Annotated in this window: 53 protein-coding genes, 1 tRNA gene and 3 pseudogenes (1 of these 57 running past the window's edge); 31 read left to right on the top strand and 26 right to left on the bottom strand. The window is 61.5% G+C overall.

Going from position 1 to position 54784, the window contains the following annotated elements; translation table 11 throughout:
• Positions 1–480 precede the first annotated feature (480 nt).
• The 5 genes from HHL21_RS17450 to mltA form a co-directional block, all read right to left on the bottom strand.
• Entirely contained in the window at positions 481–2037 is a 1557-nt protein-coding gene (locus tag HHL21_RS17450) for an ABC transporter permease subunit (protein ID WP_169468192.1), read from the bottom strand.
• Between the two features lies 1 nt (position 2038).
• Positions 2039–2971, bottom strand: coding sequence for an ABC transporter ATP-binding protein (locus tag HHL21_RS17445; protein WP_169468190.1), 933 nt, complete (start codon positions 2969–2971; stop codon positions 2039–2041).
• A 118-nt stretch (positions 2972–3089) separates the two neighbouring features.
• Positions 3090–3812: a LuxR family transcriptional regulator gene (locus HHL21_RS17440; protein ID WP_370659750.1), complete on the bottom strand. Its 723-nt coding sequence runs from the start codon at positions 3810–3812 to the stop codon at positions 3090–3092.
• Positions 3813–3837: 25 nt separating this feature from the next.
• Positions 3838–4614, bottom strand: coding sequence for an enoyl-CoA hydratase (locus tag HHL21_RS17435; RefSeq protein ID WP_169468188.1), 777 nt, complete (start codon positions 4612–4614; stop codon positions 3838–3840).
• Between the two features lie 62 nt (positions 4615–4676).
• Positions 4677–5642, bottom strand: a complete 966-nt coding sequence (gene mltA / locus HHL21_RS17430) for a murein transglycosylase A (RefSeq protein ID WP_502570490.1) — start codon at positions 5640–5642, stop codon at positions 4677–4679.
• Here mltA and HHL21_RS22315 point away from each other — a divergent pair.
• Positions 5641–6060 (top strand): hypothetical protein, encoded by a 420-nt coding sequence (locus HHL21_RS22315; RefSeq protein ID WP_502570488.1) that lies wholly within the window; start codon positions 5641–5643, stop codon positions 6058–6060. The two genes, mltA and HHL21_RS22315, sit on opposite strands and share 2 nt — an antisense overlap.
• Here HHL21_RS22315 and apaG read toward each other — a convergent pair whose 3' ends face one another.
• The gene (apaG, locus tag HHL21_RS17425; RefSeq protein ID WP_169468184.1) at positions 6061–6435 is read right to left on the bottom strand and encodes a Co2+/Mg2+ efflux facilitator ApaG/CorD; all 375 of its coding nucleotides are present in this window, start codon (positions 6433–6435) and stop codon (positions 6061–6063) included.
• Positions 6436–6602: 167 nt separating this feature from the next.
• Between apaG and rpe the strand changes: the two genes are divergently transcribed.
• Complete coding sequence (rpe, locus tag HHL21_RS17420) at positions 6603–7274, top strand: ribulose-phosphate 3-epimerase (protein ID WP_169468182.1); 672 nt, start codon at positions 6603–6605, stop codon at positions 7272–7274.
• A 21-nt stretch (positions 7275–7295) separates the two neighbouring features.
• Here rpe and HHL21_RS17415 read toward each other — a convergent pair whose 3' ends face one another.
• Positions 7296–7475: a hypothetical protein gene (locus tag HHL21_RS17415; protein ID WP_169468180.1), complete on the bottom strand. Its 180-nt coding sequence runs from the start codon at positions 7473–7475 to the stop codon at positions 7296–7298.
• A gap of 782 nt (positions 7476–8257) precedes the next feature.
• Here HHL21_RS17415 and HHL21_RS17410 point away from each other — a divergent pair.
• From HHL21_RS17410 to trpC, 9 genes are all read left to right on the top strand, one after another.
• Positions 8258–9418, top strand: a complete 1161-nt coding sequence (locus HHL21_RS17410; RefSeq protein WP_169468178.1) for a GNAT family N-acetyltransferase/peptidase C39 family protein — start codon at positions 8258–8260, stop codon at positions 9416–9418.
• Positions 9419–9596: 178 nt separating this feature from the next.
• Positions 9597–10127, top strand: coding sequence for a RimK-like ATPgrasp N-terminal domain-containing protein (locus HHL21_RS17405; RefSeq protein ID WP_169468170.1), 531 nt, complete (start codon positions 9597–9599; stop codon positions 10125–10127).
• Complete coding sequence (locus tag HHL21_RS21805; RefSeq protein ID WP_229496534.1) at positions 10061–10549, top strand: ATP-grasp domain-containing protein; 489 nt, start codon at positions 10061–10063, stop codon at positions 10547–10549. Before HHL21_RS17405 ends, HHL21_RS21805 begins: the two co-directional genes overlap by 67 nt.
• A gap of 26 nt (positions 10550–10575) precedes the next feature.
• Positions 10576–10938, top strand: coding sequence for a CorA family divalent cation transporter (locus HHL21_RS21800; protein ID WP_370659754.1), 363 nt, complete (start codon positions 10576–10578; stop codon positions 10936–10938).
• A 72-nt stretch (positions 10939–11010) separates the two neighbouring features.
• Complete coding sequence (locus tag HHL21_RS17395) at positions 11011–11724, top strand: phosphoglycolate phosphatase (protein ID WP_169468166.1); 714 nt, start codon at positions 11011–11013, stop codon at positions 11722–11724.
• A 191-nt stretch (positions 11725–11915) separates the two neighbouring features.
• Positions 11916–13412: an anthranilate synthase component I gene (trpE, locus tag HHL21_RS17390; protein ID WP_169468164.1), complete on the top strand. Its 1497-nt coding sequence runs from the start codon at positions 11916–11918 to the stop codon at positions 13410–13412.
• Between the two features lies 1 nt (position 13413).
• Positions 13414–13986, top strand: a complete 573-nt coding sequence (locus HHL21_RS17385) for an anthranilate synthase component II (protein WP_169468162.1) — start codon at positions 13414–13416, stop codon at positions 13984–13986.
• 13 nt (positions 13987–13999) lie between these two features.
• Entirely contained in the window at positions 14000–15034 is a 1035-nt protein-coding gene (gene trpD, locus HHL21_RS17380; RefSeq protein ID WP_169468160.1) for an anthranilate phosphoribosyltransferase, read from the top strand.
• A 6-nt stretch (positions 15035–15040) separates the two neighbouring features.
• Positions 15041–15841: an indole-3-glycerol phosphate synthase TrpC gene (trpC, locus tag HHL21_RS17375; protein WP_169468158.1), complete on the top strand. Its 801-nt coding sequence runs from the start codon at positions 15041–15043 to the stop codon at positions 15839–15841.
• A 50-nt stretch (positions 15842–15891) separates the two neighbouring features.
• Here trpC and HHL21_RS17370 read toward each other — a convergent pair whose 3' ends face one another.
• From HHL21_RS17370 to HHL21_RS17345, 6 genes are all read right to left on the bottom strand, one after another.
• A complete protein-coding gene (locus HHL21_RS17370; protein WP_169468156.1) occupies positions 15892–17709 on the bottom strand; it encodes a M61 family metallopeptidase in 1818 nt (605 codons plus the stop codon).
• Positions 17710–17909: 200 nt separating this feature from the next.
• Positions 17910–18500, bottom strand: a complete 591-nt coding sequence (locus HHL21_RS17365) for a nucleotidyltransferase family protein (protein ID WP_169468155.1) — start codon at positions 18498–18500, stop codon at positions 17910–17912.
• Between the two features lie 8 nt (positions 18501–18508).
• Positions 18509–20725 carry a xanthine dehydrogenase family protein molybdopterin-binding subunit gene (locus tag HHL21_RS17360; protein WP_169468153.1) on the bottom strand — a complete coding sequence of 739 codons (2217 nt, stop codon included), beginning with the start codon at positions 20723–20725 and terminating at the stop codon, positions 18509–18511.
• Between the two features lie 10 nt (positions 20726–20735).
• Positions 20736–21194, bottom strand: a complete 459-nt coding sequence (locus HHL21_RS17355) for a (2Fe-2S)-binding protein (RefSeq protein ID WP_169468151.1) — start codon at positions 21192–21194, stop codon at positions 20736–20738.
• 79 nt (positions 21195–21273) lie between these two features.
• Positions 21274–21996, bottom strand: coding sequence for a DsbC family protein (locus tag HHL21_RS17350; RefSeq protein ID WP_169468149.1), 723 nt, complete (start codon positions 21994–21996; stop codon positions 21274–21276).
• 44 nt (positions 21997–22040) lie between these two features.
• The gene (locus HHL21_RS17345) at positions 22041–23267 is read right to left on the bottom strand and encodes an FAD-dependent monooxygenase (protein WP_169468147.1); all 1227 of its coding nucleotides are present in this window, start codon (positions 23265–23267) and stop codon (positions 22041–22043) included.
• Positions 23268–23386: 119 nt separating this feature from the next.
• On the opposite strand from HHL21_RS17345, the gene HHL21_RS17340 reads away from it, so the two are divergent.
• Positions 23387–23462, top strand: a tRNA-Phe gene (locus tag HHL21_RS17340).
• Positions 23463–23562: 100 nt separating this feature from the next.
• On the opposite strand, the gene HHL21_RS17335 is transcribed toward HHL21_RS17340, so the two are convergent.
• From HHL21_RS17335 to HHL21_RS17325, 3 genes are all read right to left on the bottom strand, one after another.
• On the bottom strand, positions 23563–23757 hold the full coding sequence (locus HHL21_RS17335) for a hypothetical protein (protein WP_169468145.1): 195 nt from the start codon (positions 23755–23757) through the stop codon (positions 23563–23565).
• Positions 23758–23896: 139 nt separating this feature from the next.
• A complete protein-coding gene (locus HHL21_RS17330) occupies positions 23897–25054 on the bottom strand; it encodes an iron-containing alcohol dehydrogenase (RefSeq protein WP_169468143.1) in 1158 nt (385 codons plus the stop codon).
• Positions 25055–25078: 24 nt separating this feature from the next.
• Positions 25079–25888 (bottom strand): VOC family protein, encoded by an 810-nt coding sequence (locus HHL21_RS17325; protein WP_169468141.1) that lies wholly within the window; start codon positions 25886–25888, stop codon positions 25079–25081.
• Positions 25889–26037: 149 nt separating this feature from the next.
• Between HHL21_RS17325 and HHL21_RS21965 the strand changes: the two genes are divergently transcribed.
• The 5 genes from HHL21_RS21965 (at position 26038) to HHL21_RS17295 (ending at position 29789) form a co-directional block, all read left to right on the top strand.
• On the top strand, positions 26038–26796 hold the full coding sequence (locus tag HHL21_RS21965; protein ID WP_206085852.1) for an oxidoreductase: 759 nt from the start codon (positions 26038–26040) through the stop codon (positions 26794–26796).
• A 275-nt stretch (positions 26797–27071) separates the two neighbouring features.
• Complete coding sequence (locus HHL21_RS17310) at positions 27072–27353, top strand: type II toxin-antitoxin system RelE/ParE family toxin (RefSeq protein WP_169468139.1); 282 nt, start codon at positions 27072–27074, stop codon at positions 27351–27353.
• 18 nt (positions 27354–27371) lie between these two features.
• Entirely contained in the window at positions 27372–27704 is a 333-nt protein-coding gene (locus HHL21_RS17305) for a HigA family addiction module antitoxin (protein WP_169468137.1), read from the top strand.
• A gap of 443 nt (positions 27705–28147) precedes the next feature.
• Positions 28148–29107, top strand: coding sequence for an enoyl-CoA hydratase/isomerase family protein (locus HHL21_RS17300; RefSeq protein ID WP_169468135.1), 960 nt, complete (start codon positions 28148–28150; stop codon positions 29105–29107).
• A gap of 256 nt (positions 29108–29363) precedes the next feature.
• Positions 29364–29789, top strand: coding sequence for an organic hydroperoxide resistance protein (locus HHL21_RS17295; protein ID WP_169468133.1), 426 nt, complete (start codon positions 29364–29366; stop codon positions 29787–29789).
• Positions 29790–30044: 255 nt separating this feature from the next.
• Here HHL21_RS17295 and HHL21_RS17290 read toward each other — a convergent pair whose 3' ends face one another.
• From HHL21_RS17290 to HHL21_RS17275, 4 genes are all read right to left on the bottom strand, one after another.
• Positions 30045–30539 carry an acyloxyacyl hydrolase gene (locus HHL21_RS17290; RefSeq protein ID WP_169468131.1) on the bottom strand — a complete coding sequence of 165 codons (495 nt, stop codon included), beginning with the start codon at positions 30537–30539 and terminating at the stop codon, positions 30045–30047.
• A 263-nt stretch (positions 30540–30802) separates the two neighbouring features.
• Positions 30803–31015, bottom strand: a complete 213-nt coding sequence (locus tag HHL21_RS17285; protein ID WP_169468129.1) for a hypothetical protein — start codon at positions 31013–31015, stop codon at positions 30803–30805.
• 294 nt (positions 31016–31309) lie between these two features.
• A complete protein-coding gene (locus tag HHL21_RS17280; RefSeq protein WP_169468127.1) occupies positions 31310–32227 on the bottom strand; it encodes a LysR family transcriptional regulator in 918 nt (305 codons plus the stop codon).
• 699 nt (positions 32228–32926) lie between these two features.
• Complete coding sequence (locus tag HHL21_RS17275) at positions 32927–33115, bottom strand: diguanylate cyclase domain-containing protein (RefSeq protein ID WP_206085863.1); 189 nt, start codon at positions 33113–33115, stop codon at positions 32927–32929.
• A 319-nt stretch (positions 33116–33434) separates the two neighbouring features.
• On the opposite strand from HHL21_RS17275, the gene HHL21_RS17270 reads away from it, so the two are divergent.
• The 3 genes from HHL21_RS17270 to HHL21_RS17260 all read left to right on the top strand — a co-directional run bounded on the left by HHL21_RS17270 (position 33435) and on the right by HHL21_RS17260 (position 35724).
• Positions 33435–34196: an ice-binding family protein gene (locus HHL21_RS17270; protein ID WP_206085851.1), complete on the top strand. Its 762-nt coding sequence runs from the start codon at positions 33435–33437 to the stop codon at positions 34194–34196.
• Positions 34197–34492: 296 nt separating this feature from the next.
• Positions 34493–34954, top strand: coding sequence for a DUF6130 family protein (locus HHL21_RS17265; RefSeq protein WP_169468105.1), 462 nt, complete (start codon positions 34493–34495; stop codon positions 34952–34954).
• 350 nt (positions 34955–35304) lie between these two features.
• On the top strand, positions 35305–35724 hold the full coding sequence (locus HHL21_RS17260; RefSeq protein WP_169468103.1) for a cupin domain-containing protein: 420 nt from the start codon (positions 35305–35307) through the stop codon (positions 35722–35724).
• Positions 35725–36085: 361 nt separating this feature from the next.
• On the opposite strand, the gene HHL21_RS17255 is transcribed toward HHL21_RS17260, so the two are convergent.
• On the bottom strand, positions 36086–36409 hold the full coding sequence (locus tag HHL21_RS17255) for a hypothetical protein (protein ID WP_169468102.1): 324 nt from the start codon (positions 36407–36409) through the stop codon (positions 36086–36088).
• Between the two features lie 384 nt (positions 36410–36793).
• Between HHL21_RS17255 and HHL21_RS17250 the strand changes: the two genes are divergently transcribed.
• The 6 genes and pseudogenes from HHL21_RS17250 to HHL21_RS21785 all read left to right on the top strand — a co-directional run.
• Complete coding sequence (locus HHL21_RS17250) at positions 36794–37249, top strand: Ohr family peroxiredoxin (protein ID WP_169468100.1); 456 nt, start codon at positions 36794–36796, stop codon at positions 37247–37249.
• 73 nt (positions 37250–37322) lie between these two features.
• A complete protein-coding gene (locus tag HHL21_RS17245; RefSeq protein WP_169468098.1) occupies positions 37323–37778 on the top strand; it encodes an Ohr family peroxiredoxin in 456 nt (151 codons plus the stop codon).
• A gap of 124 nt (positions 37779–37902) precedes the next feature.
• Positions 37903–38361, top strand: a complete 459-nt coding sequence (locus HHL21_RS17240; RefSeq protein WP_169468096.1) for a MarR family winged helix-turn-helix transcriptional regulator — start codon at positions 37903–37905, stop codon at positions 38359–38361.
• Between the two features lie 545 nt (positions 38362–38906).
• On the top strand, positions 38907–44828 hold the full coding sequence (locus tag HHL21_RS17235) for a DUF4347 domain-containing protein (protein ID WP_169468094.1): 5922 nt from the start codon (positions 38907–38909) through the stop codon (positions 44826–44828).
• 152 nt (positions 44829–44980) lie between these two features.
• The gene (locus HHL21_RS17230) at positions 44981–45685 is read left to right on the top strand and encodes a glutathione S-transferase N-terminal domain-containing protein (RefSeq protein WP_169468092.1); all 705 of its coding nucleotides are present in this window, start codon (positions 44981–44983) and stop codon (positions 45683–45685) included.
• A 91-nt stretch (positions 45686–45776) separates the two neighbouring features.
• A pseudogene (locus HHL21_RS21785) lies at positions 45777–46121 on the top strand (alcohol dehydrogenase catalytic domain-containing protein); the annotation flags it as partial.
• Between the two features lie 231 nt (positions 46122–46352).
• Here the strand turns inward: HHL21_RS21785 and HHL21_RS17220 are convergent.
• Entirely contained in the window at positions 46353–46520 is a 168-nt protein-coding gene (locus tag HHL21_RS17220; RefSeq protein ID WP_308640255.1) for a DUF2905 domain-containing protein, read from the bottom strand.
• 80 nt (positions 46521–46600) lie between these two features.
• Complete coding sequence (locus tag HHL21_RS17215) at positions 46601–47344, bottom strand: NYN domain-containing protein (protein WP_169468089.1); 744 nt, start codon at positions 47342–47344, stop codon at positions 46601–46603.
• 181 nt (positions 47345–47525) lie between these two features.
• Between HHL21_RS17215 and HHL21_RS17210 the strand changes: the two genes are divergently transcribed.
• Entirely contained in the window at positions 47526–48533 is a 1008-nt protein-coding gene (locus tag HHL21_RS17210; RefSeq protein ID WP_169468087.1) for a DUF4268 domain-containing protein, read from the top strand.
• Positions 48530–49171, top strand: coding sequence for a CatA-like O-acetyltransferase (locus HHL21_RS17205; protein WP_308640251.1), 642 nt, complete (start codon positions 48530–48532; stop codon positions 49169–49171). The genes HHL21_RS17210 and HHL21_RS17205 overlap by 4 nt, the downstream gene beginning before the upstream one ends.
• 44 nt (positions 49172–49215) lie before the next feature.
• On the opposite strand, the gene HHL21_RS17200 is transcribed toward HHL21_RS17205, so the two are convergent.
• Positions 49216–50865 (bottom strand): M28 family metallopeptidase, encoded by a 1650-nt coding sequence (locus HHL21_RS17200; RefSeq protein ID WP_169468085.1) that lies wholly within the window; start codon positions 50863–50865, stop codon positions 49216–49218.
• Positions 50866–51030: 165 nt separating this feature from the next.
• Positions 51031–51402: pseudogene (locus tag HHL21_RS17195) on the bottom strand (DUF817 family protein); the annotation flags it as partial.
• 2 nt (positions 51403–51404) lie between these two features.
• On the opposite strand from HHL21_RS17195, the gene HHL21_RS22195 reads away from it, so the two are divergent.
• The gene (locus HHL21_RS22195) at positions 51405–52988 is read left to right on the top strand and encodes a methyl-accepting chemotaxis protein (protein ID WP_370659753.1); all 1584 of its coding nucleotides are present in this window, start codon (positions 51405–51407) and stop codon (positions 52986–52988) included.
• A gap of 4 nt (positions 52989–52992) precedes the next feature.
• Here HHL21_RS22195 and HHL21_RS17185 read toward each other — a convergent pair whose 3' ends face one another.
• A complete protein-coding gene (locus HHL21_RS17185; RefSeq protein ID WP_169468081.1) occupies positions 52993–53862 on the bottom strand; it encodes a CAP domain-containing protein in 870 nt (289 codons plus the stop codon).
• 181 nt (positions 53863–54043) lie between these two features.
• On the opposite strand from HHL21_RS17185, the gene HHL21_RS17180 reads away from it, so the two are divergent.
• A complete protein-coding gene (locus HHL21_RS17180; protein WP_169468079.1) occupies positions 54044–54580 on the top strand; it encodes a DUF2058 domain-containing protein in 537 nt (178 codons plus the stop codon).
• A 138-nt stretch (positions 54581–54718) separates the two neighbouring features.
• Positions 54719–54784, top strand: a pseudogene (locus HHL21_RS17175) (DUF817 family protein); its annotated part runs 465 nt beyond the window's last position; the annotation flags it as partial.

Below are 54784 nucleotides of genomic sequence, written 5' to 3'. Positions count from 1 at the left end.
CATGTGTAAAGCATGCCGCCAGCGTTCAATCTGAGCCAGGATCAAACTCTTCAGTTTAATCTCTGTTTGTTGGCATTTCTGCCACTCGCATTGCTGCGAGGTCGCTCACTCAAAATACTGACCGTTACTCATTGCTGAGCAACGTATTTCTTTTTTGTGAACATTTGATAATTTAAGTAATCAGTAACCGAAGTCACTGGCACCTTCATCAAACGCCCACACTTATCGACTGTTAATTTTTAAAGAACTTTATTCGGTACTGCTTGCTGCTTATCGACAAAGCGTTGTGTTTGTCAGCAACAGAGAAGCGAGATTATGCAGTGTTTCGCGATGCTCGTCAACTTCTTTTTTCCTGCCGTCTCTTCAGAAGACGCCCGATGAATCTTTCGCAACTACTTGATTTCGTACAACAAAATCAGCGGGAGGCGAACTATAGCAAACGTTGGCGGGGTCGCGCAAGTATTTTTAATTGGTGATGATTTATCGCTGGCTCAACCGCACCCAACTCTTCGATGCGACAAAAATCGCGACCGGCAACATCACCATATGGACCAGTGAAGTCCAACCGGGGTCGATACTCACATTCAGTACCGCAACTTCATTCAGGGCGAGGTAGCCGAACACGCAGGCCAGCAATTCAAAAGTCCGTGGATTCCCCGTCAATGCCCCGATCGCCAATGACCACGCAGGTAGCGACGCCGCCACAATAAGGATCGCCAGGGCGGTCATTGGTTGCGTCGCGCCAAAGCGCATCAGCGCAGGCAGATTTACCAGGGCACCAAGCGCGAACAGCACGGTCCAACGGGCCAGCAGGACACGCTTTCCCGCACCGGTGGCGCTGAAAATAAGCGGGCCGGTGCGCGTCGTACGCTCATGGAGTGCAGCCTGACCATATCTGTCGAGCAACAGCGCCCAGCTCCCGACGACGGCGAGCGCCGCAGCAGGAATTGGCGCAAGCATCCCCGCGCCCGCCGTAAACAGTAGCGCCAGCCACCACCAGCCCGGCCGCTGACGCAAGGTCAGCTGCAATTCGGCAGCGACCAGCGTGCCCAGCTGCGTCGATTGAAGCGGTGACATCAGCAAGTCCAGCAAGCGCATGCTACGCCCGCTACCGCTGGCGGACGCCGCGCGCGGCTTTTCACAGCTTGCGGCCGCCCGGTCGAGCCACGGTGCGCACAGCAGGACGCCTCCTGTCGCCAGCAGCAGCCAAAACAGGCGGCCCGCCACCATCGGGGCATCTTGCTGCCATTCGGGCCACGCAAACCGGTCGCGCCGGTGATTCTTCACGCCGCAGACCATGCAGAACCCGGTTCGCAGTGCCTCATCCTTCAGCTGTGGCGCCACCTGGCGGACCAGCGAATACTGGAACACCATCATCCCGCGCGGATCGCCAAGCCACGGGCCGCCGCCTTCGCGCGCCGCAGCGGAGTTCATCCCGGGAACCGTGGCGGCAAGCGAAGCGATCCACAGGATAAAGAAAAGCACGTTGCCGGCAGTGCGGCGCAGCCAGGGAATGAGGTCGAATACCAGCGCCAGCAATGACGTGAGGGCAAGCGATGGAATCGCGAGGAACAGCGCCGGCTTGACCAATTCCACCAGGTCGAGCTGGAGATTCTCGCCGCGCACCATCTGCGCCGCCACGCCCACGGCGAGCGCGCCGGCCAGCACCAGCGACAGGACCGCCATGTTGCTGCACCATTTGGCCAGCAGGTAGGCGGACCTTGTCAGCGGCGTCGCCACGAGCAGCTGCCACACGCGGGTCTCGAAGTCGCGCACCACGGTCCCGCGCACAAGATAGAAACCCACCAGCGAGAGCCAGACCGCCAGCATCGCTACCACCATGCCGATCCATGCGCTTGAATACTCTCCGCGCAGGTGGCCATTAATCCCCAGCACCACGTAGTTCTGCTCCATGGTTGGAAAACTCCACCAGCTGGCCATGCACAGCAGCGCCTGGATTACCCAGAACTTGGTTGAACGCATCCGCTCCCGCAGGTCGGCGCCGACAATCGCGCCGAAACGGCGCACGCTTTCCATATCAGCGCTCCTCGCTGTCGGCCAGCAAGGACACATAGGCATCCTCGAGCGACGGCTGTACCGCCTCTGCGCCGGGCCCCGGCGAAGTCGGGGACATCAGGCGCACGCGGACCCCGTCGGCACGGCGCAAGCTGTTGCTGACATGATGGGTGGCGCGGATTTCATCGAGCCGCTCCGGCTCCACGGTCCAGTCCCACACCTTGCCGTCCGCACGGCCTAGCAACGCCTCCGGACTTCCCGAGAAAACGAGTGCGCCCTTGCGCATGACTGCCAGTGCCGTCGCGCTCGCCTCCACGTCCGACACGATGTGCGTACACAGTATGACCAGCCGCTGGCCCGCCAGTTCCGTCAGCAGGTGCCGGAAACGCAGGCGCTCGCCAGGATCGAGGCCCACGGTCGGCTCGTCGGCGATCAGCAGTTGCGGATCGTTGAGCAAGGCCTGGGCGATCCCGACGCGCTGACGCATGCCTCCCGAGAAATCGCCAAGGCGGCGGTCAGCATCCGCGCTCAGCCCAACCTGTTCGATGCATTCGTCGACGCGGCGCCGCGCCAGCTTCTGAGGCAGTCCCTTGACCGCGGCGAGATAGCGCAGGAATTCGCGCGCGCTGAGCGCCGGATAGACGCCGAAGTCCTGCGGCAGGTAGCCGAGCGACACGCGCAGCGCATCCGGATCGCGCGAGATATCGACGCCCTTCCAGATGATGCGGCCTTCCGTCGGCCGGGTCAGCGTGGCCAGCATGCGCATCATGGTCGACTTGCCGGCGCCGTTTGGACCGAGCAGGCCGAGGATGCCGGGGCCAAGCGACAGGCTCACCCCATCCACGGCGGCGTGCCCGCCAGGATACTTAAAGCTGACACCGTCGAGCCGCAGCAGCTCGCCCTGGGCCTGCCGCGGTACCGGCGGCGCTAGATAGGTTTGGTCCAGTGGTGCCATCATCATCTCCTGAAGTCATTACTGCACGGGGCGAAATCGCGAATGCAGGTTCAGACGGTATTAGACGGCAGGCAGCGCTGCGGCGGTACTGTCAATACTGACAGTTTGCCATCATTGATCAGAGCAGGCGGAGCATCGCCGCCTTGATGACGGCGGCGGTTTTGTTCGTCGTGCCCAGTTTTGCGATGGTGTTGTTGACGTGAAAATTGACCGTGCGCTCCGAGATATTCATGATCTCGCCCACTTCGCTCGACGTCTTGCCGTCGGCGGTCCAGCGCAAGACGTCGATTTCGCGCGCTGTCAGCACGACTGGTTCGTCGCTGCCGCCCTTGGCCGACAACAGCGACGTCATGCGTTCATGGGCGAGTTGAACCAGCCACGCCATCCGCGGCGCGTTGTGGCGCAGTTCGGCTTCGGACAAGGGCTCTTCGGATCGCGCCAACGACAGCAGTCCGGCGACGCCCCTCGCATCGAACGAGGACTGCGCCCAGCCGACGCGCACGCCGTGCGAATTCGCATCTTCCCAGAAGTGACGGCAATCCTGGAACACGCTGTCGGACCACACCAGCGGCAATACCGACCTCATCCCGTGGGCGACGGTCGGGTCGATGGACAGGTAATCTTCGGCGACGTAACGCTCCTGCCACGCGGGTGCGTAGTTATTGAGCATGAACGTCTTGGGATTGGATAAAGGCAGCGGCTTGCGCATGCCATAGGCGCAGTAGTCGAAACCGAGTTCCTTTACCGCCTTGGCCAGGCTGGCAAAAAACTCGGTCTCGTTTCGTGCGGAAAGAAAAGCTTGCAGGTGCGCGTCCTGCCAATCGATCATCTTGTAACCCACCGGACGCTCCTGTTGGCCGGTCTTCTTACAGGCCGTCGAACTTCGGCGCGCGCTTTTCGAGGAACGCGCTCATGCCTTCTTTTTGCGCAGGGGTGCCGAAACCAGCGTGGAAGTAGCGGCGCTCGTAGCGAACGCCTTCGGTCAGCGTGGTCTCGAACGCGCGGTTGACCGCATCTTTGATCTGCATGGCGACAGACACCGGCATGGCGGCGATCTGGGTCGCAATGGCAATCGCCTCTTCGATCAGTTTTTCGGTAGGCACAACGCGCGACACCAGGCCGGTGCGTTCCGCTTCGGCCGCGTCGATCATGCGGGTGGTCAGCAGCATGTCCATCGCTTTCGACTTGCCGATGGTGCGCGGCAAACGCTGGGTGCCGCCGGCGCCAGGGGTGACGCCGACCTTGATCTCCGGCTGTCCGAACTTGGCGTTTTCAGCTGCGATAAGGAAATCGCACATCATGGCCAGCTCGCAGCCGCCACCCAGTACATAACCGGCGCAGGCGCCGATCACTGGCTTACGGATATTCAGGATGTGTTCCCAGTTGCGGCCGATGTAGTTGCCGCCGTGGGTGTCCTGGTAATTGTAGTTGGCCATGGCCGCGATATCGGCGCCCGCCGCGAACGCTTTCTCGCTGCCGGTCAGGACGATGCAATTGATGTTGCTGTCCGCGTCAAACTTGTAGAGCGCATCGCCCAGCTCATTCATCATGTTGTCGTTCAACGCGTTCATCGCTTTTGGACGGTTCAGGCGAATGACAGCAACCTTGCCATGGGTTTCGATCAGCAAATCAGAATACTGCATGGGACACCCCTTTATTAAATTGATACGGAATTCGCGATTGTAGCGTCAGTTACCCTGCCTGCCTATTGCCCGGCACGCTTCGGCATCAGCACCCAGACCTGCCCGCGCTGCTTCATGCGGCCCGCCTTGTCCCCCGCCTCGCTGCCAAAACCGTAGAAGAAGTCCGCGCGCACCGCGCCGCGAATCGCGCCGCCGGTATCCTGCGCCATCATCAGTCGCTGCATCGGCACTTCGCTCGCAGCCTCGGTGGTGGCCAGGAAGATCGGTGCGCCCAGCGGAATGAAGGTCGGATCGATCGCCACCGACCGGGCTGGCGTCAGCGGCACGCCCAGCGCCCCCTTCGGTCCCACGCGCGGATCAGGCAGGCGCTCTTCCTTGAAGAAGATATAGCTCGGATTGGCATTGAACAGCTCCTGGCGGCGGCCCGGGTTGGCCTCGATCCAGCCCTTGATGCCCTGCATCGTCGCCTGCTCGGCGGTCAGTTCGCCCTGCTCCACCAGCCAACGCCCGATTGCCTTGTACGGATGGCCGTTCTGGTCGGCGAAGGCGACGCGCACGGTTTCGCCCGTGTCGGCCAGTGCCACGCGGCCGGATCCCTGCACTTCGAGGAAGAACGCATCGACCGCGTTATCGACCCACAGCAATTCCTTGCCATTGGCGTCGGCCCGTTCGATCTCGGCGCGCGTGCCGTACGGGATGACTTTCTTGCCGACCAGCCGGCCGCGCAGGCGCATGCCCTTCAGGCTTGGATACACGCCTGCCAGGTCGACGGTCAGCAAATCATCCGGCACTTTAAATAGCGGCGTCTGGAATTCGCCGCCGCGTTTGCGCGCGCCTCGCAGCAATGGCTCGTAGTAGCCGGTGACCAGGCCGGTGTCGGCTCCGTCTTCCGCGCGGATCAGGTTCGGCACGAAATAGCTCTCGAAGAAGGCGCGGATGGCGGCGCCGTCATTGGCGTCGATGACCCGCGCGGCAGTGCATGCCTGGCTCCAGTCGGCCCGGCGCACCAGCACGATGCATGAGTTCATGAACGACGGCCACGCTTCGCGCAGCTCGTCGCGGTCCCAGCCAGGCAAGGCGCTGAATGTCGACGGCGTCATCAACGGCGCAGGCTCGGGCTTCGGTGGCGGCGGAGCCGGCACCGGCATCGGCGGCGGTACAACCTTCACCGGCGGCGGCATAATGATGGGCGGTGGCGGCGGTGTTGTGGTGCAGGCCGTCAACGTCAATGCGACGGCTCCCAGCGAAACGAGTAAACTGCGGCGTGTAGATAACATAAGGAATGATATGTGGTTGCTGATGATTGAAGCGGGTATCGCGCTGTTCTTGCTGCTGTTTATTGTGTGGTGGACGATGTACTCGGGACCGAAACACAATGACGACCAGGCGGCCGACAACCCGCCCGTGCCCGCCGACGACAAAGCGCCCGGCGAGCAGGACCGCTGATCAGTGCAAGGTGCGCGGCAGCGACAGCACGAATTCGGGAATCTTGACCTCGAACCGATGGCCGTCCTCCGCGACGCAGAAATATTCGCCAAACATCGAGCCCTGCGGCGTCGGCAGCGGCGTGCCGCTGGTGTATTCGAACTGTTCGCCCGGCTTGAGCAGCGGCTGGTGCCCGACGACGCCAAGCCCGCGCACTTCCTGCACATGGTTGTTGCCGTCGGTGATAACCCAGTGCCGTGAAATCAGCTGGGCCGGCACGCTGCCGGTATTCTTGATTGCAATGGTGTAGGTGAAGACGTAACTGCTGTTGCCTGGGTCGGACTGTTCCGCCAGGTACTGGGTGCTAACGGTCACAGCGAAGTCATAAACGGCCATCGATACCTCTCGCGTATTGCTATTTGTGTTGCTCTTGTGAACTAAAGGTGCCCGCAGCGCGGGTGTTCCGTCCATGATACATCGCGCCGTTAAATACGGGCGTGGCGCAATGGCCGTTGGCGAACAGCGTAAAATGGCGCATCTTTAATCCATTGCAAGACCACGTCATGACCACTTTCCGCATCGCTCCCAGCATCCTGTCCGCCGACTTCGCCCGCCTTGGCGAGGAAGTCCGCAATGTCGTCGCAGCCGGCGCCGACATTATCCATTTTGACGTGATGGACAATCACTATGTTCCCAACCTGACGATTGGGCCGCTGGTATGCCAGGCGATCCGTCCCCACGTGCAGGTGCCGATCGACGTGCACCTGATGGTCAGGCCGGTCGACCGCATCATCCCGGACTTCGCCAAGGCCGGCGCCAACATCATCACCTTCCACCCTGAAGCGTCCGAGCACATCGACCGCACGCTGCAGCTCATTCGCGACAACGGCTGCAAGGCCGGCCTGGTGTTCAACCCGGGCACCCCGATGCACTACCTCGACCACGTGATGGACAAGATCGACATCATCCTGATCATGTCGGTCAACCCGGGCTTTGGCGGCCAGTCCTTCATCCCTGAAGCGCTCAAGAAGATCGCCTACGCACGCACGATGATCGACAAATCCGGCCGCGACATCCTGCTGGAAGTCGATGGCGGCATCAAGATCGACAATATCGCCGCCGCTGCCGCGGCAGGCGCGGACACCTTCGTCGCCGGCTCGGCCATCTTCGGCCAGCCAGACTACAAAGACGTCATCGACGCGATGCGCGAACAGCTGGCCACCGTCGGCAAGTAACAATAACGGGAGGGCTACCGCTTAGTCCATGTAGACTTCGCGATACAGGGAGTTTAGCTCCGCTGCCATCTCGGGATCGCACGTTTCGGCGTCGCACACGCAGCGTCCCTGGCCGTACTCGAGTGCATGGGGTGCATGCAGGACCGTCGCGGCCAAGGTCGCCGACATTACATGCGCGGCATACAGCCGCACGGCTGCCATGTCCTCGGCCGGCGGTCAGCGCTTCGATTTCGCCCGCCAGCGAGCGGCCTGTCAGCGTTCGGGCCGGGACGAATGGTCCCTGCCCGGCTACGCCGCGCTTGCAACTCCAGGCATATGCGCTGTGGCGGGGATCAATATCTACCATGCAGATCTTGCGGCCTTTGCGGGCGCGTAATACCGCCAGGTTGGCAGCCACGAGCGTCCTGAGAGCTTGCCCTGCGATACCGGCGATGGCGACAATCATCGGGCAGCTCCAGGCTGGCCAGTATTTCCCTTGAACTCTGCGCCAGGCAACTGCCGGGCGATGGTTTCGCTCAGCAGCTGGGCGAATGAAACACGCACGCACAGCCAGACCTGGATCCTTGCGCCACCGGCGCAGACAGCGATGCGCATGAATTCCAGCGCCTCCCCGCACACCCGCATCGTCAGCTGGCGGCAAGGTCGTGATCGATCCGGCATCGACCGTCATGCGGATCGTGCACGTCTCTGCGGAACATGCCGATGGAGCAGGTGCACGCCGGCGCCGTGGGTAAAAGCTAGCAAACGTCTTCATGATGCCTCCGCCAGTAATACGTCATTGACGGAATAAGCGTATCAAGCAAACCGTAAAAAATTTCTAAAAAAACATACCCTGCCTTGTAAGCAAAGCGTAAAAAAATTATTCTCATCGGGCCGCACGTTTACACCTTGTTTATGGTTTAACCCGTGTTCTTGACACCGTTTTTAGATGGCAGTGGGTACGATTGCCTCAGCGTCAAAGAAACGAAAAGGGAAACCACACGATGAATCAGGTCGACCAGCCAGTTGCGGAAAGCCTGCGTCCGGAAGTGCCACGAGCGCCCGAACCTCCTCATATCCGGGTGGCCGGCCCCGAGGACATTGCGGCACTGGTTAATATAGAAGAGGCCAGTTTCGATTCCGACCGCCTTAGCCGGCGCAGCTTTCGCCACCTTCTTACTGAGGGCAACTCTCTAACACTGATTGACGAGGTGGACAACCAGGCGCGCGGCTATATAACCCTGCTGTTTCGTGCCGACGTGTCGCTGGCGCGGGTGTATTCCATCGCCACCGCGCCTGGCTGGCTGGGCCAGGGCGTGGGATCTGGATTACTGCGCGCTGCCGAAGAATTAGCCCTCGCTCACAACTGCGTGGCTATGCGACTGGAGATTCGCAAGGACAACCTGGCTTCGCAGCTGATGTTTGTTCGCCATGGATATGTCGTCTTTGGGGAGCACGCTGGTTACTACGAAGATGGCATGGACGCACTGCGGCTCGAGAAATCGCTGACAGCGCGCTTGCGTCCCGAGCTGGCCCGCACCGCTTACTACCGGCAGACCCTGGGTTTTACTTGCGGAGCGTCCTGCCTGATGATGGCCATGAAGGCGTTCGACCGCGACCTGGTGCTGGACCGAACGCTTGAACTTCAGATTTGGCGCGAGGCGACCACGATCTACATGACTGCTGGCCATGGCGGCTGCGGACCCTACGGACTCGCCCTGGCCGCGCACAGGCGTGGCTACCCGACCGAAATTTACGTCAATGGCGACGGCGTGCTGTTTCGCGAGTCGGTCCGCAGTGAAGAGAAGCGCGACGTCATCACCCTGGTCCACGACGATTTCGTCCGCCAGGTGCGCGAGGCCGGCATCGCCGTTCACCACAAGGTCGCAGGCACGGCCGAACTGACCCGCTGCTATGCCAACGGCGGCATCCCGATGGTACTGATCTCGACCTACAGGCTCACGCGCGAGCGCGCCCCGCATTGGGTTGTCGTCACCGGCTGCGACGACCGCTATTTTTTCATCCACGACCCGGACAACGCCAGCGGGCGAGCGCCCGACGAGCGGATCAACATGGCCATTCTGAAGAAAGATTTTGAACGCATGGCGCGTTATGGCCGTCATGCCACCAAAGCCGTGGTTGTCATTTACCCCCCATCCCAGTAGTCCAACGAACGGCCTCAAGACCGGCCGGTCCCCACCCCGATAAATTATGGAAATAATTCGTAGCAAGCTACCACGCCCCGCGATTGCACACTTTGCAGCCCACGCCGACGACGATTCCAACGAGCCTCCCGCCAACCCGCGCAAGGCTTCCCTCCGGTCGCGCGCCACGATCCCACGCTTGATTATCGTCGTTGAGCAGCTCAAAGACTGGCCCGATGCCTCGACGCCGTACAAGATCGTGACTGCCGCCCAATTCCTGGGCTCTCCCGACCATCATGCGGCACCAGGCACCACCATCATCAACCTGTGCCGCAGTTACAAGTACCTGTCGGTCGGTTATTACTGCTCGCTGCTGGCCGAGGCCAGGAGGCAGGCGGTGCTGCCCTCGGTGAAGACGATCAACGACCTGTCGCGCAAGGCGATCTACTGCCTCGACACGGACGAGCTGGACTACGCCCTGAACCAGTCGCTCGACCACCCGGACGACCGTCCCATGCCGGTCGAGTTTTCGATGGATATCTATTTCGGCACGACCGGATACACGCCGCTGGCCGGGCTGGCGCGCCAGATTTTCGAGACCTTCCCAACGCCGCTGATGCGGGTCGAATTCGAACGCGACGAGGACAGGCGGAAAGCGAGGACATGGTCGTCATCGACGACTCCATGTCGATCCTGCGCTGCACCAACAAGGTCTACCTCGCCGACCTGATGCGCCTGAACAAAATACCGACACCGCGCACTTATGCGCTTCAGCGGGCGGACGTCACGGATATCGGCGAGATCGAGCGCGAGATCGGCTATCCGATGGTCATGAAGATCCCCGACGGCGCATTTTCGCGCGGGGTGACCAAGGTGACTACCGCGGAAGAATTCCAGGAAACTGCCCAGACCCTTCTGACACAATCGGCCCTGATTCTGGTACAGGAGTACATGTACACGGATTTCGACTGGCGCATCGGTGTGTTGAATCGCGAGGCGATCTTCGCAAGCAATATTTCATGTCAAAAAATCACTGGCAGATCGCCAAGCGCGACGCCGGCGGCCAGGCGAAGTTTGGCGCGGCACGCGCCGTCCCGCTGGACGAAGTACCAGCCGACCTGTTGGCATACGCGGTCGCTGCCGCCAACCTGATCGGCGATGGCTTGTATGGAGTGGACATGAAAATGACCGCGCGCGGTCCGGTGGTCATCGAAGTCAATGACAATCCGAACATCGACGCCGGCAATGAAGACAGCGTGCTGGGTAACGACATGTACCGTATTGTCCTGCGCGACCTGGTGCGCCGGCTGGATAATGCCCACGGCGCCCAGGTAACGATCCGGCAGAACGAGGTGGTCAAGCGCCTTGCTGGCTGGGGCGCCATACTCGCGGTTCCGACCATGGTATTTAGCCTGTATGGCATGAACTTCGATGTCATGCCTGAATTGAAATGGCGCTGGAGCTACCCTACTGTCATGCTTGGGATTGTCGCGGTGAGCGCATATTTGCACCGCAGGCTCAAGCGCGCTGCCTGGCTGTAGGCCTGCCGGCTCGTTCCGACGTGATTGTGAGAATTTCCGATAAAATACCTTACCGATGCTCATCTCTCCTTCATGTTTACCAACTCCACCAAGTCGCCTCATTCCCCGATCCGCGCGGCGATCATCGACCTTGACGGCACGATGCTCGACACGATCCCCGACTTCCACGTCGCGATCAACCGCATGCGCGCCGAGTTCGACCTGGCCGCCATCACGCAGGAAGCGATTGCGCTGATGGTCGGCAAAGGCTCGGAGAACCTGATCCGCAGCGTGCTGGCGCAGGACTTCGACGCCGCCGGCGTCGAACACCGCATCGGCGAGGCGATGGACGCCTACCAGCGCCACTACCTGGACATCAACGGCCAGCACAGCACGCCGTATATCGACGTCGAGGCCGGACTGAAGGCGATGCGCGCACAAGGCCTGCGCCTTGCTTGCGTGACCAACAAGCCGCTGGCGTTCGCGCTGCCGCTGCTGGCGCAAAAGGGACTCGCGCCGTACTTCGAGATTGTTTACGGCGGCGACTCGTTCCCGCGCAAGAAGCCGGACCCGATGCCGCTGCTGCAGGTCTGCAGCGATTTCGGCCTCAAGCCGCACGAAGTGGTGGCCATCGGCGACTCCTCGAACGACGCCGAAGCGGCGCGCGCGGCGGGCTGCTATGTGCTGACTGTGCCATATGGTTATAACCACGGACGGTCTATACACGAAACGGATTCCGATGGTATAGTTGAATCGTTGCTTCAAGCAGCAACCCTGATTCAAACGCATAACCACAGCGCACACTGAACCAAATACGCATGTTTTTCACCAAAAAACACCATGTCACGCAAGCCGGCTCGATTGAGGCCTGGCTTTGGCGACGCTGGCAATCCTGGGCCAAGTAACCCACTTGATTGCTGTCGTCTGCACCTGCACGCCGACAGGTTTTTTGAAACCCACCGCCATCCGTAACCATGTCTGGCGGCCTGGAGAAAAGCATGACCGAACTCGAATTCCAATCGCTGGCCGCTGAAGGCTATAACCGTATTCCATTGATCGCGGAAGCTTTCGCCGATCTCGAAACCCCGCTCACGCTCTACCTCAAGCTGGCCCAGACCCAGAACGCCGGCAAGAACACCTTCCTGCTCGAATCGGTGGTCGGCGGCGAACGCTTCGGCCGCTACTCCTTCATCGGCCTGCCGGCGACCAGCGTGCTGCGCACCTTCGGCAGCCGCACCGAGATCGTCAAGAACGGCAGCGTCATCGAAACCGACGACGGCAACCCGCTCGACTTCATCGAACAGTACCAGTCGCGCTTCAAGGTCGCGCTGCGTCCCGGCATGCCGCGCTTCTGCGGCGGCCTGGCCGGCTACTTCGGCTACGACACCGTGCGCCACATTGAACGCAAGCTGGCCAACGGCGCGCCGAAAGACGACCTTGGCCTGCCCGACATCCAGCTGATGGTGACCGAGGAACTGGCGGTCATCGACAACCTGTCCGGCAAGCTGTACCTGATCGTCTACGCCGACACCACCCAGCCCGAGTCGTTCTCGAAAGCGCGCCAGCGCCTGAAGGACCTGCGCATGATGCTGCGCCGCGGCGTCGACGCACCGGTGACATCGAGCTCGGTGCGCACCGAAGCGATCCGCGACTTCAGCAAGGAAGACTACCTGAAGGCGGTGGCCCGCGCGCACGAATACGTGATGGCCGGCGACCTGATGCAGGTGCAGATCGGCCAGCGCATCCGCAAGCCCTACGTCGACAATCCACTGACCTTGTACCGCGCGCTGCGTTCGCTGAACCCGTCGCCGTACATGTACTACTACAATTTCGGCGACATGCAGATCGTCGGCGCCTCGCCCGAGATTTTGGTCCGCAACGAGACCCTGCCCGACGGCGGCCGCAAGGTCACGCTGCGCCCGATCGCCGGCACCCGCCCGCGCGGCGCGACGCCGGAACGCGATGCGCAGCTGGCCGAGGAACTGCTGGCGGACCCGAAGGAAATCGCCGAACACGTGATGCTGATCGACCTGGCCCGCAATGACCTGGGCCGCATTTCGGAAATCGGCAGCGTGGTTGTCACAGACCGCCTGGTCATCGAAAAGTACTCGCATGTGCAGCACATCGTCTCGAACGTCGAAGGCAAGCTGAAACAAGGCATGTCGAATCTCGACGTGCTGCGTGCGACCTTCCCTGCCGGGACCCTGACCGGCGCGCCGAAAGTGCGCGCGATGGAAGTCATCGACGAACTGGAACCGACCAAGCGCGGCATCTACGGCGGCGCCTGCGGCTACCTGTCGTTCGGCGGCGAGATGGACGTGGCGATTGCGATCCGCACCGGCGTGGTCAAGGACGGCATGCTGTACGTGCAGGCCGCGGCCGGCATCGTCGCCGACTCGATTCCCGAGATGGAATGGCAGGAAACCGAAAACAAGGCGCGCGCCGTGCTGCGCGCGGCAGAACAGGTGCAAGACGGCCTGGATGGGGAGCTCTGACATGCTGCTGATGATCGATAACTACGACTCGTTCACCTACAACCTGGTGCAGTACTTCGGGGAGCTGGGCGAGGAAGTGCGCACCGTGCGCAACGACGAAATCACGATCGAAGAGATCGAAGCGATGAAGCCTGACCGCATCTGCATTTCGCCGGGGCCGAAAACGCCGGCCGAAGCGGGCATCTCGGTTGCGATCCTCGAACACTTTAAAGGCAAGGTGCCGATCCTGGGCGTGTGCCTCGGCCACCAGGCGATGGGCGCTGCGTTCGGCGGCAAGGTCATCCGCGCCAAGAAGGTCATGCACGGCAAGACCTCGCTGATCGCGCACACCGGCGAAGGGGTGTTCAAGGGACTCCCGAGCCCGTTCACCGTGATTCGCTATCACTCGCTGGCGATCGAGCGCTCGTCGCTGCCGGCCTGCCTGGAAGTGACCGCGTGGACCGACGACGGCGAAATCATGGGCGTGCGCCACAAGGAATACGACATCGAGGGAGTGCAGTTCCACCCCGAGTCGATCCTGTCCGAACACGGGCACGCACTGCTGAAGAATTTCCTCGAGCGCACAGCGCGATAACCCAGGAGCCACCATGCCGATCACCCCACAAGAAGCCCTGCTGCGCTGTATCGAACACCGCGAGATTTTCCACGACGAGATGCTGCACCTGTTCCGCCAGATCATGTCCGGCGAAATGTCGCCGACGATGGTCGCGGCGCTGACGATGGGCCTGCGCGTCAAGAAGGAAACCATCGGCGAGATCGCCGCCGCGGCGCAAGTCATGCGCGAGTTCTCGACCAAGGTGCCGATGGCCGACACCACCAACCTGCTCGACATCGTCGGCACGGGCGGCGACGGCGCTCACACCTTCAACATCTCGACCGCGTCGATGTTCGTCGCCGCCGCAGCCGGTGCGCGCGTCGCCAAGCACGGCGGGCGCAGCGTGTCGTCGTCGTCCGGCAGCGCCGACGTCATCGAAGCACTGGGCGCCAACATCAACCTCAAGCCCGAGCAGATCGCGCAGTCGATCGCGCAGACCGGCATCGGCTTCATGTTCGCGCCGAACCACCACGCGGCGATGAAGCATGCAGCGCCGGTGCGCCGTGAACTGGGCGTGCGCACGATCTTCAACATCCTCGGACCGCTGACCAACCCGGCCGGCGCCCCGAATATCCTGATGGGCGTATTCCACCCCGACCTCGTCGGCATCCAGGTGCGCGTATTGCAGCGCCTGGGCGCGCAGCACGCGGTAGTGGTCTGGGGCCGCGACAACATGGACGAAGTGTCGCTCGGCGCTGCGACCATGGTCGGTGAGCTGGTCAACGGCGAAATCCGCGAATATGAAATCCACCCGGAAGACTTCGGCATGCAGATGATCGCGAGCCGCAACCTGAAGGTAGCGAATTCCACTGAATCGATGGCGATGATGATGGAAGCGCTGAACGGCGAGCCTGGCGCGCCGTACGACATCGTCTGCCTGAACGCAGCGACGGCGTTGTACGCGGCCGGTGTCGCGTCGTCGATCGAAGACGGCCTGGCGAAGGCGCGCGCGGCGATCAACTCGGGCGCGGCGAAGGCCAAGCTCGAACAGTTCGTCCAGGTTACCCAGCAACTCGGTGCGAGCTAACAGATCATGTCAGACATTCTTAATAAAATCCTGGCGGTCAAGGCGGATGAAGTCGCCGCCGCAAAGAAGCACCGTGACCTGGCCAGCCTGCGCCGCGAAGTGGAAGCTGACGCTGAAGGGCGCCGCAACCTGCGCGGTTTCGAAGCGAGCCTCCGCAAGCAGATCGCGGCGGGCAATGCTGGCGTCATCGCGGAAGTAAAGAAAGCGTCGCCATCCAAGGGCGTGCTGCGCCAGGACTTCCGTCCCGCGAATATCGCGGAGAGCTATGCGCGGCATGGTGCGGCGTGCCTGTCGGTACTGACCGACGTGAATTTCTTCCAGGGCTCGGTCGAGTACCTGAAGCAGGCGCGCGCGGCGGTTGAGATTCCGGTGCTGCGCAAGGACTTCATGATCGGCCTGTACCAGATCTATGAAGCCCGTGCGATGGGGGCGGATGCGATTTTGCTGATCGTCTCGGCGCTTGATCATGGGCTGATGGCGGAGATGGAAGCGTGCGCGCTAGAGCTGGGACTGGATGTGCTGGTTGAAGTGCATGATGGCGACGAGCTAACCGCTGCACTCAAGCTGCGTACGCCGCTGGTGGGCATCAACAACCGCAATTTGCGGACGTTCGAAACGTCGCTGGAGACCACGATTGGGCTGCTGCCGCGCATACCGGCCGAGAAGCTGGTGGTGACGGAATCGGGGATCATGGTGCCGGATGATGTGAAGCGCATGCGCGATGCGAATGTGCATGCGTTCCTGGTCGGTGAAGCGTTCATGCGCGCGCCGGATCCGGGTTTGGAATTGGAACGGCTGTTCGGCTAAGAAACGGCGGATGACGGGGGACGCCGATTCCTTCGCCCTTCCGCCGCTTATCAACGCGCCGCGCTTGGCCGCGTCAAACCCTTCAGCTTCTTGTCCGGCGCCGCCAGCGTAATCCCCGGCACCCGGTCACCCTGCAGCACCAAATCAAAGGTCATCAGCTCATCGCGCCGGAACGCGTGCACTGTCACCGTATCGCCCACCTTGAACCGCGACAGCAGCCCATCCAGGTTGCACGGATTCCCCGCCACCCGCAGCCCATCGACCGCAACCAGCAAATCCCCCGCCGACAGTCCCGCGCGATGCGCAGCCCCGTCCTCGTGCACCTGGCTCAGTTTGCAGTCCGCTCCTTCGCGCCCGATGCTCACGTCGAATGACGGCTTGACGTTCTTGCGCTCGTCCGCCAGCTTGATGCCGAACGGCGCATAGAGCTTCGCCAGCGGCAGGTCTTCCGTGCCGCGCACATAACGTTCGAACAGCGGCTTGAGTTTCAGCCCGCTGACTTCATCGAACAGCGCCTCAACCTCCGCCTCGGTCACGCCACGGCCGACTGTCGGGTAGAAGTCATGCCCGAACCGCTGCCACAGCGCCACCATGATGTCGTCGAGCGACTTCTTGCCCTCGGTCTTCGCGCGAATGGTGAGGTCGAAAGCAAGCGCGATCAGCGAGCCCTTGCCGTAGTAGCTGACAATCGCGTTCGGCGCGTTCTCGTCCTGGCGATAGTATTTGCTCCAGGCGTCGAAACTTGAATCGGCCACGCTCTGCTTGGTGCGGCCGCTGCCGCGCAGGACTCCGCCAATCGATTTACCGAGCAGCTTGAGGTAGACCGCTTCGCTAATCAGCCCACTACGCAGCAGCAGCAGGTCGTCGTAATAACTGGTGAAACCTTCGAACAGCCAGAGAAGCGGCGTGTACGTCTCGGCCTGCAGGTCGTACGGCGCAAACGCCGCCGGCTTGATGCGCTTTACATTCCACGTATGGAAATACTCGTGGCTGCACAGCCCGAGGAACTTCACGTATCCGTCGCCCGGCTCCGAAAACTTCGGCGCGCTGGTGCTTGGCAGGTCGTTGCGGTTGCAGACCAGGGCGGTGGAGGCGCGGTGTTCCAGCCCGCCGTAGCCATCGCCAACCGCCATGGTCAGGAACACGTAACGGTCGATCGGCGCGCGCTTGGTGCGCGGCTCAAAGAACGCGATCTGGGTTTCGCACAGCGTCTTCAGGTCTGCCTGCAGGCGGCCCATGTCCAGGTTCGGCACGCGGCCGGTGATGACGATGTCGTGCGGGATGCCGTGCGCCTTGAAAGTGCCGAGGGCGAAATCGCCCATCTCGACCGGATGGTCGATCAGCTCATCGTAATTCGCTGCCACATACGTGCCGAAGCCGTAGCGCTTCGCGCCCAGCTCCGCCATCGCGGTCGCCACACGCCAGGTCTCGGCGGCGGGGTCGCGCGGACGCTGGATGTCGACTTCATGCGACAGCTCTTCCTGTCCAAGCACACGCAGGAATACGCTGGTGCCGTTGAAGAAGCCGTGGCTCTGGTCCAGGTGGGCCGCGCGCACCGACAGGTCCCACGCGTAGACTTCATACTGCAAAGTGAGCGCGCCGGACACCGGCGCCGCGCGCCAGGTGTGCTTGTCGACCTTGGTGAGCGCGACCGGCTTGCCATTCGACTCGGCCTGGATCTGGACGATGTTGCGCGCGAATTCGCGGATCATGTAACTGCCGGGAATCCACGCCGGCAGCGCAAATACCTGGCCGTCGTCCGCGGGCGCCGCAACCGTCACCGTGACGTCAAACAGGTGGCCCGCGAGGTTCTTCGGAATAATGGTGTACTGGATTGCAGGCGCTTTTTTAGCGGATGTCTTTTTCATCAGATTTGTTCCGAGAAACCTCGTCCTTCAGGACGGGGAGTGAAAGGAGCCTGGCGCGTAGCGCCCGCAGCCGTCAAAGTGTAAAAATGTTTTGAACTTTGGTGTTGGGGCATGGTCAAACTCCATAAGTGCTTCAGTATGCGATTACGCGCTGGGGCATGAGTCATCTATCGTTTTTTCCGATCATGGTCGACGATAGTTTAGCCTGAATCCCGCTGCGCGCTAAGGTCCGCGGCGGTGTCGACGTCCTGGAATATTCCCGGATCGTCGACCGCGATCTCAATCACCGGATTCGCTTTCACAATATTGCGCGCGCCCTGGTCGCCGTCCAGCGCCAGCAGGGCCGCCAGATGCTGCCGGCCGAAGGCAACCGGGTTGCCGCGACGGCCGCCCATGACCGGTACTGCGATGGCGTGCCCCTGCTCGACTGCCTGCGCCAGCGCCCTGATGGTAGAGGGCAGCACATGAGGCATGTCGCCTAACGCAATGAGCCATCCAGCTGCCTGAGGTGCTGTGTGGCCGATCGCGTGTGCCAGCGACACACCCATGCCAGCGCCAGCATCGGCGCAAACCGTCACGCGGCAGCCAAGGGCGCGCAGTTCGGCAGCGACGCCCTCTCCTTCCGGCCCGACCACGGCGACCACCTCCGGCAGCGCGGCAAGCAGGTGCCTGGCGCTTGCCACGACGACGGCGTCGCCGCCGGGAAGCGGTTGCAGCAGCTTGTTCCGCTCGCCCGAAGGATCGAAACGCCGCCCCCGGCCGGCGGCCAGCAGAATGCCGACAAGCGCCATGCGCCTCCTTACGCCGTCTTCAGGTCGAACGGCAGCTTGCGCAAGCGCTTGCCAGTCAGCCGGAACACGGCGTTGGCGAACGCAGGCGCCAGCGGTGGCAGGCCTGGTTCGCCAATGCCGGTCGGCGGATCGGACGATGGAACGATGTGCACGTCCACCTGTGGCATGTCGTTCATGCGTGCCACGGTGTAGTCGCCAAAGTTCTGCTGTTCGACGACGCCATCCTTCAGCGTGATCGCGGCTCCGGGCAAGGTGGTCCCGAGCGCCATCAATGCGGCGCCCTGCACCTGCGCTTCGATGGTCAGCGGATTGACGGCGAGGTTGCAGTGCACACCAGCGGTTACTTTGTGCAGCTTCGGCACGCCCTTTGTCACCGACGCTTCGACGACATAAGCCACCACCGAGTTGAACGACTCATGCACCGCCACACCCCAGGCGCGGCCTTTCGCCAGCTTCTTTTTTCCGTAGCCCGACTTCGCCACCGCGAGGTCGAGCGCCGCCAGGTGGCGCTTGTGCTTCTCGCCGATCAGCTTGCGGCGGTATGCGACCGGATCGGCGCCCGCGATGTGGGCCGCCTCGTCGATCAGCGTTTCCATCACATACGCAGTATGGGTCGAACCGACCGAACGCCACCACAACACCGGCACATTGGCTTTAGGCGAATGGACCGAGAGGTTGAGCGGCAGGTCGTAAGGCGCTCCCATGCCCTCGGTCGTGGTCGCATCGACGCCATTTTTGACCATGAACGGCTCGAACATCGTACCCGCCATGATCGACTGGCCGACGATGGTGTGGTCCCAGGCGAGGATATTGCCCTTGGCGTCCAGGCCGATCTCGGCGCGGTGCACGTACGAAGGACGGTAGTAGCCGCCGCGGACGTCGTCCTCGCGGCTCCACATCACCTTCACGGGACCACCTTTGCCGGTCGCATTCCAGGCCTTGGCGACGTTGACCGCTTCGATGATGTAGTCCGACGTCGGCACCGCCCTGCGGCCAAAGCCGCCGCCAGCCATCATCGTGTTCAGGGTGACCTGCTCCGGCTTGAGTCCGGACGTTTTCGTGATAGCCGCGTGATCGGTGGTCTGGAACTGCGAACCCGCCCAGACTGTGCAGCTGTCCGCCTTCAGGTCGACCACGCAGTTAAGCGGTTCCATTGGCGTGTGCGCCAGATACGGGAACTCATACTGGGCCGAGATTTTTTTCGGAGCGCCGCGCAGGCGCGACATGTCCGCCTTCATCGCGACCGCGCCCGGCGTCTTGGCCAGTGCGGAAAATTCAGCCAGCTGCTTGTCGCTGCTGACCATTTCGACGCCTGCGGTGTCCCACTCCACGACCAGCGCATCGCGGCCCTGCTTTGCGGGCCAGTAGCCGGTCGCGATGACGGCGATACCGCTGCCGCCACGGTCGGCCGGCACTTCAAACACGTCGAGCACGCCCTTGATGGTTTTCGCCTTGGTGGCGTCGAACTTCGCGACCTTCGCGCCAAACACCGGCGGGTGCGCAATCACCGCGACCTTCGCGTCCGGCAGCGTGAAGTCAATGCCGAATTGCTGCGTACCGTTCGATTTCGCGCGCGCATCCAGCCGCTTGGCGGGCTTGCCGATGAAACGAAAGTCTTTCGGATCCTTGAGCGCGACGGTAGCAGGCACCGGCAGCTTCATCGCCGCATCCGCGAGCGAACCGTAGTTCGCCTTTTGCCCAGAAGGCCCGATCACGAAACCATTCTCGGTGCGGCACTGCTCCGGCTTGACGTTCCACTGCTGCGCGGCTGCGGCGATCAGCATCGCGCGCGCCTTCGCGCCGATTTCGCGGTACTGCATGAACGAGTGCGCCACGCTGCCCGACCCGCCGATCATCTGCATGCCGAACGCCGGGTCCTTGAACGCGTCGCCGGCCGGCGCCAGCTCGCCGCGGACCTGCGACCAGTCGGCGTCGAGTTCCTCTGCGATCAGCATGGGCAGCGCGGTGTGCACGCCCTGCCCGAATTCGAGCCGGTTGACCATGACGGTGACGGTATTGTCCGGCGCGATGCGCAGGAAAGCGTTGGGCGCGAACACCGGCTTCGGTGCATCGGCGGCCTGGGCGAATTTGTTCGCACCTGGCAGGAAGAAGCCCAGTACCAGCCCGCCAGTAGCGAGCGTGCCGGCCTTGATGAAACTGCGGCGCGACATGCCGCCTTGCGCAGGACGCGCGAGCGCGGCCTGGTCGATCCATTCTTTACGCATGGTGCTCTCCTCAGGCCAGGGTTTTCGCGGCGTCCTTGATGGCGGCGCGGATACGTTGATAGGTGCCGCAGCGGCAGATGTTCCCGCTCATGGCGGAATCGATGTCGGCGTCGCTCGGCGCCCTGTTCGTGCGCAGCAGGGCCGCGGCGCTCATCACCTGGCCGCTCTGGCAGTAGCCGCACTGCGGAACGTCATGGCGTACCCACGCATCCTGGACCGCCTTGCCGACCTTGTCGCCTTCCATCGCCTCGATGGTGGTGAGCTTCTGGCCCACCGCTGCCGCGATCGGCGTGACGCAGGAGCGCACCGGCGCGCCGTTCAGGTGCACGGTGCAGGCGCCGCACAGCGCCGCGCCGCAGCCGAACTTCGTGCCAGTCATGTTGAGGTTATCGCGCAGCGCCCACAGTACCGGCGTCGATTCGTCGGCGTCGACCTGCATGTCGCGCCCGTTGATATTCAGTGTGACCATACCTGCTCCCGCTTTGGACTGAGATTTTTTGTAATTGGTACTGCAGATGTAAAACGCGGGCCCGAAGCCCGCGTACCGTTTATTTGATTGAAGCGAACTTCGCTTCGAGCACCTTCAGATCGACGGCGCCCGGGATCCGGCTGCCATCGGTGAAGAAGATGGCAGGCGTGCCTTCGATGCGCATCTTGCGGCCAAGGGCGAAGATCTGGTCATGCGGGTCGGTGCACCTGGCCGGTGCGGCTCCGGCTACTTTGCCCGAGATCATCCATTCATCCCACGCTTTGTTGCGGTCCGCCGCGCACCAGATGTTGCGCGATTTGGTGACCGAGTCCTCGGACAGGATGTTGTACATGAAGGTGTAGACCGTCACGTTATCCACCTCTTTGAGCGTGGTCTGGCGGAAGCGCTTGCAGTAGCCGCAGTTCGGGTCTTCGAAGATCGCCATCACGCGCTTGCCATTCCCCTTGACCATCTTGAGCGCCGATTCGAACGGCAGATCGGCGAAATTGATCTTGTTGATTTCGTCGAGGCGTACCTTGGTCAGGTCTTCCGAGGTCTTGGCGTTGTACACGTGGCCGATGAACAGGAACTCGCCCTTCTTGTCGGTGTAGAGGATGTCGCCGCCGGCGCGGATTTCATACAGTCCGGAATAAGGCGTGGCCTTGACCGATTCAATCTTGACGCCTCCACCGAGACGTGGCTCGATCACTTTCTTGATGTTTGCTTCCACTGGGGTCTGCGCATTGCCGCACCCAGCGGCCAGCGCGGTCAACATCAACAGTGCGAGTTTATTTTTTACCATGACTTCTCCGGTTGTCCTGCGAATGAATTTGAGCCCGACGAGGTTCACTTGCCCATTGCGTGCGTGATCAGCCGACGCTTGAGCATCGGCAACTTATCCAGCAAGTTTAATCCCAAATTGCGCGCAATGCGCACTGGTTCGAGATCGGTGCTGAAAAGGCGCGCCAGGCCGTCGGTGGCGAACTGCATCAGGAAGATGTCTTCCTTGCGCGCGCGGGCGTAGCGGGCAAGCACGCGCTCGTCGCCGATGGCGCGCTGCGGCTCGCGCTCGGCGACTGCCTTGAGCAGTTCGGCGACATCGGCGAAACCGAGGTTCATGCCATGGCCGGCCAGCGGATGTACGACGTGGGCGGCGTCGCCAACCAGCGCCACGCGCGGCGCGGTGATCGCATGCGGGCGGATCAGCGCCAGCGGGAAGTCCTTGACGGTTTCAGGCTGCAGCGGACGCAGGACGCCCAGCTTTTCTTCGGACAGTCCGGCCAGGCGGATGGCCAGCTCGCCAAGGCTCTCGCGCATCAGGATGTCGGCCAGCGCATCCGGCGCGGACCAGACCAGCGACACGCGGTTGCCCGCCAGCGGCAGCAGCGCCACGATGCCTTCGGCGCCGGTGAACCACTGGTAGGCCACGCCGTGGTGCGGCTTCTCGCAGGAGAAGTTGGCGACCACCGCGCGCTGGTGATAAGAGCGGTAGTCGAGGCCGATGTCGCACTGGCCGCGCACCCATGAGTGGCCGCCGTCGGCGCCGACGATCAGCGAACTGGCGACCGCCTTGCCGCCTTCGAGATGGACGAGGGCGCCGTCGTCATTGGTTTCGATGCGGACCGCACGGCCGCGGACGATGTTTACATTAGGTGCGAACTTGAGCGCGGCGTCGAGCGCCTGGCACAGGTTGCGGTCTTCGACGATCCAGGCCAGCGCGCCGACGTGGGCGCCGAAGGCGTCGAATTCGATGTCGCCGCCTTTTTCGCCGTCGCCATTGACCGCCATCGAGTCGACTGCCTGCACGCGCGCCTGGTCGAGCGCGCCCCAGACCTTCAGCGACGACAGCAAGGTGTGGGCCGTGTGATTAAGTGCGTAGACGCGCACGTCCCACGGCTGCTCGCCCGCCGCGGCTTGCGGAGGCGATGCGCCCGGAGCCGCGGGAGGCGCGATCAGGGTGACACTGTGGCCGGCCTGGGAGAAGCCCAGCGCCGCGGTTTTGGCGACTGCGCCATTGCCAACGATGCAGACATCGCATGCGGTCTGCGCAGTAGAGGAAGTTGGAGTAGTCATGCGTTCCATTATAGCGGGTAGAAAAAGCAACGTTTCCGCGCACGCCAGGCGGCATTTTGAAAAAATTCCTTTGCCTGCCCTTGCAATCCACAAACTGGCTGACTATAATCATGCCTCTTGGCCTGGTAGCTCAGTTGGTAGAGCAGAGGATTGAAAATCCTTGTGTCGGTGGTTCGATTCCGCCCCGGGCCACCAAGAACATCGTTCACGCAACGCCCACTCATGCCAGTGGGCGTTGTCGTTTCTGGGATTCGCAGTCCTCAGCTCCGGTCCATTTCCGCTGCTCAAGGCAAAACTACAAACTCTTTCTGCTCAGATCATCGCTGAAGCTTACGTAGCAGACGATGGTTTTGGCTTCTTCGAAACTGACCTCGGTATCGACCGAAATCGCGGTCTTGCAGGCAATGAAAGTCGCAGAGTGAACCGCGTCGTTTCTTAGCTCGGCAAGCTTTTTCGCTTGTTCGATTGTCCAAAGAATGCGGACGCGCATAGGCTCCGACAGGCTTGTGGAAACTGTCGTAGCTACGTGGAGCATCTTTAGTTTCGCACCGTCGCTCCCGGCCACCTGGATCGCTGCAACGCCCTTATCGCGACAATCCTGTTGGCAAAGCCCAGGTAGCTGCAAGCCGTCACAGCCCCGCTTCAAGTATCCGGCGGCTGACCGCCAGCGTGACGTCCTGGCGCTCGCCGAGGGCGGTCATGCCGTGCGCTTCGAGCTGGCTGATGACGGCACCGATCTGGCTGGCGCCAATGCCGTACTCGCGCAGGCGGGTGGGCACGCCCAGGCTCTCGAAGAACATGCGGGTGCGGGCAATGGCGGCGTCGATGCGCTGCTCTTCGCTGCCCTCTGTCAGGCGCCAGACTCGTCCGGCGTACTGCAGCAGCTTGCCACGCTTGGCTTCGCGCCGCACTTCCATGTTCGCGGGCAGCACGATGGCCAGCGTACGCGCATGGTCGATACCGTGCAGCGCGGTCAGCTCGTGGCCTATCATGTGCGTGGACCAGTCCTCCGGCACACCCGCAGCAATCAGGCCGTTCAGCCCCATCGTCGCAGCCCACATCAGGTTGGCGCGCGCGTTGTAGTTGTCCGGTTCCGACAGCACCTGCAGGCCGATTTCCACCAGCGTCTGCAGCAGCCCTTCGGCAAAGCGGTCCTGCACGAAGCCGTCCGCCGGATAGGTCATGTATTGCTCCATGACGTGGGTGAAGGCATCTACCACGCCATTGGCGACCTGCGACAGCGGCAGGCTGTAGGTCTTGGTGGGATCCAGGATCGAAAAGCGCGGGAACACGTGCGGGCTGGAAAAGACCAGCTTGGCCTTGGTCGCGTTCTTCGAAACGACGGAACCGCTGTTCATCTCGGATCCGGTGGCCGGCAGCGTGAGCACGCTGCCGAAGGGCAGCGCGCCGCGCACCGTGGCGCCGTGCGTTTCCATGATTTCCCAAGGGTCGCCCTCGTACCCGACTGCTGCTGCGACGAATTTGGTGCCGTCGATGACAGAGCCGCCGCCGACCGCCAGAAGGAAGTCCATGCCCTCCCAGCGTATCAGCTCGACGGCGCGCATCAGCGTTTCGTAGCTGGGATTGGGCTCGATGCCGCCAAACTCGTACACGTCGCGCTCGCCCAGGGCGGCGCGCACTTCGGCCAGGGTGCCGGTGCGGCGCGCGCTGTCGCCGCCATACAGAATCAGTACGCGCGCCTTGGTCGGGACCAGTTCGTCCAGACGGGCCACGGTGCGGGCGCCGAACACGATGTGCGTGGGGTTATGCAAGTCGAAATTCTGCATTCTGTTCTTCTCAATGATGGTGGATTACAGCGCGGCGGCCAGCATGCGGCGGCGCGTTTCAATGGCGTCGCCAAAGACGCGCTTGGCCTGGCCGCGCACTTGCACGAACTCGAGCTGCTCGCCTTCCGGGCCCTTGGCGTAGATCAGCGTCCAGCCGTCGGACTTGCCGCTGGTGATACGGTTGGTGTTGGCGCTGAGCGGCGCCTGCAGGCGTTCCTGCTCGCTGGCCGAAGAGATGATGCGGTTGGCTTTCACGTTGCTCATGCCGCGCCTGGCGGACTCCGTTTCCAGGTCGCGCACGAACTGGTTGAAGTCGACGTCGTCGCGGATGTAGAAGCAGATGTGCATAGAGCGCGGATAGGCCGGGCTGGTTTTCTCGGTCGGCGGCGCGAAGCTGGCGCCGCTGCCTTGCGGCTGGCTGCTGTCGCGGTACTGCAGCAGTTCGATCACCACGTTGTCGAACTGGATGAAGCGCACGTCCAGGCGCTGGGCGCCGCCGCGCAAATCGGGTATGCCCACGGCGCGCGGGTTGACCTGGCGCTGTTTGGCTTCCAGCTCTTCGGTGAGCAGCAGCGTGTTGTGTATGACCTCGCCCTGGAAGTCGCCGTCGCGCATGATCTCGGTGCCGCCCAGTACCTGCGTGTAGAACTCGAATGCGCGTTCCATGTTCTGCACCGTCACGCCGAAGTGCTGCACGCCTTGCAGCCGGGCGCCAAGCGCGCTGCGGCTGGCCGATGTGGTTGCGGCCTGCGCCGCTGTCGGGATGAACGCGCTGGCTGCCATGGCGCCGACGGCCAGCATCACTTCGCGCCGGCCTGGATTATTGATGGACATTTTTTACCTCTCGCTGGTTGGATGGGACGCGTCCACTGTAGCCAGCGGCCCGAGGCCAGGCCAGTTAATAGCGTTAAATTTTGGTAAAGCAAAGATCGGCCGCGCTTAACCGGCCGTTGCTGCGCCAACCAACCTCAGAGCAGGCCACTATGACGAACAGCGCCCTTCCAGGCGGCTCCACGGAGCGCGAATACTGCTTTGCTCCATTCCGCTTCGTGCCCTCGCAGCAGCTGCTGCTGCACGGCGATACGCCGGTGCGCCTGGGCAGCCGGGCGCTCGACATCCTTGCCGAACTGGTAGAGCGGCCCGGAGAAGTGGTGAGCAAGCGGGAGCTGATGGCGCGGGCCTGGCCGGCCAGCGTGGTCGAGGAAAGCAACCTTAAAGTGCACGTCGCAGCGCTGCGCCGCGCGCTGTGCGAGGACGGGCGGCGCATCGTCGCGGACTACCGCCACGCGGCGCAATGGGCCAAGGACGCGGGCTTCGACGGCGTGGAGGTGCACGCGGCCAACTGCTATCTGCTGGAGCAGTTCATCCGCGACAGCACCAACCTGCGCACCGACCAGTATGGCGGCTCAGTGGAAAACCGCAGCCGCCTGCCGATCGAAGCCGTGACGGCGGTGGCGGAAGTCTGGGGAGCGGACCGCGTTGGCGTGCGCCTGTCGCCGATCACGCGCGCCGTCGGAGATACGCCGCTCGACAGCGATCCGGAGGGCACCTACTTCTACCTCGCCGAACAGCTGGGCAAGCTGGGGCTGGCCTATCTGCACTGCGTTGAAGGCCAGACGCGCGGCGACAACGGCGCCGGCGACTTCGACTTCAAGCGCCTGCGCGCGAGCGCGTCAGGGGTGCCATCGCGATGCGGTTGGCGACGCCGATGGCGCCGATGGCGGTCGGGGAAAACAGGCTGAGTTCGCTGCTGGTAGTCATGGTCTGGGCTTTTCTGTAGACGTTGATCGGATAACTGCAGAACAGATTAGCAGCGCCCCTCCCCGCCCGGGGTTAAGCCTGGTAAATCGTGGTAGCGCCTGCGCCGGCATGCGGATTTACCAAAATTAACCGCACGTACCGACTGGCCATCCTTCGGGTGACGTTTTTGTTTCTGGCACATGATCCGCCTTGGCCCGCGATCTCGCGCAAGTCGATGTACACTGGCTTACCGCATCTCGATAAGCGATATACAATAATGACTATCCTTTCATTCCGGTGCAAACAAACGAAAAAGTTGTTTGAAGGGAAGGCAGTCGCGACGTTTGCAAATTTTCGCTCTATTGCCGAAAGAAAGCTGCAGATGCTCGACAGTGCAAACAGCCTGAGCTTTTTGCGTTCCCCGGCAGGAAATCACTTGGAGGCCCTGAGCGGCGACCGAAAAGGCGAGCACAGCATAAGAATTAACGGTCAGTTCAGGATTTGCTTCGTGTGGACTGATATGGGACCGGAAGATGTAGAAATCGTTGATTATCACTAGTAATGCAAGGAAACTGATATGGCAAAGAATGGAATGCGCCCCATCCATCCCGGGGAAATTCTACGCGAAGAGTTCCTGGTCCCGCTCGGCATGACACCGCACGCGCTTTCCAAAGCGCTTCGCGTCACGCCTTCTCGCGTCAACGACATCGTGCACGAGAAACGCGGCATTACTGCCGATACGGCGTTGCGGCTTGCGCGCTATTTTGGGGGTGACCCGCAATCTTGGCTTAACCTGCAGCAGGCCTACGATCTCAAGCTGGCCGTCGAGGCGGCGATGCCGAAAATTATTGATGAAATCGAACCGCGCGATCCTCGCGGCAGCGGTAACAGCTATGCTCTGGCCGCTTGATGCGTGTATTCGACACACGCCTTGAAAATCCTCGTGTCGGTGGTTCGATTCCGCCCCGGGTCACCAAGAACAGCAACTACGAAACGCCAACCCATCGGGTTGGCGTTTTTGTTTTCGGGGCCGCAGACCGGCTGCCGCATTCATATCCAGCGCAAACCAGACCAATCTTCTAAACGCAGAAGCAGCGTAACCGCCGTGTATCGCCACACCGAGGGCTGGCGTTGAGCACGTCTTCGGCGCCATGCGCCATATCGGGGAAAACCGCTGCTTGCGTGGGACCGCGCGCGTCACCTTCGCATTTGTGCAACAGACCTTGGCAAGCCGCTTCCTGGCCACGCCCGTTGTAATGTGCTTATTTCTGCCTATACTAAATTTGATGTTCGCGAGGGGATTGCGCACATTTATCTCCTTCACTGTTTGTCTTTCACTCGGAGAATACTAATATGAAACCATTACGAATGATGGCAGCACTTGTAACAGGCGGACTGTTTATCAGCGGTATCGCCTTTGCAGGGGATGAACTGGCGGGCTCTGCTCCCAATCAAGGCGTGGCGACGCAATCTGGGGCCAAGCAACAGTTCAAGGTCACACGCGTTACTCCCGAATACTGGCGCGTCACCATTGACCACCCGCCATTTAACATCTATGGTCCGGAATCGATGCCGCAGCTGAACAGTGTCGTTACGCAGATAGAGAACGATCCCAAGCTAAAGGTCGTGGTGTTTGACAGCGCAGTGCCCGGATTCTTCCTGACTCACTATGATTTCGTCCCGCCTCTCGAAGTTACTACCAGCATGGCCCCTGGTCCGACCGGCATGCCACCGCTGCCCGATATGCTGGTTCGCCTGAGCCGCTCTCCGGTAGTGTCTATTGTGTCGATACGCGGCCGGGCTACCGGTGTCGGCAGTGAGCTTGCCCTCGCATGCGACATGCGTTTTGCTAGCCGCGAAAAAGCGGTGCTCTCGCAATTTGAAATCGGCGCCGGATTCGTTCCAGGTGGCGGACCGATGGCCCGCCTTCCCCGCTTAATTGGGCGAGGCCGCGCGCTGGAAATTCTGCTGAGCGGCAACGACATTGGTGGCGAACTTGCCGAGCGGTACGGCTATGTTAATCGTGCCCTTCCGGATGCCGAACTAGATAAGTTTGTGGACACCTTGGCCCGGCGTATCGCTTCTTTCGACAAGGAATCCATCTCGGAAATCAAGCATTTGGTCAACATCGCAAGCCTGCCTCCCGATAAAGACATCGCGGCGGAGTGGGATAGATTTATTGCCTCCGTCCAGCGTCCAGCGGCACAGCGGAATATCAAGAAGCTGATGGAGCTTGGGCTGCAGAAAAAAGCCGATGTGGAGATTCATCTTGACAAGTACACGGGCAAAGTAAATCAGCCGGACAAGAAATAGGACATTTGCGAACTGGCGGCGACTAACGGCGCGTCAGGCGCAGTCGCGCCATGGCGCGATATTGGCACAAGTCGCTGTCGCCGCGCCGGGCAGCGCCGGAACATGGCGCAACCCCGAGGTTCACTGAAAACCAGTGGCTGATACCGCTTAGTCCCGTCCGCCGCTGTAGGGTATTGCGGGCGGGAGTACTCCTGCAAATCCGATTAACAACGCATCCATGAATACGACCGCATTCATACATGTGAAGGAGAATAATATGTCTATCCCAAAAATTTTGTACCGCGCAAACGCTAAAGCCACCGGTGGCCGCGATGGCCGCGCCATCTCCTCCGACAACGTGCTGGACGTCAAACTGACCAAACCCAAAGAACTGGGCGGCGCCGGCGCGGTCGGCACCAATCCGGAGCAGCTGTTTGCTGCCGGCTACTCGGCGTGCTTCATTGGAGCGATGCAGTTCGTCGGCCACCGCGACAAGATCGCAGTGCCGGCTGATGTTTCGGTCGAAGGCACGGTCGGCATCGGCGCGATCGCAACTGGTTTCGCCATTGAAGCCGAACTAAAAATCTCGCTGCCGGGTCTGGATCGCACCGTAGCGGAAAAACTGATCGCCGCAGCCCATATCGTGTGCCCGTACTCGAATGCGACACGCGGCAATATCGACGTCACACTGACCCTGATCTGATTTTGGACCGGCGCGTACGTGCACGTCAACCACCTTTGATCGTGCGAGTACGTGTCCAGATATGCGCGGCAGCCTTGCAAGGGGATGATGCCGCCATTGTCGTAAAAGAACGCGTACGCCTGTGAAACAATTACGGGATGAACCACAATTTGGCAACGATCCTGAGTGCCCTGCTAGCGCCGCCGGGAGGACAGAAAACGCCTCTTTCTGCGACGACAAGGCAATGGGAATCCAGAGAACCCAAGCGGATCAAAATCAGGCCGTTTGCGTCCAGGTCCATGTCCCATTATGCGGGTTCATCGTGGCTAAACTCGCTGGTTTGTCAGGATGCTTGTGTCCGGCTGTTGAATGGTGCTGAAGCGACAACCCAATGTCGACCCCTGAACTGGTAGTGTAGCTGGCTCCCGTATGGCCGCCGTACCCGTAGGCAGTGGACCGGTGCCAACCGGCCTTATACGCGGCAGACGGCTGATGGCCGGCTTCTCCATCTTCGAGGTACCAGGCCACGCGACCATCGTCCAGCCTTCGAATCGTGGGCGTGACGCCGAGATTGGCGATAGTGCCGTTCCGGTCGGCATTGTAATGATGCGCTCCATACCATTCCGCCGAGGCCGGAGTAAGGTTTCCATTTGTCTTGACGCGATCGGGCTCGCGCCATTGCCAGTCCAGATGCGATTGCATCCCGATCGAAACCACCTTGGCACTGCCGCGCATTTCAAATGGCAGAGCGCTGGCGTCGGGTGGAAGCATAGATGGTGCTGCGACAGCCAATGGAGCCGCCATTACCATGCTGGATAGGGTGTTTGTTATCGTGCTCATGTGAGTCCCATTCTTCAAAATCATCAAGCCGGTAAAGTGTAGTGCGAGGATATGGATGTCACGGCTTCATCCCTATCCTTATCGAATTGCTTTAGTCCACCCCAGCAAGGAAGCTTGGCCAGGTCATTACGATGCTGCTTGCTGCGCACCTGCGGTATCGACAAGGCGCTTGTATTTCTCGAGCAGCAGGCGGATCAGACTATCGATTCAGCCACGGCTTCCCGCAGCCAACGGGTATGCCCCGCGCCTTTGTTGTCCTTCGCGATGCCCAGCACTTCCCGCCTGACGTGCTTTACCAGCATTTCCGGCGCGGCCTGTGCCAGCGATTGCGCGGACACGAAGGCCATTACGAGCATCAGAGCCATCGCCCGGGGCGGGGCGGTCACAAAATCAATAGTAGTCTTCATACATCACCATGGGGTCGAAAGAGATTCGGAACATCTGTTACGAACACATTCTATTGAGTATCATCGACGCGCAGAAGACCGATTTCTGAGTAGGTTGATTGCAAAAATGAGACGCATATGCGATCCAGCCTGCAAGCGTCGAAATGGCGCAGCGCGCCCAGTGCATGGCCGTGCACCGGCAGGTGGTCCAGGATCAGGAGCACCATCTGGGTATGGCCGGGTCACTAAGCTGATTCGCGGTAACTGGAATGCACGTTCATCAGGGCTGAACCGCACAGACCCCAGGCAGCATCTTCAGATGCTCAGCTCGGGGTACTTCCGCAACCGCGCCCGGATCATGTCGATGAAGGCGGTCGTTCGCGACGGCAGGAGCCGCCTTCCTGGCGTCACGCACCACAGGGGCGCCACTGGAGAATGCCAATCCGCCAGGACATGGCGCAGCAAGCCCTGCTGGAGCATTTCGTGCGCGAAGTAGTCGGGAAGCTCGCCAATCCCGGCGCCGCATGCAACGAGATCACGCAGCAGCCGTGGCGAATTGGTCGCAATGTGACCGCCCGGCATAAGCTCCGATCGGTCTTCGTCTCCGCGCGAGAGCTGCCAGTGAATGGGATCACCGCTACTGGCGACAAGCCGCAGGCAGGCATGCGCATGGAGATCATCTGGATGTTGGGGCATGCCGTGGCGTGCAAGATAATCGGCGCTGGCGTACAAGCCAAGGCGGAATTCGCAGAGCTTGCGTGCGACCAGCATGCTGTCGTCCGGCAACTGCACCGCGCCCCGCAGGGCGATATCGAAACGTTCTGACAACAGGTCTACCCGGCGCGGCGAAAGGTCGAGATCAAGCCGCACTTCGGGATATTTCGTGGCGAATTCATGGCAGAGGTCTCCCAGGCCGATCTCCACCAACTCAGGCATCATGGAGACGCGGAGCACCCCGCATGGCGTGTCCTGCCGATGCAGCGCGAAATCCAGGGCCGCCTCGGCTTCTTCCATCAGGCGACGCGCATGTTCGAGGATGCGCTCGCCGAATTCAGAGATGATCAATCGGCGCGTATTCCGCACCAGCAATCGCTCTCCGAGCCTGGCTTCAAGCTGAGCGATTCTTCGCGATATGGTCGACTTCGGCAGGCCGGTACGCGCGGTCGTGCTCGAAAAGCTGCCCGCTTCGACGACGCGAGCAAATAGGATGAGGTCGTTCGCATCGATGCTCATGGTGCTCCTGACCTGGTTCAATCGCTGCATTCAGCGAAATGCCAGGATTTTCACATTGCGGAAAAAACGCAAGCCTGCAACGCAGAACCCCGACTGTGGTCGGGATCGAGGATCAAGGAGAACCTGCCTTGCCGAGCTTCGTGCCAAAAGCCGTAGCATACATCAAAATGACACATACGTCATTACCAGAACGACAGAACCACAGTGGTGGTGACCGGACTCGCATCCTGGCTGGCCACGCCGACTGGCCGCAGTTGCGATAGCGCGTGGTGCAGGTTTTGACCTAACGCGATGGAAAAGCAGAGCAAGAGGACCGGCATCCAATGCCGCGCAGCGGCACCATTGACGATGAGCGCACCGGCTATGTGATTGAAAATCCTTGTGTCGGTGGTTCGATTCCGCCCCGGGCCACCAAGAACATACCTCACGCAACGCCCACTCACGCAAGTGGGCGTTGTCGTTTCTGGGATTCGCAGTCCGCGTGTCCGGTCTATCTCCGGTCCATTCCAAAGCTCCGTCTGCTTACCGCTTGCGCGGATACCGCCGGTCGAGTCCGGCCTGGATGAGTTGAAATTCGGTGACGGGTCGATTCGAATCGGTGGCAGGGGGGCTTTGCCATGCGAACAGGTGACAAGATCCGTGCGAATACCCACTTTAAGCCTGGCCAATTGGAGTGCGGCCCAAAATTTGCAAGCCTCTCTATAGGTAAGGCGGAACATTCAATAGCGCACCGGAATGAGCAGTCTCAACCCGGTTGCGCCCTGAGTTCTTCGCAATATACATTGCCGTGTCTGCTTGCTTCAGTAGGCTGGCCAGATCGACGCCAGAATGGTACTGCACCACTCCGAGACTAGCGCTCATATCCTCGTGTAGCCTGGCCGGGCGCATCGCCACGAGCTGACTCTGTTGGCGCGTGGGCCGGCCGGCGCACGAAACCTGCAACGCGCATCAGATCGTGCCGTTTCGACCAGCGTGAGACCCCAATGGCGTGCCAGCAGCGAATTGTGTACGCGCAGCCACCGGGAGCGGCACCCGGCCATTGCTACCGCGTCATTTGTAACTGTTGTAACAGTTATACGGTAACCCACACAGGGATTGTCATTTGGAACTGTATAAGTTATTGCATGCAAACGGTCCCAGCGCCGGCGAATCCACTCTGCCCTGAAAAACCAGGCTCTGGATGCGCAACAACTACAAAGGAACAACAATGAACCGATTCGCGACCAAGCCGCAAGTCTTACTTTTGGCAACGATCCTGAGCGCCCTGGTAGCGGCGCCGGGACTCGCAAGCGCGGGCACGTCGTCGCGCATTCAGGCACCGGTCAAGCTCGGCTCGGCGGGAACGTTTGCGCTTCTGAGCAAAACTGGCATCACCGATGTGTACGCCTCAGTGATTACCGGCGACGTCGGCGCCAGCCCAATTACCGGCGCGGCAATCGGCCTGACCTGTGGCGAGATTGCCGCGGGCATCCTCTACACCGTCGATGCCGCCGGTCCGCTGCCATGCAGCGTGACGGCCGCCACCTTGCTGACTTCGGCAGTGAGTGACATGGAAGCGGCCTACACCGATGCGGCCGGACGGGTCCTGCCTGACTTTACCGAACTCGGTTCCGGCGAGATCGGTGGCAGGACGCTGGTGCCAGGCCTGTACAAATGGGGTATCGATGTCAAGATCTCGACCGATGTCACATTGGCAGGCGGTCCGACCGACGTCTGGATTTTCCAGGTCTCCGGGGGCGTCCACCAAGCCAGCGCGACCCGCGTCACGCTGACCGGCGGCGCACTGGCCAAGAACGTCTTCTGGCAGTCGGCCGGCGCGGTGTCGATCGGCACCACCGCCCACTTTGAAGGCGTGATGCTGGCCAAGACGCTGGTCGCCGTGAAGACCGGCGCATCGGTCAACGGACGCGTACTGGCCCAGACCGCCGTTACCCTCGAGAAGAACACCGTCACCCAGCCAGCCCCGTAATAAAGCGATCCCTGGGCAACCGCCGAGACGAAAAACGCCCCCCTCAGCGGGCCGCAATACGCCTCGGGCGGTCGTCGCATATTCCCGCGGTCTGCAACGTATTTATGCATCGCTTTGTGTACGCGGCCCCTTCAGATACATAAGCTTGCAAAACTCCCTTCCATGGCTACACTGTCAATATACCCGGCACGTATACTGGTTTTGAAAGGCGAGCAGTCGCTCAGCACACCCCTATCGTTCCTGCATGAGAGATGCGGCGGGCGCAGGATCCCCACCGCCACGCAAAAGGAAACGATATGCGACTCGCCTTCAAACACCTTGCCACGGCCACAGCAAGCCTGGTGTTCTGCGTCGCCTCATGGGCGCAGACTGGCACCGACGCCCGGAGACCGCCCGCAGTCATTCCGCTCGCATCGGAGCCGGCGCCGAAACTCGTTGTCTTTGCGCCGCTGGCCGATGCGCTGGCGCGGGGCGTGGCTATCATCCAGTTCCGGACTGAGAATGTTCGAGTCATGCCAGTATTCGGCACGAGCGCGGTGGCGGTGTCGCCGCATCTGGGCCACCTCCATGTGACAGTCGACGACTGGCCTGGGACTTGGGCCCATACCAGCGAGGATCCCATCATCCTTGTTGGGTTAAAACCTGGCCCGCACAAAGTACTGCTGGAAGTGGCCGACCCAAGCCACAAGATCGTGACCGGCGAAACGGTCGTGTTCACGGTCCCCGAAACGCCTGGCGCCAAGGCGCACCGCCACTGACCACCCGTTGCCGCGCTGCGTACCGCCCGTCGCTTGCGCGAGTATGAACTGCAATGCTGGCCGTCGCAAATACATGCCCCGGGACTGCGTTAACGACTCACCCAACTTGCCACCGCCCCAGTGCGCCATTCTGAGCGCGGACCCGATGTGGATTTCGACCTGCGGCGCCGCTTTTTCTGACGGCCGGCAGTAAATTTTTGTATCGCAATGTGTACGAAGGCCTTCAGATACATAACCTTGCACAACGCCATTCCATTGGTACACCGCAGACACACTCGGCTCCTATGATGGTTTTGAGACGGCGATCACTCGATCGAGATCCATTAATTGAAACCTAAAGAGGAGTTCGTATGAAAACAGTTCGAATCATGACCGCAGCATTGCTGCTCGCTGGCAGCGGAATCGGTGTAAGTCACGCCCAGACACAGGCGCCGGCAGCGCCGGCCGCGAACGGTGGGATCTCGCGCAGCGACGTATTGCGCAATGATCTGGACGCCAAACGCGAGGCTATCCAGGTGCGTGTCGATTTTGCGCCTGGGGCAGCGTTCCCGATGCACAACCATCCCGGTGTAGAGATCGCTTACGTTCTGGAAGGCACGCTTGAGTACAAGTTCGGCAGCCAGCCGCCGGTCACGCTGAAGGCCGGCCAGGCCTTGTTTATCCCGGCGGGCACGTACCACTCGGCGCACAACCCCGGCAGCGTGAAGGCTTCGGAATTGGCCACCTATCTTGTCGAAAAAGGCAAACCGCTGGTTGTCAAACAGGAGTAAAGGCGTTGGCAGGCAAAGCGTCCCTGCTCGCCCTGGCGAGCCTCGGCATGTCAGTCACCGCGCACGCTGCCGAGAAAGAAAAGCCAACGTGCTGCTACGGGGCCAAGGCGTCGTGGTCAAGACCCCGACCGAGTGCAAGGCGATCGGCGGCTCGCTGACCGAGCTTAACAAATAGTGCTGGTGCCCCCCCTTGCGGGGCGGGCCCCTGGTGCTGATCAGGCCGTACGGGAGAGGTATGCGGCGGCGCCGCCGCAGTGCTGTGAGGAATCCGTGGTCGTGAGTGACCGACGCAGCGGAAGATGGCGCTGCTGCCGTCGCGCGCAGAATTGCCGGATTTGAAGTGCCTAACTTCAGGCGCTTGTCACGCTTTCACATTGATGATATTGCCGCTTGAAGCCATTCCATGGCTGGACGCGACTTTCGCCATTTCGTCCTGGATCCGATCTGCCAGGTCGTCGTTTTTCTCTTCCGCAGCTTTTTGCTGCAACTTCAACAATTCAGCAAGCGAACCAGGCAGTTCGACCGCAGGCTTTGCGGCGGGACTATTCCCATCGAGCGAGGCATAGTAGTCAGCATTTGGGCTGTCGCGCCACCCGCCCGCTGTCGGCTTTCCCTGGGCATGCATGTCCTGGATCCAGGCAGTGCCTGAGTTACTGACTGTCAAAGAATTCATATAAGCCTTCAAAGTTTTCCTCGACGCAGTCTATATCGGATGGCAAAAGCACCAGACGAAGAACTGCATCGCAATCAGCACTCAATTCGACCATTCAATGCCGGGCCGGACCTCGTAACCACAGCCGTATCGACACCATGTGGCCGTTCGATCCAGTCCGTGGGGCGCCGCTTAGAGCAGCTTGATTTCCACGTCGACGTTATTGCGGTTCATCTTGGAATATGGCAGGGCTGTGGGTGGGTACGCCCCGGCTTATCGTGGTGCCTCACCTCTCATAATAAATCGCGTACGATTTCATCGAAAGCGTTTGACATTCGCTCTGGCGTGGCTATACTACGTTCATCGGTTGCGATTCAGTCGCGCACGATACATCCAACGACACATACGGAGTTGATCATGAGCAAAATTCAAAAAGTCCTGCTGACCGGCAAATCCCGCACCACTTCCGCCGACGGCCGCGTCATCGCCGGCAACCACGAAGGCAACCTGAACATCAGCCTGTCCGCGCCGCGCATTCCCGCCGCGCCCGCCTATGCATTCGAAGCCGTCGCGCCGCACCCGACCGCCGAGCAGCTGTTCGCCGGCGCCTGGTCGGCCTGCTACATAGCCGCCGTCGGCCTCGTGGCCAAGGAAAAGAACGTGACGCTGCCGGCAAATACCGCCGTGGATATCGAAGTAGACTTGGGCGTGGGTGGAAGCGCATACTTCCTTCAGGCCCGTCTCAGCCTCGTCGTGCCAGGCCTCGACCACGCGCTGGCCACCGCGATCGCGCATGCGGCCGACGCCATCTGCCCGTACTCGAAAGCCACGCACGGCAATATCGATGTGGTGCTGAATGTCGTCACCGCGTAATTCCGCGGCGGCCCACATACATCGCATGCGATAAAATCTTTCGCGCTAGATTTATTTTACCAAGGAATCCATCATGAGCAACATTCAAAAAGTTCTGCTGACCGGCAAAACCCACACCACATCCCCTGACGCCCGCGTGCTCGCCGGCAAACACGACGGTACTGTCACCATGGCGCTGAGCGCGCCGGGCAACCCTCGCGCACCCGCATATGCGTTCGACACCGTCGCGCCGCACCCGACCGCGGAACAACTATTCGCAGGGGCCTGGTCCGCCTGCTATATTGCCGCCGTCGGCATCGTGGCCGCGGAAAAACAGGTCACCCTGCCTGCGGATACGGCGGTGGAGGTGGAAGTGGATCTGGGCATGGGCGGCGCCGACTATTACATCCAGGGCCGCATCAACCTGGTGGTACCTGGCCTCGACCACGCCCTGGCCACCGAGATCGCCCATGCCGCGGACGCCATCTGTCCCTACTCCAAAGCCACGCGTGGAAATATCGACGTGACCGTGAACGTCACGACCGCGTAATAGCCCGCGATAAGGTGCGCGTTCGCGCGCACCTTGTGCAGGCAAAGTCCATTGCGACTTATCCGATTTAATCGGATCCGCGTGGTAAAGTATGCATTATTCTGAACCAGGCGGACCATCAACCATGAGCAAAGCAAATAAAATCCCCAAGGCCAAAGACCTGAAGCTGACCGATTTCTTGTGCTTCGCCATCTATTCGGCCAACCTTAGCTTTGGCAAGGCGTATAAGCCCATCCTCGATGCGGTGGGATTGACGTACACCCAGTACATCACGATGATCGCACTGTACGAAGAAGGCAACCAGACGGTGGGCGGGCTGGGCGAAAAGCTGTTCCTGGAATCGAACACGCTTACGCCCATCCTGAAAAAACTGGAGGCAATGGGATATGTCACCCGCCAGCGCGACAGCGCGGACGAGCGCCAGGTCTTGGTCGGCCTGACCGCGGAAGGCCGGGCCCTGCGCGAAAAAACCAACAGCGATGCCTTGTCCGAGGCGTCCGGGTTGAGCCTTGACGAGTTCGCTGAAACACGCGACGCCGTGCTCAAGTTGCGCAACAACCTGAACAGGGCACTCAAGAAGTAGATGCGAGTTAGCGGGCCGCCACCGGGCCTGCGATTTCACTCGCTACTGCCGCTTTACTCCCGCTGCGGTTTTTTGCGCGCCCGCCACAGGCGACCATTTGGCCGCCTGCTGCAAATCGACGGGGACGCCGCATCCGCTTTGATACCTATAGGCCAGCCGCTCACTGGCCAGATATTGCCCTGCTCGGCCGGCTTGCGATACCACAGCGCGCCTGCTGATAATCGCGCGCAATTTCGCCCCGCCCGGCCCAATACAAGCTTCCCAGGCTGTACTTCGCTGAGGTCTTACGAACGCGCGTATTTACTGCCGCGACGCCGAGGCGCCCCCTTCTCCTGTTACGTTGCAGCAGCGCAACGCCACCCAATTTCCAGCTTGCTAGAGTTTCAATTTTTGGGTCCGCGGCTGGCCAGGCAAGGCATGATGACTGCTTATTGAACAGGCTGCCGTAACAATTGCCCTGTTGGCGCTGCGTGAGCGCCGCCCTTCCGTACGCGAGCGCACATTCCCTTCTCAGGTCACAAACGTCCAACCATCAGAGGTCTACCGTGCGTCAGAATCACTCTTACAACTACACTCAATCGCCTGCACCCGGCAAGAACGGGAATGACGCCGGCGGTGCCGTCCAGGCACCCGCCAGCGCTGTGCCGGCGGTGCTGACGGTGCGCACGGCCGCCCCGACCGGGCCGGATGGCCGGATGGAAGTGGTGCTCGTCGATACCTCGCTGGCCAACTACAAGAGCCTGGAAGCGGGCGTGGCCGACGGCATCGGCATCGTGGAGTTCGACGGCAGCGGCGATGGCCTGGCGCAGATCGCCCAGTGGGCCTCCGGCCAGCACGATCTGGACGCGATTCACATCCTGTCGCACGGCGCGCAAGGGCTGGTCAAGCTGGGCACCACCCAGCTGACCGAGGCCGCGCTGGCGTCGCCCGCCACGCAAGCCCAATTGGCGCAACTGGGCGCAGCGCTGACGGGTGACGGCGACCTCCTGCTGTATGGCTGCGGGGTCGCTGCCGGCGATAGTACTGGCTTGCTGGCCGGGATTGCGAAGGCCACCGGCGCCGACCTTGCCGCCTCGACCGACCTGACCGGCGCGGCCCGCCTCGGCGGCGACTGGACGCTGGAATCGCAAACCGGCGCCATCGATGCCGGTGCGCTTGCCCTGACCCAGTACGATGGCGCTTTGTTGGTGGTTCCTTTCGTCTACGCCAGCGACGGCGACGACTTCAGCCCCGTGACAAGCATCACCAAAACCGTGTCGACGAAGACCATTTCGTTCAGCGGGCCGGAGATGTACATCTTCAACAACGGCCTGCCGGACGATGGCCTTTACCCTTACGCCGCCGACGGCAGCAGCGGCGTCCGGTTCACCGTCAGCGTCGAGGCCGGCTACTCCTTCGACATCGCGTCGTTCGGTGTGCAATCCTATGTCGGCGCGATCTCCTTCGCCATCACCTGGGCCAACGGCACCAGCTCCGGCTTTACCCAGGCCGGCATCAACAACACCGGCGTCATCACGACGAAATCCAGTTTCGACACCGCGTTGAACGACATGCGCAGCGTGACGATCACCTCGATCGACTATGCGACGTTCCAGAATTTCAACATCACCGACGTCCGCCTGCTGGGGCCGGCCGCCACGGTCAATAGCGCCACCCTGTCGGCCGACACCGGCACCGGCGCCAGCGACTTCGTCACCAGCATCGCCGCCCAGACCATCAGCGGCACCTTGTCGGCCAACCTGGGCAGCGGCGAGCGCGTCGAGGTTTCCTATGACAATGGCAGCACGTGGAGCAATGCCGGCACCTATACGGTCGGCTCGACTGCGTGGAGCACCACCACCACGCTGAGCGGCAGCAATACCTTCGTGGCGCGGGTGGCCAACAGCGACGCCTCCAGCACCGCCTTCACGCATACCTATGCGCTCGACACGACTGCGCCGACGGTCACCTTCAGCAACCCGGCGCTGTCGGCCGATACCGGCGCCAGCACCAGCGACTTCATCACCAGGACCACTGCCCAGACCATCGGCGCCACCCTCAGCGGCGCCGCGGCCGCCGGCGACAGGGTGCTCGGCTCGCTCGACGGCGGCGCCAGCTGGACCGACATCACCAGCAAGGTCTCGGGTACCACGCTGACGTGGAACGGCGTCACGCTGACCGGCAGCGGCACCCTGATGCTCAAGCTCGCCGACGCCGCCGGCAACGAGAGTTCACCGCTGAGCCAGGCCTACACGCTCGACACCACGGCCCCTGCCACCGGCGTCGCCTCGGCCGCCCTGTCCAACGACAGCGGCAGCTCCGGCACCGACCTGGTTACCAACACGGCGGCGCAAACCATCAGCGGCACCTTGTCGGCCAACCTTGCCAGCGGCGAGACGGTGTACGTTTCACTCAACAATGGCGCCAGCTGGACCGCTGCCAGCGGCACGGTCGGCTCCAGCGCCTGGTCGCTCGGCGGCGTCACCCTGGCTGCCAGCAATACGCTGCAGGTCAAGGTCGGCGACACCGCCGGCAATGACGGCGCCGTGTTGTCGCAAGCGTACATCTTCGACACCACTGCGCCGACGATCACTTTCAGCAACCTGGCGCTGTCGGCCGATACAGGCGCCAGCGCCAGCGACTTCATTACCAGCACCGCCGCCCAGACCATCGGCGCCACCCTCAGTGGCGCGCCGGGCGGCGGCGACACCGTCTTCGGCTCGCTCGACGGCGGCAGCACGTGGACCGACATCACCAGCCAGGTGACGGGTACCACGCTGGCATGGACCGGGGTTACGCTGCCTGCGAGCGGTACGTTGATGCTCAAGGTCCGGGACGCGGCCGGCAACGAAGGTCCCGCCCTGAGCCGCGCCTACGCGGTCGATACCAGCGCGCCGGCCACGCCGGGCACCCCCGCGCTCGCCAGCGCCAGCGACAGCGGCTGGTCGAACAACGACGGCGTCACCAGCGATACCACGCCATCGCTCAGCGGCAGCGCTGACAACGGCAGTACCGTCAGCATCTTCGACGGTGTCACGCTGCTCGGCACGGCGGCGGCCGGCGCCGGCGGCTGGAACTTCACCACCGGCGCGCTGAGCGAGGGCAGCCACGCGATCACGGCGGTGGCCAGCGACACGGCCGGCAATACCTCGGCCGCCTCCGGCGTGCTCAACATCAGCGTCGATGGCAGCGCGCCCGCCATCGACTCGGTCGCGGTGCCGGCCAACGGTACTTATTACACCGGCGGCGCGCTCGACTTCACGGTCAACTTCTCCGAAGCGGTGTCGGTCGATACCTCCGGCGGCACGCCGCGCATCGCGCTGGTGGTCGGCGCCACCACGCGCTACGCCGACTATCAGTCCGGTTCCGGCAGCAGCGCGCTGGTGTTCCGCTACGTCGTGCAAAACGGCGACGCCGACGCCAACGGCGTCACGATCGGCGCGCTGTCGAGCAATGGCGGCCTCCTGCAGGATGCGGCCGGCAACAACGCAACGCTCACCCTGAACAGTGTCGGCAGCACGGCGGCGGTCGACGTGGACGGTTCGGTGGCCAGCATCACCGGCGTCAGCGCCACCACCGCCGATGGCGCTTACGGCAGCGGCCAGACTGTCACCATCGCGCTCGGCTTCAGCAGTGCGGTCACAGTTGATACCAGTGGCGGCATGCCGACGCTGTCGCTCGACAGCGGCGGCACGGCCACCTACACCGGCGGCTCGGGCAGCAGCACGCTGAGCTTCAGCTACACCGTGGGCGCCGGCCAGAACAGCGCCGACCTCGACTACAGCTCGGCCAATGCGCTGGTCTTGAACGGCGCCACCATCACCGAGACCGGCGGCGGCGGACAGGCCGTTTCGCTGGTACTGTCCACCCCAGGCGCCGCCGGCTCGCTGGGCGCCAACAAAAACATCGTCATCGACACCGCGGCGCCGGCACTGCCCACCGCGACGTTCAGCGTTGCGGAAAATGCGGCCATTGGCGCCGCGGTCGGCACCGCGCCTGGCACCGACCAGACTGCGCTGACTTACACACTGCAGGATGATGCCGGCGGGCGCTTCGCGATCGATGCCGACAGCGCTGCGATCACCGTGGCGAACGGCAGCCTGCTCGACGTCGAAACGGCGCCCGGCCATCAGGTCACGGTGCGCGCCACCGACGCAAGCGGCAACACCACCGACACGGTATTCACGGTCAATCTCCTGGACGTCAACGACGCGCCGGTCCTGGCCGTCAATACCGGCATCGCATTGAACACCGGCGCCTCCAGGGTCATCACGTCCGCCATGCTGAGCGTGACCGACCAGGACAATCCGGCCACGCAGCGCGTGTATACCGTGGCGGAGCTGCCGGCCGCAGGCAGCTTGGCATTAAACGGCACGCCGCTGTCCGTGGCGGCCACCTTCACGCAAGCCGACATCGACGCCGGCAAGCTGAGCTACGCAAGCGCCGCGACGGCAGGCAGCACCAGCTTTGCCTTCACCGTGTCCGATGGCTTCGGCGGCGCCATTGCACAGACCAGTTTCAGCCTGGCCGTCAATGTCCCGCCCGTTACCCCGCCGACCACACCGCCGACGCCGCCGGCGTCCACCACGATCGATGGCGTCGGCGTGAGCAAAGCCACCACGACCAATGCCGACGGCTCGGTATCGCAGACCATCCTGATTCCGGTGATCACGGCGAACCGCGTTGAGGCCGTCGGCAATAATTCGGTGGCCGACATCCCCCTCGTGTCGAGCGGCGGGACCAGCGTTCTCAGTGTGCAAGTACCGGTTGGCTACGGCCTGGTGGTGTCGGGCGCGGCCGCACCGAAACCTGCAGGCAATGCGCTGACTGACCTGATCCGGGAGATCCAGGCCCATACCGTCGCCGGATCCAGCGATCAACTCGCACTGGCAGGCGGCGGCACCGGTTTCCTGGCCGATTTGCCGGCGACGACGCCCTTGCTGGTGCAGACAATCGTTCCGAGCGCCGCGACCGGCGCGGCGGCGAGTGGCGCACCGCTGGTAATCATCGGCAATGAGGCCGCCGTGGGAACGCCGATGACCGCGCTGGTGATCGACGCGCGCGCGTTGCCGGCCGGCTCGGCATTACAACTGCAGAACGTTGAATTCGCCGCCATCATCGGAGCGGTGAAGGTCACCGGTGGCGCGGGATCGCAGCATGTCTGGGGCGACAGTTCGGCACAGACCATCGTGCTCGGCGCCGGCGACGATGTCCTGCATGGCGGCGCGGGCGATGACGTGATTGGCAGCGCCGGCGGCAACGATGTCCTCGACGGCGGCGCCGACGACGATATCGTGTTCGGCGGCATCGGCAACGACAGCTTGCTCGGCGGTAGCGGCGACGATCTGTTGCAAGGCGGGCGCAGCGACATCGGCCAGTGGGATTTCTACCTGACCAGCGCGGGCCAGGTCGTCGGGCGGCACAACACCGTGCTGGTCAACGCCGGCGCGCATGAAACCCTGACCGCCGGCGAGATGAATACGGCGCTTGCCGAACTGGGCTTTGTTTCGGCGGATCAGTCGACATTGAAAAGCTTGTCCCTGCTCTATCACGCCGCCTTCCACCGCGCACCCGACCTGGCTGGACTGAATTATTGGGCCGGGACCGCCGCGCCGACCGACCAGTTCGTCCAATCCTTCATGCGGACGTCGGAGTGGGTGAACGGGATGGGCAAACTGTCGAACCAGGACCTGGTGCAGCAACTTTACCAGAACACCCTGGGGCATGCGGCGCCCGCCAGCCAGCTGGGCGAATGGGTCAACAAGCTGGACAGCAATGCGATCTCCCGCGCTGATATTTTGCGGGAGCTCGCATTGAGCAGTGAACATCACGCCGCCCGGAGCAGCACGCTTGGTGTGGCGCTCGGCAGCGACAATCTGATGGTGGACCGCGGATGGATCGCCGACAGTGGCGACGACGTCCTGCACGGCGGGGCTGGCAACGATACGCTGGTCGGGGGTGATGGCATCGACACCGCCGTGTTCGGGGCAAAGCTTGCAGAATATAAGTTCCTGCTTTCGCCCAACGGCGAAATCAAGTTGGCAGAAGCCAGGGCTGGCGGAGATGTGGACGTCATCCAGCAAATCGAGAAGGGGCAGTTCAGCGACGTCGGCATCGATCTCGGTTTCACCCAGTCATCCCAAGCTGCGTTACAGCAGGTCGGCATGCTGTATCAAACCGTGCTGGGACGCTCGGGCGATTTGGCCGGTTTTGTTTTCTGGCTCGATCAGTCGCTCAATAAGGTCGATTTGGCTGCCGTATTTGTGAATTCCAATGAGTTCGCAGCGCGCTACGGGGCGCTCGACGATGCGGCGTTTGTCAGCTTGATGTACCAGAATGCAAGCGACCATGGTCCCGATGCCGCAAATTTGCAGAATTGGACAGCCTATCTGACAACGCATACGCGTGCTGAGCTGGCCGCCGCGCTGACGGCCAATGCCGAGATCATCGGCGTCCAGTATGGAAGCGAAGGCCTCTGGATTGTTTGAGTGTGACGGCCATGCCGGCCAGGCGGCAGGGGGCTGGTCCCGCATTCGACGGGACCAGCCCTGGGATACACTCAGGCGGTCAGGCGCAATTCAATGCGCTCGATGCGCGATTCAACGATAATCATGATCATTTGCTCACAGGAGGACTGATCATGACCGGAATCGCCGATTTCCCCATCCATGCCAAATGGCCTGCCAGTTTCCCGGACCGCATCCAGTTGTATTCACTGCCCACGTCGAACGGGGTCAAGGTGTCGATCATGCTGGAAGAAACCGGCCTCCCCTATGAGCCGCACCTGGTGAACTTCGACAGCAATGACCAGCTGTCGCCGGAATTCATTTCGCTAAACCCGAACAACAAGATTCCCGCCATCATCGATCCCAACGGTCCCGGCGGCGAACCGCTGGCATTGTTCGAGTCCGGCGCCATCCTGATCTATCTCGCCGACAAGAGCGGCATGCTGCTGCCACAAGATGCAAGCGCGCGCTACCAGGCCATCCAGTGGCTGATGTTCCAGATGGGCGGCATCGGCCCGATGTTCGGCCAGCTGGGCTTCTTCCACAAATTCGCCGGCAAGGACTACGAGGACAAGCGCCCGCGCGACCGCTACGTGGCCGAATCGGTGCGGCTGCTGGGCGTGCTGGAGCGCCATCTGGAAGGACGCCAGTGGATGATGGGAGACCAGTACACCATCGCCGACATCGCCACATTCCCGTGGGTTCGCAACCTGGTCGGGTTCTATGGCGCGGGCGACCTGGTTGGCATTGACAATTTCCCCAACGTGCAACGGGTGCTGGCCGCGTTCGTCGCACGCCCAGCCGTCGAGCGCGGCCTGAACATTCCTGCCCGCCCCTGATTGGATATGCGTATGAGCTTGCCGACCGCGCAAGCGGCGCGGCAGACATGGTTGCGTTTCCGATGTTGAAGTTTCCAGAACGTATAAAGGAATGCCCATGAAGGCGATCGTCAGTGAGAAGTACGGGTCACCGGATGTGCTCGAATTGCGCGAGGTGGCAAAGCCCGTCCCCAAAGACGACGAGGTCCTTGTCCGCGTCCACGCCGTCTCGGTCAACGACTGGGATTGGGGCCTGCTCCAGGGTTCCGCATTCATCGACCGCCTCCTGTTCGGCTTCTTCCGCCCCCGCAATACGATACTGGGTTCCGACGTCGCAGGGCGGATCGAGGCGGTCGGCAAGAACGTGACGCAATTTCGCGCGGGCGATGAGGTGTTCGGCGATTTGAGCGGGCGATGGGGCGGTTTCGCCGAGTATGTTTGCGCGCGTCCGGCGGCACTGGCGTTAAAACCGCCGGGCATGACATTCGTCCAGGCAGCGTCGATACCCCAGGCGGCAATGCTGGCGATTCAGGGCCTGCGCGATGCCGGAGGCATCCGCCAGGGCGACAAAGTCCTGATCAATGGCGCCGGGGGCGGCGTCGGTACCTTTGCAATCCAGATCGCCAGGCTGTACGGAGCCGAAGTAACTGGCGTCGATAGCCCCGCCAAGCTGACCAGCCTGCCCGGCTCAACGCCTGAAGAACCAAATCAGCAGGCTCACCACCACGGAAATGATGAGGCAGGTGACGATCGGGAAGTGGAAACTGAAGCCCTCCCTGACGACATGTATATCGCCGGGCAAGCGCCCCAGCGGCAACCTGCGCAGCCACGGCCACGCCAGGCCTGCCGCCACCATCACCATTCCCAGAACGATTAACATTCGCTGCACGACTTCCCCCTTCAAGCTCAGCGCGGCCCGCACTTGGCTACTTGAATTTACCCGCCACCGTTGGGCCAGCTGTTGCCTTTTGGTCTGACGAACATTGCCGTATTGTCATGACGCATCTCAATATCGAATAGCTTACTTGCGCGTAGAACTTCGCTTATTTTTCGATATCCGTAGTTTATTGGAGAAAACGAACTTGTGTTTGAGATGTAATGACCGACCTTACTGAGGTGCGACCAACCGTCAATATCGGACGTCTGGTCGGCAGCGTTTCGCAGGAGTTGGATAAGATCGGCGTCTTGCGTGAGATCCAACTTGGATAACCCACCCGACTTTTCCGGTAATGCCTCAGGTTTGGTGATCAAGTTTTCGATAAAAATAAACTGGGAGCACGCGTGCACGAAGGGTGACGGCGTCTTTTTTTCTCCGAAACCATAGACGGGCATACCGCTTTCGAGAATGCGCATAACGAGGGGGGTAAAGTCGCTGTCACTCGTCATCAGAGCAAATGCATCGATGTTTTGGCTGTAGAGCAGATCCATTGCATCAATGATCATCGCTGAGTCGGTTGCGTTCTTTCCGGTCGTGTAGGCAAACTGCTGGATCGGTCGGACTGCATTGGGGTGCAGTTTCTCGATCCAACCGCTTAGGTGACTGCTTTTCCAGTCGCCATGCGCGTGCCGTACGTTGACCGTACCATGTTTAGCAAGTTCAGATAGCACTCCTTCAATCGCAATGTGGCTCACATTATCGCAATCGATAAGGAGGGCAATGCGCATGTCGTTTGGTTTCATCCTAGTCTCTACTATTGTGCGAATCTGTGGTGCTAGCGGTTGAGGGTACCCATCGCCAACGTTCTTCACTCCCTGGTTCGGAAAGTCCCTATGCAACTTATTCTTCGTTGAGTGGTGGCGCCACGCATATACTACAGGCCCGCGAAGGTACCCGTCGCAAATACGATAACGGAGAAATACAATGGAGTTTGGAAAGATACAACTTGTTGCGCTTCGCGAGATTTGGACCGGGGAAGCCACGCATTTCACGCCTTGGTTAGCACAGAATTTGAGCGTCATTTCGGAAAAGCTTGGAATGGACCTCGATCTGGAAACGGTGGAGGGAAATGCTGGCGATTTTTCGGCCGACATCGTTGCACGGGACCTTTCTACCGGCAGGCTCGTCGTCATAGAAAATCAGTTTGGAAAAACCGACCATAAGCACTTAGGCCAGATCATCACTTATTCATCCGTGTTAGGCGCGGGTGTAGTGGTATGGATCGCAGAAGCGATTCGAGCGGAGCACAAATCTGCGATCGACTTCCTAAATCAAAACCTCAAAGCGGGCTTACAACTGTTCGCCATTGAGGTCTCCGTCATCCGCATCGATGACTCCAAGCCAGCGTATGTGTTTAATACCATATGTGCTCCATCCGAAGCACAAGTCAGCGTCACCGATGGCGTCAAGGGTGACAGTGACACGGGCCAGAAATACCGAACCTACTTTCAAGGACTGATCGACGAACTTCGCACAGTCCACAAGTTTACAAATGCTAAGGCGGGACAGCCGCAGAACTGGTACGATTTTTCATCGGAAAACTCAAAAATCTACAGGTATTCAACCAGCTTCGCGCAAGGCGGCCGCGTGCGAGCGGAAGTCTACATCGACTGCGGTGATAAGATTAAGAATGAAGCCTTATTCGACCTGCTATATAGTCAGAGGGATGGCATCCAAGCCGAATTTGGAATTGGCGAACTAAAATGGGAGCGACTAGATGCAAAACGTTCGTGTCGCATTGCAGTCTACCGTGACGGCGATATCGATGTCGATACTGGGGTACTTGCGGAGATAAGAAAATGGGCAATCGAAAATCTCTTGCGCTTAAAGGCGACTTTCCCGAAAAGGTTCACCGCAGCACTTGCCACGGTTAACGTTCAAGCGCAGACCAACTTCAACGAAGATACTTCGCCGCCTCTTCTAGTCCAATGATGCAGAACTTCGAACGCCGGCGCGATCGCTTTGAGCTTTTCAACCGGATGGACAGCCCGGCCGTGAACCTGAGTTTCACGATGGACTTGCCGGATTTCCGGCCCTGGTGCAAGGCGCAGGGCTTGCCGCCATTTCACGTGCTGCTGTGCGCTGTGCTGCGGAGCATCTTGAAAGTGGAGAACTTCCGCTACCGCATTTTCGAGGGCGAGGTGATCTGCATCGACCGCCTTACGCCGTCCTACACCGTGGTCAACCAGCACCACGACTTGAACTTCGCCCAGTTCGCCTGGTCGGACGAGCTGCGTGAATTCGTCGCCCGCAGCCTGGTGGCGCGCGAGGAAGCGAGCAGCATGGCCGGGCTGAACGATACCTACCAGGGGATGTCGCCGCGCGAGTGCAAGAACCAGGTCTTCGTCACCTGCATCCCGTGGCTGGACTTCACCTCGATCCAGCACCCGATGGCGTCAGTGGGCTCGCCGGATATTCCTTCGCTGGCCTGGGGGAAGTTCAGGAATGGCGCCAACGGCCGCCTGCAGTTGCCCTTCTCGGTTCAGGCGCATCACGGTTTCGTCGACGGTTACCACATCCATCACCTGGCGCAGACGATCGCCGCCGAATTGTCGGAACTGATGAGTTAAAAAGAAACGCCACCTGATCGGTGGCGCTTCTGTTGGTGCCGCGATTATTTACGCTGCGCCGCCGTTTTATCGCGCGCCGCGCGGAACTCGGAGTCCGCCGACCAGTTCGGCCAGGCGGTCGAATTGGCGAGATCCGCGCCCACCGCGTACAGCACTTCCAGATCGCGCGCCATGCCGGTAAAGGTCCACTTCGGATTGAATTCGTCCGCAGGCTGGTGGTAAGCGTCCTTGACGTAGGCTTCTTCCGCCGCTTCGCCCGCCTTCACACCACCGTCGATCCAGTCATGTCCCGAACCAAAGGAGATGGCCGGTACGCCGCGCTTGGCGAACGGGAAGTGGTCGGAACGGAAGAAGTGGCCCGCTTCCGGCTTCGGATCAGGCGAGTAGGCGATGTCCCACTGCTTCGCCTTGGCGACCAGCTGGTCGATCAGGTCGAGCTTGGCGCTGCCCGAAATGTTGAAGTTGCGGGCCGGGCCGTAAGGGCTGAGCGCGTCCATGTTGATCACGCCAACCGTATTCGCCAGCGGATACAGCGGGTTGGACGCATAGTATTCCGAACCGAGCAGGCCCTTTTCTTCAGCCGTCACTGCCAGGAAGACAATGCTGCGCTGGGGCGCCGGCTGCTTTGCATACACGCGCGCCAGTTCCAGCATGGCGGCAATGCCTGTCGCGTTGTCGACGGCGCCGTTATAGATCTTGTCGCCCTTGGCATCCGGCAGGCCGATGCCGAGGTGGTCCCAGTGGCCGCTGTACATCACGTACTGCTTCGGATACTTGCTGCCTTCGCGCACGGCGGCAACGTTCTTCGACTTGATGACCTGCGCAGCGACCGCGTAGTTGGCCGACAGCGTCAAGCCCTTCAGCTCGACCGGCTTGAAGTCGCGCGATTGCGCCTGCTTCTTCGCCGCTTCGAAGTCGAGGCCGGAGCGCTTGAACATATCCGCCACCAGGTCGCGCTGGATCCAGGCTTCCATCGGCGCGTGCGCCTTGCGTGGTTCCTTGCGGACGATGTCGTACATGACATTGGTGTTCGAGTTCTTCACCGTTGGCCAGCCATACGATGCCGGCGCGGTTTCGTGCACGATGATTGTGCCGAGTGCGCCACGGCGCGCCATTTCCTCGTATTTGTAGGTCCAGCGGCCGTAGTAGGTCATCGCCTTGCCGCCGAAATCGCCGTTGCCGGTTTCGAAGTCGGGATCATTGATCAGCACGATCGCCAGCTTGCCCTTCAAGTCCTGGCCCTTGAAGTCGTCCCACTTGCGTTCCGGCGCGGTCACGCCGTAGCCGACGAATACCATCGGCGCATGCTTGAAACTGACCTTCTTCTCGCCGTTCATCGCCGCGCGCACCGCCATGTCGTCGCCCTGCTTGAGCGTCTGCGCTTTCTTGCCGTCGTTCAGGGTCAACGTCACCGATCCCTTGATCTCGAAACGGCCCAGCGGCACGTCCTGCGTCCAGCTGCGCTTGCCGTTGGCCAGGTCGCCGCCCGGCTTCAGGCCCGCGGCCTTGAACTGTTCGATCAGGTAGTTGACGGTCTTGGTCTCGCCGGCGGTATTCGGGCCGCGTCCTTCGAATTCATCCGAGGACAATACCTTTACATCGTGCGACAGGCGCTGCGGGTCGAACTTGGGGCTATCGGCAGCCTGGGCGGTGGCCGCGGCCAGGCCCAACAGTACAAGGGTAGCGTTTTTCAATGCGTTTCTCCGTTGCGTAAAAAATGACTAACAGGGCAAAAGGTTGAATCCTAAACTATCGGCACGGTAACACAGGGGAGTTTGGCTTGGTCAAACGTCCGGGCAGCGCGACCGGATGACACAAGTGGCACGGCGTTCCCGCCCATCATCACGCAATTTGCGCGTCTAGTCGGCGCTACCACCCGGCGAGCCGCGGCTCCATCGGCCATTTTGCCAGCCCCGCTCGGCCAGGTGGATTTTCGATTTGACGTGCTTGAGGTTGGCGACGATCGTGAACGTCATGATGACCATCAGCGACCACGAGCTCCACTTGCTGACGTGGACAAGCGACCACGCGCCAAGCTGGTTCGGGTAGCGCCAGACGCCCCAAAAGGTAGCAATATTCTCGGCAAGCCAGACGAAGAATCCGATCAGCACGAAACCCAGCATTAGCGGCATCTGGCGGTCGCGGTCGAGCGGCCGGTAGACCACCGACGTGCGGAAGTACAGCGCAAGCGCGCAGGCCGCCAGGTACCAGCGGTAGTCGCCGATGTAGTTTCATCCGCGTTGCGACTTCGGTAAAGAAGGCCGACGGCAAGCGCGCGGTCGGTACCAACCTGGGCAACAAGCATCCGGCCTACGCCAAACTGATGCAGGGCGAAACCTTCCGCGGCATGGCTGTCCTGTTCGGCAAGCCGCACGTGACCGAATATGTGCCGATCAAGGACGCGAGCGGCCAGGTGCTGGGCATCCTGTATGTCGGCATCGACATTTCGTCCGAGGTGGCGGCGCTGAAAGCGCGGATCAAGTCGCTCAAGGTCGGCGAAACCGGTTATTTCTTTGTGATGGACTCGAAGCCGGGCGATACGTTCGGCACCTTCCTCGTGCATCCTGAAACGGAAGGGCAGAAGGGGCTGGAGCGCCGCGACGTCGAAGGCCGTGAATACATCAATGAAATCCTGAAGACTGGCGCCGGCACGTTGCACGTGACGCCGCAGGACGCGCAGGGCGTTCCCGAACGCGAACGTATCTTTGTCTACCAGACCAACAAGGACTGGAACTGGACCATTTCCGGCGTCGCCTTCGTCGACGAGGTCACGCAGGAAGTCACCAGCATGCGCAACAAGCTGCTGGCGATTGGTGTACTCGCACTGCTGGGTTTCGCCGCTGCACTGGTCTTTATCGTCCGACATGTCGTGACCAAACCATTGCGCCTCGCTACCGATGCGGCGCAGCGCCTCGCACACGGCGACCTCACCGTAAAACTGACGCCGGCGAGCCAGGACGAGATCGGCCAGCTGATGAACGCGATGAACGGCATCAGCCATGGGCTGGCGGGTGTGGTGGCAACGATTCGCGATGGCACCGAGCAGGTTGCCACCGCGTCGGCTCAGATCGCCGCAGGCAACCAGGACCTGTCAAGCCGTACCGAACACCAGGCCGGATCGCTTGAAGAGACTGCCTCGTCGATGGAAGAGCTGACCGCAACGGTGCGCCAGAACGCCGACAACGCGCGCGAAGCGAATGACCTTGCCTCGTCGGCATCGTCGGTCGCGGTCAAGGGCGGCGATGTGGTGGCGCAGGTGGTCTCGACGATGGGCGAAATTAACGAATCGTCGAAGAAGATCGTCGACATCATTGGCGTGATCGACAGCATCGCTTTCCAGACCAATATCCTGGCCCTGAATGCGGCGGTGGAAGCAGCCCGGGCTGGCGAACAGGGACGTGGTTTTGCCGTTGTTGCGTCCGAAGTGCGTTCGCTTGCACATCGCTCGGCCGAGGCTGCCCGCGAGATCAAGGCGCTGATCGGCGACTCGGTCGACAAGGTGGAGACGGGCAGCAAGCTGGTCGGAATGGCCGGCCAGACCATGAACGATGTCGTGGCAAGCGTCCGGAAAGTGACCGACATCATGGGCGATATCATGGCCGCCACCCAGGAACAGAGCGTTGGTATCGACGAAGTGAACCAGGCGATTGTGTCGATGGACAAGGTGACCCAGCAGAATGCCGCGCTGGTCGAAGAAGCATCGGCCGCCGCGCAGTCGATGCAGGAAATGGCGGCCACGCTGGCGCAATCCGTCAGCGTGTTCAAGCTCGATGGCGCGCGTGGCGGCAAGCCAGTCGCGCTGCTCGGGCGCGACTAAAAAATCAACGCGGCGCCGCGAAGACCTGGGTCCAGTACACCCGCCCGGTCGCGCGCGCACTGTTGATCGCGTAGCCGGCGCCCATTTCGGTAAAGCTGCCGTTCATGATGTTGGCGCAGTGGCCGGGGCTCGTCAGCCAGCCGGCCACCACTTCCTCGGGCGACGACTGTCCGGCAGCGATGTTCTCGCCGATGCGCCGCCACCGATAGCCAGCTTGCAGCGCACGGTCCGCCGCGGCACGGCCATCCTTTCCCTTGTGGCTGAAGTACTTGTGCTCCGCCATGTCACGGCTGTGCACCAGTGCCGCGTCGCCCAGCGCGCCATTCCACGCTACTTGCGGCGCAGCAGGGAAATGCTGGTCGCCGCAATTGCGGGCCGCCGCGCGCGCAAGGTTGACAGCCTCGAGGATTGCTTTGCCGGCAGCCTCCGGGCCCGGAAGAAGATTGATCGATGGCAGCGGCGCGGGCTGGGCGAGTACGATCAGCCAGCTGTCGCCGTTGCGTGCAGCGCCCACATCGGAAAAATCAGGGTTCAGCAAGGTCTTGCAATATTTACGTTCGATCGATGCCATGACCGCGCTCGCGTCGCCTGGCCCCGAGATGAAGATCGCCGCGGCCTTCGCGACCGGATATCCGGCGCGCTCGATTGCCTGTTCCAGGAACGTGCCGGTTGTGACCTGCACGCGGGCCAGTGCCGGATGAGCGGCCAGCGGGGTCATCGGCATGGCTTGCCTGCCATCGCAAACGCGCGGTGCAGCACGGTAAGCGTTGATCAGCTCCACAAGCGGCGCGTTGCCTTCTGCGTGCGCCGGGTGTGCACCGAGGAGGCTGAGGCTGGCGAAAACGCAGCTGATGACGGGACCAGTGATGTTCAAATGAAGTGCCTGTAATCCATTAACCGGAAAGCATACACCGCAGCCGCTACGCCCGCTTGCCCGGCAACTGATCCGTGCGGGGAATTTTGCGCGGCGGAGTGTGCAGTTTGCTATGCTATCGCCTTTACAGAGGCCGGGACCGCTACCCGCGCCGGCGTCCTTTACTTATGGAGTAGCAAACATGGCCTCGTTGCAAGAACAGTTTTTGAAAGCCGGCCTGGTCGACAAGAACAAGGTCAAACTGGTCAACCAGGACAAGAGCAAGCAGAAAAAGGTCGAACGCCGCACCGGCACGACGACCGTTGACGAAGCGCGTAGCGCCGCCCAGGAGCTGCAGCGCAAGAACGCCGAGCGCGCGCGCGAGCTGAATGCGCAGCGCGATGCGGCCGCGTCGCAGAAAGCGATCGCCGCGCAGATTGCCCAGATGGTCAAGCAGAACCGCCAGGGCAAAGGCAATGGCGATGTCGCCTACAACTTCACCCACGGTAGCAAAATCGAACGCATCTATGTTTCCGCGGCGGTCCAGGCCCACCTGATGGCCGGACGGCTGGTGATCGTGTGCCTTGGCGGCGTCACCGAACTGGTCCCGAAAGTCATCGCCGACAAGATCGCCGAGCGCGATGCGTCGCTGGTCGTGCGTGTGAAAAAGACCAGCAACGAAGTCGACGAGGACGATCCATACGCAGCCTTCCAGATTCCGGACGATTTGATGTGGTAATGAACCATGCAAAAAACTACGTCGTGACGGCAATTTTTAGTGCGTCCACTAGTGAACTAATGTAACTTTTACGTCAAGGCATTTCCCGGTCCGGTGTAGCACCGGCGACATCGAACATCCTTGACGTAAAGAGGTTACATGAAGGGCCTTTCCGCACTTGACGTGCACCTGCTGGACATGCGGGCGCGAGAAATCGGCGGCTGG

This window comes from Massilia polaris (assembly GCF_012927275.1).
Lineage (GTDB): Bacteria > Pseudomonadota > Gammaproteobacteria > Burkholderiales > Burkholderiaceae_D > Telluria_A > Telluria_A polaris.
Note: the sequence above shows the minus strand (reverse complement) of the source record. Positions and strands in the feature narration are given on the sequence as shown.

Coding starts and splice junctions, on each gene's coding strand:
- HHL21_RS17450 (WP_169468192.1), bottom strand. CDS start 2,037: ATGGAAAGCGTGCGCCGTTTCGGCGCGATTGTCGGCGCCGACCTGCGG.
- HHL21_RS17445 (WP_169468190.1), bottom strand. CDS start 2,971: ATGGCACCACTGGACCAAACCTATCTAGCGCCGCCGGTACCGCGGCAG.
- HHL21_RS17435 (WP_169468188.1), bottom strand. CDS start 4,614: ATGCAGTATTCTGATTTGCTGATCGAAACCCATGGCAAGGTTGCTGTC.
- HHL21_RS22315 (WP_502570488.1), top strand. CDS start 5,641: ATGAACGACGGCCACGCTTCGCGCAGCTCGTCGCGGTCCCAGCCAGGC.
- mltA (WP_502570490.1), bottom strand. CDS start 5,642: ATGAACTCATGCATCGTGCTGGTGCGCCGGGCCGACTGGAGCCAGGCA.
- apaG (WP_169468184.1), bottom strand. CDS start 6,435: ATGGCCGTTTATGACTTCGCTGTGACCGTTAGCACCCAGTACCTGGCG.
- rpe (WP_169468182.1), top strand. CDS start 6,603: ATGACCACTTTCCGCATCGCTCCCAGCATCCTGTCCGCCGACTTCGCC.
- HHL21_RS17415 (WP_169468180.1), bottom strand. CDS start 7,475: ATGGCAGCCGTGCGGCTGTATGCCGCGCATGTAATGTCGGCGACCTTG.
- HHL21_RS17410 (WP_169468178.1), top strand. CDS start 8,258: ATGAATCAGGTCGACCAGCCAGTTGCGGAAAGCCTGCGTCCGGAAGTG.
- HHL21_RS21805 (WP_229496534.1), top strand. CDS start 10,061: ATGGTCGTCATCGACGACTCCATGTCGATCCTGCGCTGCACCAACAAG.
- HHL21_RS21800 (WP_370659754.1), top strand. CDS start 10,576: ATGAAAATGACCGCGCGCGGTCCGGTGGTCATCGAAGTCAATGACAAT.
- HHL21_RS17395 (WP_169468166.1), top strand. CDS start 11,011: ATGTTTACCAACTCCACCAAGTCGCCTCATTCCCCGATCCGCGCGGCG.
- trpE (WP_169468164.1), top strand. CDS start 11,916: ATGACCGAACTCGAATTCCAATCGCTGGCCGCTGAAGGCTATAACCGT.
- HHL21_RS17385 (WP_169468162.1), top strand. CDS start 13,414: ATGCTGCTGATGATCGATAACTACGACTCGTTCACCTACAACCTGGTG.
- trpD (WP_169468160.1), top strand. CDS start 14,000: ATGCCGATCACCCCACAAGAAGCCCTGCTGCGCTGTATCGAACACCGC.
- trpC (WP_169468158.1), top strand. CDS start 15,041: ATGTCAGACATTCTTAATAAAATCCTGGCGGTCAAGGCGGATGAAGTC.
- HHL21_RS17370 (WP_169468156.1), bottom strand. CDS start 17,709: ATGAAAAAGACATCCGCTAAAAAAGCGCCTGCAATCCAGTACACCATT.
- HHL21_RS17365 (WP_169468155.1), bottom strand. CDS start 18,500: ATGGCGCTTGTCGGCATTCTGCTGGCCGCCGGCCGGGGGCGGCGTTTC.
- HHL21_RS17360 (WP_169468153.1), bottom strand. CDS start 20,725: ATGCGTAAAGAATGGATCGACCAGGCCGCGCTCGCGCGTCCTGCGCAA.
- HHL21_RS17355 (WP_169468151.1), bottom strand. CDS start 21,194: ATGGTCACACTGAATATCAACGGGCGCGACATGCAGGTCGACGCCGAC.
- HHL21_RS17350 (WP_169468149.1), bottom strand. CDS start 21,996: ATGGTAAAAAATAAACTCGCACTGTTGATGTTGACCGCGCTGGCCGCT.
- HHL21_RS17345 (WP_169468147.1), bottom strand. CDS start 23,267: ATGACTACTCCAACTTCCTCTACTGCGCAGACCGCATGCGATGTCTGC.
- HHL21_RS17335 (WP_169468145.1), bottom strand. CDS start 23,757: ATGCGCGTCCGCATTCTTTGGACAATCGAACAAGCGAAAAAGCTTGCC.
- HHL21_RS17330 (WP_169468143.1), bottom strand. CDS start 25,054: ATGCAGAATTTCGACTTGCATAACCCCACGCACATCGTGTTCGGCGCC.
- HHL21_RS17325 (WP_169468141.1), bottom strand. CDS start 25,888: ATGTCCATCAATAATCCAGGCCGGCGCGAAGTGATGCTGGCCGTCGGC.
- HHL21_RS21965 (WP_206085852.1), top strand. CDS start 26,038: ATGACGAACAGCGCCCTTCCAGGCGGCTCCACGGAGCGCGAATACTGC.
- HHL21_RS17310 (WP_169468139.1), top strand. CDS start 27,072: ATGACTATCCTTTCATTCCGGTGCAAACAAACGAAAAAGTTGTTTGAA.
- HHL21_RS17305 (WP_169468137.1), top strand. CDS start 27,372: ATGGCAAAGAATGGAATGCGCCCCATCCATCCCGGGGAAATTCTACGC.
- HHL21_RS17300 (WP_169468135.1), top strand. CDS start 28,148: ATGAAACCATTACGAATGATGGCAGCACTTGTAACAGGCGGACTGTTT.
- HHL21_RS17295 (WP_169468133.1), top strand. CDS start 29,364: ATGTCTATCCCAAAAATTTTGTACCGCGCAAACGCTAAAGCCACCGGT.
- HHL21_RS17290 (WP_169468131.1), bottom strand. CDS start 30,539: ATGCTTCCACCCGACGCCAGCGCTCTGCCATTTGAAATGCGCGGCAGT.
- HHL21_RS17285 (WP_169468129.1), bottom strand. CDS start 31,015: ATGAAGACTACTATTGATTTTGTGACCGCCCCGCCCCGGGCGATGGCT.
- HHL21_RS17280 (WP_169468127.1), bottom strand. CDS start 32,227: ATGAGCATCGATGCGAACGACCTCATCCTATTTGCTCGCGTCGTCGAA.
- HHL21_RS17275 (WP_206085863.1), bottom strand. CDS start 33,115: ATGCGCCCGGCCAGGCTACACGAGGATATGAGCGCTAGTCTCGGAGTG.
- HHL21_RS17270 (WP_206085851.1), top strand. CDS start 33,435: ATGAACCGATTCGCGACCAAGCCGCAAGTCTTACTTTTGGCAACGATC.
- HHL21_RS17265 (WP_169468105.1), top strand. CDS start 34,493: ATGCGACTCGCCTTCAAACACCTTGCCACGGCCACAGCAAGCCTGGTG.
- HHL21_RS17260 (WP_169468103.1), top strand. CDS start 35,305: ATGAAAACAGTTCGAATCATGACCGCAGCATTGCTGCTCGCTGGCAGC.
- HHL21_RS17250 (WP_169468100.1), top strand. CDS start 36,794: ATGAGCAAAATTCAAAAAGTCCTGCTGACCGGCAAATCCCGCACCACT.
- HHL21_RS17245 (WP_169468098.1), top strand. CDS start 37,323: ATGAGCAACATTCAAAAAGTTCTGCTGACCGGCAAAACCCACACCACA.
- HHL21_RS17240 (WP_169468096.1), top strand. CDS start 37,903: ATGAGCAAAGCAAATAAAATCCCCAAGGCCAAAGACCTGAAGCTGACC.
- HHL21_RS17230 (WP_169468092.1), top strand. CDS start 44,981: ATGACCGGAATCGCCGATTTCCCCATCCATGCCAAATGGCCTGCCAGT.
- HHL21_RS17220 (WP_308640255.1), bottom strand. CDS start 46,520: ATGGTGGCGGCAGGCCTGGCGTGGCCGTGGCTGCGCAGGTTGCCGCTG.
- HHL21_RS17215 (WP_169468089.1), bottom strand. CDS start 47,344: ATGAAACCAAACGACATGCGCATTGCCCTCCTTATCGATTGCGATAAT.
- HHL21_RS17210 (WP_169468087.1), top strand. CDS start 47,526: ATGGAGTTTGGAAAGATACAACTTGTTGCGCTTCGCGAGATTTGGACC.
- HHL21_RS17205 (WP_308640251.1), top strand. CDS start 48,530: ATGATGCAGAACTTCGAACGCCGGCGCGATCGCTTTGAGCTTTTCAAC.
- HHL21_RS17180 (WP_169468079.1), top strand. CDS start 54,044: ATGGCCTCGTTGCAAGAACAGTTTTTGAAAGCCGGCCTGGTCGACAAG.